Consider the following 54400-nt stretch of genomic DNA (forward strand, 5'->3'; position numbering starts at 1 on the left):
TGTTCGCCGTGGTTTCCGAGGCGGCGCTGGAGACCAGCAGGGTGGCGGCGTCCTGGCCCGGGGCATAGGCGGCGTAGATCTGGCGGTCGGTGATCAGCTGCCGTGCGGTGGCCGCGTCGGGGACGGTCCGCACATCGAGTTCCTCGCCTGATTCGTTCTTCAGGGTCTGGGCGAAGACGAGCGTCTGGGGTGAACTGCCGACGACGGCGACCGGCAGGTGGTGTGGCGCCGGCTGGTGGAAGGCCCCGAGGTAGGCCAGCCCCATCACGGTGGCGAGGAAGAAGGGGATCAGCATCGTCAGGCCCAGCGGCTTCCAGACCCCGCCGGTCCGCGGGCGGCGGGGCCCGGTGTGGCCGCGCCGGGGCTCGGACGGGGTGATGGGGAGTTCGGCGCTGGTGTGGGGGCGTTCGTAGGCGGTCTGCAAAGTCATGGTGCCCCCAGAATACTCCAATGTTGCATTATGCAACAACTGAGCGATGGTCGACCGCGGGACGGGGGCGGCCGGGTAGTGCCTACGATGGGGGAATGGCCCACCCCGACCGCGCAGCCGACATCCGCCAGGCGTATGAGCAGATCCAGCAGCTCTCCCGCCGCATCACCGACCGGTCCCGGCACCTGGGCGAACCGCTGACGTTCGTGGAGCACTCCCTGCTGCGCTTCATCGCCGCGACGCCCGGCACGCGCGCCATCGACATTGCCGCCGCGTTCTCGCTGAACCGCTCCACCGTCTCGCGCCAGGTCGCCTCGCTGGCCGGCATGGGGTTGGTGACCGAGCTGGAGCACGACGCCGGTGTGCCCGGGCGAGGACGGATCCTCGCCTTGACGGGGGAGGGGGAGGCCAAGTTGGCGTTGGCCGCGCAGGCCCAACAGGAGAGCCTGCGCGAACGCCTCGCCGGGTGGAGCGATGACGAGGTCCACGCTTTCGCCGCTGCGCTGGCCCGCTACAACCAGCCGGGCTGAACCGGCCGGGCTGAACCAGCCGGGCCGAATCAGCCAACCAGCAGGGCGGCGTGGTCGCTGGCATAACGCCGGGCCCGGCGGATCTGGCGGGCCAGCAGCGGGATGCCCACCACGATCGTGAGCACGAGGACGGCGAACAGGACAGTGATGAAGGGGTCCGCGGGATGCTCCGCGACAAACCTGGCGTACTGCGTCAGCAGCGTGGCGAAGAGGTAGCCGAAGCTGAAGTTCAGCAGCGGCAGGACCACCGGCGCCACGGCTGCCATGCGGGCGGCCCCGAGCTCCTCGTCCGCATCGAGGGGAAGGTCCTTGCCCCGCAGCACCACCTTGCTGATGACCCGGTGCCGTGACGCGTCCGCGCCCGAGGCCTCACGCAGGGCGGTGCCCAGGGGGTAGGTGGCGATGACCGTAGCGAAGGTGCCCGCCAGGAAAACCCCCTGCAGGTAGAAGGAGAGCGACGCCAGGGCCTCGCTCAGGGGCAATCCGGCGTGGGTGGATCCGAACCCGCACAGGCTGGCCAGCAGTGCGGCGGCCACCACCAGCCCCACTTTGCGCATCGTCCGGCTGGTGATCGCCCGGGCTTCGGGCGTCCACGAGAGTTCCGAGAGGTCGTTGGCCACTGCCGGGGCGTTGGAGGAGTGGCGCAGGAAGCCGTGCCAGATGGCCCCGCCGCACACCACGAACAGCCCCAGCCCCGTGAGCAGGGCAGCGGACGTGGGGGAGCCCCCGGCCAGCTGTCCGGCCGCCAACGTCCCGAACAGCACCAGCAGGACGCAGCCGATGGTGCTGGCCACGAAGAGTGCGACTTTCATGCGGCTGACGCTTTCCGGGGGACAGGGGGTTTCGGGGGTTCTTCCACCGTAGCCCCCCGGCATCCCGACGTGGGAAACCAGACGAAGTCACCGCTGGCCAGTCGTGCCGGCACGGGGCGGTCCTAGACTTCCCGCATGGCCATCGATCTTGAAGCAACGTACCGCGATCTGCATGCACACCCCGAGCTCTCCTTCCAGGAGCACCGGACGGCAGGCATCGTCGCCGGGCACCTGCGCCGGCTGGGCCTGGTGGTGCACGAGGGCATCGGGGGAACCGGCGTCGTCGGCGTCCTGGCCAACGGCGCCGGGCCCACCGTCCTGCTGCGCGCCGACATGGACGGGCTCCCCGTCCGGGAGGAAACGGGGTTGCCCTACGCCAGCACCGCGCGCGGAACCGACCCCGACGGCAAGGACGTCCCGGTCATGCACGCCTGCGGACACGATGTCCACGTCACCGCGCTGCTCGGTGCCGTCGAGCGGTTGGCGGGGGAGCGAGCTGCCTGGAGCGGCACGCTCATTGCCCTCTTCCAGCCCGCCGAGGAGCTCGGTGGGGGCGCCCGGGCGATGGTCGAGGACGGGCTGTTCCAGCGGGTGCCGACCCCCGACGTCGTCCTGGGCCAGCATGTGGCGCCGTTCCCGGCCGGCTGGGTGGGCGTGCACGCCGGCGTGGCCATGGCCTCAGCCGATTCCCTCAGCGTCACCCTGCACGGCGTCGGCGGGCACGGTTCGCGTCCCGAGGCCACCATCGACCCGGTCATGATGGCCGCCGCGACGACGCTCCGCCTGAACGCGATCGTCTCCCGCGAGCTCTCCGCGACCTCCTCGGCGGTGCTCACCGTCGGCCAGCTGCACGCCGGGACCAAGCACAACGTCATCCCCAACCACGCCACCCTGGGCATCAGCCTGCGCGCCTTCGACGAATCCTTGCGCACGCGCATCCTGACGGCCATCGACCGGGTGGTCCGCGGGGAGGCGGCCGCCGCGGGAGCGGTGCGGGATCCGGAGATCGTGCACGACGACCACTTCCCGGTCACGGTGAACGACGCCGATGCCACCGAGCGCACGCGGGCGGCACTTCGCGGGGTCTTCGGCCCGGGCCAGGTCATCGATCCCGGCCATGTCTCCGGCAGCGAGGACGTCGGGGTCCTCGCCACCGCCGCCGGGGCACCGCTGGTCTACTGGTTCCTCGGGGGCGCGGACCCACAAGTCTTCGCCGGAGTCGCCGACCCGGTGGCCGTGGCCGCTGGGCTGCCGTTCAATCACTCGTCGCGGTTCGCCCCGGCGATTCAGCCGGCCCTGGACCACGGGGTGGCCGCCCTGGTCGCTGCAGCCCGCGAGTGGCTCGGGTAGGTCCGGCCCAGAGACTACGCCTGGTGGTGTGAGGTGAGCTTGGCATGGACGACGATGTTGTCCGCATGCCTCCCGATGCTCTTGTTGAACTTCCCGCCGCAGGTGATCAGCCGCAGCTCTGAGCCGGCGGTGTTCCCGTAGGTGTCCATGCTGGAGAAGTCCGGCTTGGGGACCTGGACGATGCGGGTGACGGTGAACACGGCCACCTGTCCGTCGGCGCGGGTGACGGAGATCTTGTCGTCCTTGCGCAGTGCCCCGAGCTTGAAGAAGACCGCGGGGCCTTCCTCTTTGATCGCGGTGACGTGTCCGAGGATGACGGCGGGTCCCTTTTCGCCGGGGGTGGGCCCCCGGTCATACCAGCCGGCGGGGGAATCCTTACCCAGCGGGGGGACGCCGATGCTGCCATCGGCCTGGAGCCCGACGTCCATGAGCGGGGTGTCGACGTCTATCGAGGGGACCGTCAGTCGGACGGGGTGGGATTCCTTCATGATCAGTTCCTTGGCCTTCGTCGGCCGTGGAGCGGGTTTGGAGGCCTTCGGTGTGGCTTTCGTGCTGGATGGTGCCGCCGTGCTGGGGGTGGGCGAGGTCGCTTCCGGGGACGTCGTCGCCCCGATGGCCTCGGAGGCCGGCGGTGAAGGGGGAGGAGCCTCCCCCTTCACGCCGACTCCGACCAACACCGCTCCGACGAGTCCTGCCGTGACGATGACCGATATGGCGTACATACGGCCCTTGCCTTGTTTCCGTCCGACATGTCTCATCGGTTTATTTCCTTTCCGGTGTTGGCGGTGGAGTGGTTAGTTCTGGCCGACCTGGCGGCGGCGGACCATGTAGACGCCGGCCCCGGCAGCGAGCAGGACCAGACCGCCACCCAGGGCGATCGTGCCGTTGTCCATGCCGGCAGTGCTACCGCCACCGGTTTCGGGGTTGCCGATCGGCATGTCCATCTGACCGGCGACCAACGTCCCGCACAGCGCCGGCGACGTGGCCGCCAGCGGCAGTTCGGGAACCAGGTTCGACTTGGCGGCCGCTGCCTTCTTGCTCAGCGTGGCCGGGTCCAACCCGTGGACGACGACGGTGCCGTTGCCGGCCTCGATCGCCTTGATGGTCTTGGCGTTCATCGTGAAGGTGCGCTCGTAGGTGTAGCTGCCACCCATTCCCGCGACCTTCAGGTTGGTGGCGGCCTTGTCGCTGGTGTCGCCCTTCGTGGAGAGCGTGGTGCCGATCATGCCGTAGGAGGGCATGCCCTCCACGGTGTCGACGATCCCGTCACCGTTCTTGTCCGACGCCGGCGTCGGGCAGACGCCCTGCGCGCCCGTGGTGATGTGGACGTGCTGGACATGTGGATACGGAGCGTCCATGAACTTGTCGGCGAGTCCGCTGACCTTTTCGGTGACGGTGGCCTGGTCACCGTCGATGCTGACCATCACCGTCCCGGACGCGCCGCTGCCATTCAAGGCCTTGAGCTCGGTTTGGTACGAATGCGTCCCCTCGTGGGCCGAGGCGCCAGCGGCGGTTGCCGCCACCATCCCCAGTGCCATGACCGGAACGGCCATCATGTGGAGCTTTCTCATCGTTCTTTCCTTCCTCGGTGGTGCCGTCCCTGGTGGGCGGCACGTGAGTTCATGAATCAGAACTGTGTTGCAACTCACGTTCGGAGCCGTGCATCGCTGCGGATTGGACACCTGGCAAACCTTTTTCGGAGAGGGCTCCAGTCATGGTCCTTCGACCAGCTGGCATCCCATGGATGGCCTGCGTGGACAGGGGGGATCCCCCTGGGAGTCGGAGATTGCGTCCCGGCCCGCGTCGATCCGTGGCTGGCTATTCGCCGCTGACCGGGATGGCACTACTGGCGCGGTCAGGACCGGTGCATCTCTGGCGGTAGCGGTTCAGGACCAGGGAGAGGACCCAACGCATCTCCATGCCGGGCGTCGGCGGGGTGTTGCGAATCGTCCGCCAGGCATCCATATAGGCGCCGTAGAGCAGGGCCTCGGTTTCCTCGCTGCGACCGAGGAGTGCGCTGGCCAGTCCATAGGAGCGGTCGCAGGTCAGGTCGTAGAACTCGTCCATGGCCTGGGGGTCGCCGCCGGCCAACCGCCAGCTGAGCGAGGTCAGCGCCTGTTGGCGGGACCTCTCCTCGGCAGGACCCGGCGCCGCATCGCGGCCGGCCGTTCCCGTCCTGACTGGTCCCTTGTCCGGATACCCTCCGTGTGACATGTCATCCCCCCCCGATGGTGGCTGCGCGCGTTCGCAACTGCAGCCCGCTCAGAATTACATGGCTTGTCCACGGAGTACACGATTCTTGCCACCGCATAGGGATTCGCGTTGCAAGGATATTCGGTGATGGCGGGGAGCCGCCCGCGATGACCCGACTTCAGCCGGCTTTTTGAGCCGATCGGATCCGCATCCCCAGGACGACGATGCCGCCGACGACAAGGATCAACAGGATCATGGTGACCACCAGGCCCGTGGGGAAGGCCCTGGCTTCCGTGTCGGAGACGGATGCTGCGGGTTGGCCGCTAGCTGGTGTCGTCTGCGAGGCGGTTGGTGCTGCCGGTACCGGTGCCGCGGCTGTTGCGGCGGCCGTCCGGGAAGCTGCATTGCCCGCGGTTGCCGTGAACGCAAAAGCCCCCTCGATCGGGTGTGAGTCCGCAGAGACTACGCGCCAGGTAACCGTGTATGCACCGCTGGGGGCTTCGGGGTCGACAGCTTGGCTGGCAACCCTGTCGACGACTTCGATCTTGCCGGTCGCCCAGTCCTTGCCAGCGGAGTCCACTACGGTCATTTTGGACCCCAGCGCGAGGGGTGGTTCGGAGAAGGTGAGCCTGATGGATGCTGGCACCTTGGCCACGGTCTGTCCGTCCTGTGGACTCGACCCTGAAAGCGAATCATGGGCTGAAGCGGCGGAGACCGGGACGGTGAGCACGCACAGTGCCACTGCCAGAGTTGCCAACGAACGGCGGATGGAATCCAGGATGCTGACGGTTCGCACGGTGTTTCTCCTCGTTTAGAACTTCTCTTCTGCCCAGGGCACTCACCTCCTGTTCGTCGCCGACGCCCATGTGGATGGGAAGCAAGCCGAATTGATTCCGGGTAGCCACTATCGACCACCGCGCTTGATCTCATGTACTTCGGTCGCAGGCGCGGGTGGCGGCAGCTCCGTGGCGGTGGCTATCGGCTTCATCGTCCCGGAACACAGCTGTAGCCCGGCCCGGAGACGTTGCCGCGGTGGCTTGTTCCGGATACGTCGAAGCCGCCGTGCTCGGCGACATTGACGCCGCAATTGGCGGACGTCGATGGTGCAGGGTGCGTGGTAGACGGGTCCATTCTGGACTGTCCCCGGTTGGCACACGTCGAGCTCCCCCATTTGGTCCCGGGGGCCGTACCCCACGTGCCGGATTGTCGGCAGCCGGCGGCGGGTGGCCGCGCCGGAGACTTCTCAGGTGCCGGGCGGCACGGTGCGACCCAGCACGGCGGCCACGGCCATCGTCGAGGTCATGACCAAGATTTCCAGACTGATCAACCGCCAAACGGGTGCTGTCGGCATTTTTCCGGAATGCAGTGCTGCGACGATCCAGCGACGGTGTAGATACCCGATGACGCCGAGTCCGAGCATTGCGCCGGTCTTCACGAGGACGAGGATGCCGTAGGAGGTGAGAAGCGCCTCCAGCGATCCGATCCGCAGCACCGCGGTGGCCACACCGGAGGCGAACACTGCCGCGTAGGCGACGCCAGCGAGCAGGGAAAAGCGCTTGAAGGTCCCGAGCGATTCCCCGGCCGTGCTCTGTCCCGGGCGGAGGAGATCGGAAAGCAGGCCCAGCACGATCACCCCGCCGACCCAAACCGCGACACCCAGCACGTGCAAGGCCAAGACGGTGGAGGCCCAGGGGACGTGGGTGGAGAGGGCATGGCCGTCCATGGACAGCGGCATGACCACCGTGGCTGCCACGGCCAGTGCCACCAGGTGTGCGTCGCCACCCGGACGCGCCATGAGGAGCACCAGGACCACGAGTGCCACGGCCAGCACCACCACGCGGGCACGGCCCGGTTCCGTGCCCCAGGCATAGGCCCCGAATTCGGCGACGACACCGCGGTGGATGGAGAGGGGTTGCCCGAGGGTGTCGGCGAAGGTGAAGGCCAACACTGCCGAGGCGGATGCGGCCCAGGTGAGGGCAGCCCATCTTGCGGCGGCCACGAGGCGGGCGGATACTCTGGGGTTCTTGAAGCTGATTGGCCGGACGCCTCGTGCGAAGGCCAGGGCGCCCAGCGCCACGGCGAGGGCCACATGGTGGACGGCCAGCGCAGCGGGCAGGCCCCAGCGGACGAGGGTGCCAGGGTCGCCCAGGACGCGAGGCGCCGCGGTGCCGGCGACCGACAACGCTCCGGTAAGAACCACGGCCGTCAGCGCGATGACCCCAACGATGCCCAAGGAGCGCCGAAGGGGCCCGGTGGGCGGCGACATGCTGGTCATGGTGTATGGTCCTTGCTCGACGGCGACGGAGGCCCTGCAACGGGTGTTCGGAGCAGGGGCCCTGTCCGGATGGGGTAGCGCAACCGGGAGGCGTCGACCAAGCACCGGACCGCAGGCGGCCGCTGCGGCTCCGGAGGCCCGGACGTGCTGGACCGCGAGCACTTGTTCCCGGGACGGATCGTCGCCGGTCCGCAGCGAGCGGTCGCTCACGGCGCCACGCAGGAGGGAAGAACCTGTTGCCGATGGAACTGCTGGATACGACTACCGGTACGCTGGACGCCAGAAGATGTCGTGGTACCCCATGCAGTGGACCACGCGGAGAAGGGGTCCATCATGACGGTACTGATCGCCGGATGCGGAGACCTGGGCACGGAAGCAGGGCTGCGGTTCGCCGCGGCAGGACACCGGGTCGTCGGATGGCGCCGTTCCCCGGACGTGCTGCCCGCCCCCATCGACGGCGTGGCGGTCGACCTCGCCGGCGACCTGCCCCGCGTCCCGGCCGACACGGACATCGTGGTGTTCGCCCCGTCGGCACGGGAGCGCAGCGTCGAAGCGTACCGCCGCGTCCATCTCGACGGTCTGGCCAACGTCCTGGACGCCCTCGGCCGCGACGCCGTCACGCCATCGCGCATCATCCTGGTCTCCTCGTCGGCCGTCCACGGGGACGCGGACGGCGCATGGATGGATGAATCCACGCCGGCCGACCCGCCAACTCCAACGGCTGCCATCCTGCGTGAGGCCGAGATGCTGCTGGCGACGCGTGCGCCGCAGGGCATCGTCCTGCGCCTGTCGGGGATCTACGGGCCCGGCAGGACCTGGCTGATCGACAAGGTCGCCAACGGAACCACCGGCGACGGGCCACCGCGCTACACCAACAGGATCCACCGCGACGATGCGGCGGCGGCCATCGTGCACCTGGCCACAGAGGTCACCGATCCGCGCCCGGTCTACCTCGGGGTCGACGAGGAGCCGGCCGGCAGCACCGATGTCTTCGCCTTCCTCGCCCGGCAGCTGGGCGTCGGCTACGAGCCCGGCCCGGCGGCCGCGGAGCCACCCACCGGCAAGCGGCTGCGCGGAGACCTGCTGCGATCCACGGGTTTCACCTTCGCCTACCCGACCTACCGCGAAGGCTATGCCGCCGTCCTGGCCGGCCAGGGGACACGGCACCGGTGACGCACAACAGGGCCGGCCCGAACGGGCCGTCCCTGTCAGTGGTGGGGCGGTGCTACTTCTTTGCCGGATCCAGCACGAAGTCGTAGTCGACCTGCACCCCGGTACCCGAGGCCGCGGGCTTCGGGTCCAACAGCAGTTCCGGCTTCACCGCCGTGGCGATGTCGTCGTTGTTGTGCGGGTCGCCCGGGAAGTACAGCTGGGCGGTCAGCAGCTCGTGCCCGGGGGCGGAGACCTTCAGGTGCAGGTGCGCCGGACGCCAGGCGTGCCAGCCGGCAGCGGCGATGAGCTGGCCGCAGGCTCCATCGGTCGGGATCTGGTACGGCGCGGGCTGCATGGTGCTGATCTGGAAGTTGCCCTCGCCGTCGGCGATGAACGTTCCGCGCAGGTTCCACTCCGGCAGCCCGGGGGCGAACTGCGAGTAGAAGCCGGCGGAATCCGCGTGCCAGAGCTCCACCGTGGCGTTCGGCAGTGCCGAACCGTCGGTGGAGCGGACCTGGCCCTGGAAGAGCAGCGGGGTGCCGTGCTCGTCCTCGCGCATGGCGATCGTCGCCGGGGACTGCTGGCTCGGGGCGCCGGGGATGTAGTAGGGACCCTCGATGGAGCCCTTGTTGCCCTCGCGGTGGTCGGTGGCGACGTCCTCCACCGAGTGTTCCAGCCAGACGTCCAGGAACAGCGGCCACTCGCCGTCCTCGCCGACCTTGATCAGCCAGGCCTTCAGGGCGTTGTATTCCTCGTAGCTGACGCGTTCCTGGAGCACTATGTCGTTCGCGGCGCCGATGAGCTTGCCGGCGAGCATGCTGACGCGCTCGATGGAGACGGCTGCGGTGCCGGTCTTGCCGGATTCGCGGAAGCGGTCGGTGGCTGCGTTGCCCGACTTGGCGGCGCTGGCGTCTGCTGTGGTTTCGGCGGTCATGGTGACTCCTTCGTCATGCGTGGACGCTGTCCCCGGGCGATGCCCCGCAGGGTGTGATCGGCGTCATGTGCTGCTGTTGGGATCAATCTAGGCCCTGGCATTGTGCCAAGGGAAATACCTGTTTCGTCCATATTCGGACGTTCGGCATATCAATCCCTCGAGGGGTCAGCGGATCGAGTTCGGGTGCTTCGACAGCGGGGTGACCTTGATGGTCATGTACGGGTACATCGGGAAGCCGCTGAGGATCTCGTGCAGCTCGTCGTTACTCTCGACGTCGAAGAGCGAGTGGTTCGCGTATTCGCCGACGATCCGCCAGATCCCGGCCATCTTGCCCGACTCCTGCAGCCCGCCCGAGTAGGCCTTCTCGCGGACCTGGAAGTCGGCGATCTGCTCGGCGGTCAGGGTATCGGGGAAACGCACGTCCATGCGGGCGAGGAACATCATGGTGACTCCTGTCGGTGGTGGTGGGGTGTACGACGGCGGTGTGCCGGGTGGGCAGCTCAGTCCTGACGGTAGCGGGAGAGCTTGTCCTCGTCGATTCCGGCCCCGACGCCGGGGACCTCGCGGACGCGGATGCGCCCGTCGGTGATGACCAGCGGTTCGGCCAGCAGGTCATCTGACATGTCCAGGAAGTTGGACAGCTCCCCGGCGCGGCGGCTGGAGGCCTCGTGGGCTGCACCGAAGGTCACCGTCGCCAGGGACCCGACCTGGGTGTCGATCTGGTTGCCCATCGTCACGTCCACGCCGAGCCCGGTGCACAGCCCCAGGATCTCGGTGGCCTCGGTGAAGCCGCTGCGGGCCGTCTTGATGCAGATCGCATTCGCGCCACCGGAGAGCAGTTCGCGCGAGACGTCGCCGGCGGTGGGCACCGATTCGTCGCCGACGATCGGGATCGGGGACTTCTCCACCAGCCGTCGCCGTGACATCGCCTCCTTGGCGTCGCACGGTTCCTCGAGCATCGTCAGGCCCAGGCCCTCGGTCCGGCGCAGCACCTGCATCGCCTCGTTGGCGCTCCACCCGCGGTTGGCATCGAGGTAGAGCTCGACGTCGTCGCCGAGCCCCTCGCGCAGGACATGGCAGGCCTCGATGTCCAGGGCCAGCGGCCGCCGGCCGACCTTGAGCTTGAACGTGGTGATCCCGTGCTCCTCGCCGAAGCGCTGCGCCTCGTCGAGCAGTTCGGCGGCCGGCTTGAAGCCGAGCATGTGGGACACCCGCATCGACTCGGTGTAGCCGCCCAGCAGCTTGTGCACCGGGGTGGCCGTGGCCTGGCCGATGAGGTCCCAGACGGCGATGTCCAGCGCGCCCTTGGCCACCTGGTTGTGGATCGTGCGGCGCAGCACCTCGTGGATGCGTCCGCGGTCGAACGGGTCCAGTCCGATCAGCTGCGGGGCGAAGACGTCCTCGGTGATGGTGCGGATCGACTGCTGCGTTTCCCCGTACGTGTAGGGCCGCGGCGGAGCGTCGGCGGTGCCGATGAGCCCCTCGTCGGTGTGCACGCGGATCAGCACGTGGTCCGCCGTCGTCACCTCCCCGGAGGCGAAGCGCAGGGGGTGGTTGTACGGGATGGCGTAGGGGATCGCCTCGATCCGCTCGATCTTCACTGGTTGTTTCCTTCCGGGTTCGCCCACGGGGTGCACAACTTCAGGAAGTTGTGGACCAGTGGGGCGTCGTTGCCGGCCTTCCAGGCCAGGGCCAGGTCGACGGTGGGGGCGTTGCGCAGGGGGCGGAATACGATCCGTTGGCTGGAGGGCAGGCGTGCTGCGGTGGGCATCAGGGCGATGCCGAGTCCTGCGTCGACGAAGGTCAGTAGCGTCGAGGTCTCCCGGGCCACCTGGACCATGCGGGGGATGAATCCGGCACGGCGGCAGGACTCCTGCACGATGAGGTTCACGGCCGAGGTGGCCGGGTAGCAGATGAAGGGTTCGCCGGCCAGGTCGGTGAGGTCCAGTTCGTCGTGGGCTGCCAGGCGGTGGTTCTCCGGCAATGCGACGCTGAGCCTGTCGTGTTCCAGGAACACCAGTTCCACCGAGGTCGAGCGCACCGGTGGGCGCAGCACGGCGACGTCGAGCCGCCCCTCGACGAGGGCCTCCTCCATTTCAGGGGTGAGCATTTCGCCCTGGACGTTGAGCTGGAGCCCCGGCATGTCCCGGTGGGCCGCCTCGACGATCCCCGGCATCAACCGGTAGGTCGCGGTGCCCGTGAAGCCGACGCGCAGCACCCCGCTGGCACCGTGGCCGACGGTGCGCACGTCCTGGGCCAGCTGTTCGAGTTCGGCGAGCAGGGTGCGCGCCCGGCCCAGGAACATCTCTCCCGCCGGGGTGAGGTCCACCCGCCGCGTGGTCCGGGTCAGCAGCGGGGTGCCCAGCTGTTCCTCGAGTTGCTTGATCTGCTGGGAAAGCGGCGGTTGGGCCATGTGCAGGCGCGCCGCGGCACGGCCGAAGTGGCGTTCTTCGGCAACGGCGACGAAGTAGCGCAGGTGTCTGGTTTCCATGGGGCTCCGATGATGCGGTCCGGGCGGCTGCCGCGGTGGCGTCTCGTGTGAACTCTAGGCCGGGCCGCTCGGAGGGGGAAATACCTATTCGACGCCTATTGAGAGTCTACGCGTCCTAATAGGGGAGGGGGCGCCGGCTTCAGCCGTTCCGGAGGCGGTCCAGGACCAGCGCCAGAGCCGGCCAGGCGCTGCGCCCACGCCGGGTCCGGGCAAACGCGCGCAACCTGACTTCGGGGTCGTGCAGCGCCAGGATGGTGATGCCCGCCCGCGGCGGCCGGTTCGCCGGCAGCATGCCGACCCCGAGCCCGGCCAGGACCAGGTCCTCCACCAGGTCCAGGCTGTCGGACTGGTGGCGCAGCGCCGGCTCGATGCCGGCCATCGAGGAGATCATGCGCAGCACCGTCTCGTCGGCGACGTTGCGCGAATTGCCGATCCAGTCGTGGTCACGAAACGCGTCGAAGACCTCGGCGGCCCCGGGCGTCCCGTCGGCACTGGCCCTGGTCGAGCGGAAGTGCAGGGCGTCCGCGGTCGGCACGCCGAGCCCCCACGGTGTGCTCCACAGGGGCAGGGTCTCGATGCCCGCCCCGACATCGTCGGGAGCCAGGCTGTAGTCGTAGGTCAGGGCCAGGTCGATCTCGTCCACTGCCAGCTGGCGCAGTGCCTCGGCCGGTTCGTGCTCGAGGACCTGGATGCGGACCCGGGGGTGGTGTTCGGCGAACTCGGCGATGACCGGCATCAACGTGGTGCGGATGGCCGTCGCGAAACCCGAGACGCGCAGCGTCCCCGACGGTTCGGCCGTCGGGTCAAGGTCCAGCCGTGCCGCATCGACGGCGGCGAGGATCGATTCGGCGTGCTCGGCGAGCCGGCGTCCTGCGGGAGTGAGCCTGACCCCGCGGCCCTCAGGTTCCAGCAGGCGCGCCCCGGTGTCCCGGGCGAGCAGCGCGATCTGCTGGGAGACCGTCGAGGTCGTGGTGCCCAGCAGGTCCGCGACCCCGCGCATCGAGCCCATCCGGGAGAGCTCGTAGAGGTATTGCAGGCGTCGGGTCTCCATGGAAACCATTGTGCAGCAATCCTGAATGGTTTGTTGAGGATTGTCACGTGGACATGGATGGACGACGTCGGATGCAATGGTCCCATGACTTCCCCACCTCGCACGGCGCTGGGCCCTGCCGGCACCGGCTCGATCATGGCACTGGCCTCCATGACCTGCGTGCAACTGGGATTGGCCGTCTCCGTCGGACTCATCGGCGTCCTGGGGCCGGAAGGCGTCGCCTGGCTGCGGCTGGCGTGGGCCGGCGTCATCCTGGTCGTGATCGGGCGGCCCTGGCGGGTCAGGTTCAGCCGCGCCGCCTGGGGTGCCAGCATCCTGTTGGGCGTGGCAACCGGAGGGGTGACGGTGCTGTTCATGCTCGCCGTCGAACGCATCCCGCTGGGCACCGCCAGCGCCCTGGAATTCCTGGGCCCGCTCTCCATCGCGATCATCCAGGGCCGGGGCCCCGCCCGCTGGTGGGCGCTGGTGGCGGCCGCCGGGGTGCTGGGGCTGACCGAGCCCTGGGTGGGTGCCACCGACCCGGTGGGCATCCTCTTCGCCCTCGGCGCCGCCGCCTGTTGGGCCGGGTATGTGCTGTTCACCCAGAAGGCCGGGGACACCGCCTCCGGGATCAGCGCGCTGGGCATCTCCATGCCGGTGGCGGCCATCGTCGCCACCTGCGTGGTCGGCCCCTCCATCGTGGCCCGCCTGGACTGGCAGATCCTGCTGGTCGGTTTCGCCCTGGCCCTGCTGCTGCCGGTCATCCCCTTCAGCCTCGAGATGCTGGCCCTGCGCAAGCTGACCACAGCAGCGTTCGGGACCCTGATGTGCCTGGAACCGGCCATCGCCGTCGTCATCGGGCTGACCATCCTTCACCAGGTCCCGCGACCCGCGGCGATCGTGGGGATCGTGCTGGTGGTCCTGGCCGGGATCGGCGCCACGCGCTCGGGCCAGCGGCGGGTTCCGGTGGCCGTGGAGGCCGCCAGCCCGGCGGCCCCGGCGCCCGCACCTCCGGGCGGGGCCACCGGGGACGTCTAATCCGTGGCGGGCGTGTCGCGGGTCAGGATCAACCGTGCGCCACCGCCCACGGCCAGTGTCACCTCCCGCGTACTGCCCACCGGAGTGAAGGTGAACAGCACACTGCTGATGGACAACCCGCTCTTGTAGATCTTGGCCAGCCGCCGGTGGTCCTCGGTGGAGAGCAGGAAGTGCTCGCCGTCGTACTGCAGCTCATACGGTTCCTCGCCCATGGACGCATCCTAGCGGCCCCCCACGCACCGACGGCGCCGCGCACCATTGCGCGACGCCGTCGGTTCCACAGGGGCCCGGAAGGTGGCCCGGTCAGTGGATGTCGGCGGTCTCCCGGGGGTCCTTCCCGCCGGGGAGCAGGCCGGCCTCCGCCTGGGCGGCGATCTGGCGCACCCTCTTGCGGCAGGCATACCACCCGGCCATCAGCGCCGGGACGATGACCACGATCGAGGCGACGGTCCACGTGCCGACGGGGGAGTCGAAGGCCATCAGGACCACCACGAAGAGCAGGAACGCCAGGGTCAGGTACCCGCTCCAGGGCGCGAAGATCATGCGGAAGGCCGGGCGGACCGCCTCACCGCGCTGGGTCAGCCGGTGGAAGGCCAACTGGCACAGGACGATCATCGCCCAGCAGGAGATGATGCCCAGCGAGGCGATGTTCAGCACGATCTCGAACGCCTTGGCCGGAACGATCGCGTTGAGCAGCACGCCCAGGCAGGCGACGGCAGCGGTGAGCATGATGCCGCCGTAGGGCACGCCGGCCTGGTTCATCCGGGAGGCGAATTTCGGTGCCGATCCGGCCAGGGCCATGGTGCGCATGATGCGACCTGTCGAATACAGCCCGGCGTTCAGCGAGGACAGCGCGGCGGTGAGGACCACCAGGTTCATGATGGAGTCCATGCCGGAGACGCCGATGGAACCGAAGAACGTCACGAAGGGGCTCACGCCGGCCTGGTAGGACGTGAAGGGCAGCAGCAGCGAGAGCAGCGTCAGCGAGCCGATGTAGAACACCACGATGCGCACCACCACGGTGTTGATCGCCTTGGGCATGATCTTCTCGGGGTTCTCGGTCTCGCCGGCGGCGGTGCCGAGCAGCTCGATCGACGCGTAGGAGAACACCACGCCCTGCATGACCACCAGCACCGGCAGCAGGCCGTTGGGCAGGATGCCCCCGTGGTCGGCGATCAGGGAGAAGCCGACCTCATGCCCGGCGAGCGGGGTGCCGAAGATGACGAAGTAGATGCCCACGGCCAGGAAGCCCACCAGCGCGACGACCTTGATGAGCGCAAACCAGAACTCCAGTTCGCCGAAGACCTTAACTGAGACCAGGTTCGCCGAGAGCACCAGCACCAGGGCGGCCAGTGCCCACATCCACTGCGGGACGGCCCCGATCCAGGGGACGTACTTGGCGAAGAAGTGCATGTAGAGCGCGACGGCGGTGATGTCCACGATCGCTGTCATCGACCAGTTCAGCCAGTACATCCAGCCGGTGACGAAGGCCGCCTTCTCCCCGAAGAACTCCCGGGCGTAGGAGACGAAGGAGCCAGACGTCGGGCGGTGCAGCACCAGTTCGCCCAGCGCCCGCAGGATCAGGAACGCGAAGAACCCGCAGACGGCGAACGCGATGACCAGTCCGGGGCCGGCATCGGCCAGCCGGCCACCGGCGCCCATGAACAGCCCGGTGCCGATGGCCCCGCCAATGGCGATCATCTGGATCTGGCGGTTCTTCAGGCCCTTCTTGTAGTCGCCGTCGCCGACGGTCAGGGCCTGCCCGGAGGCATGCTGGTGGGCCTCGTGCTGCGCCGGCGGCTCCGGCTGCTGGTGGGTGCTGGTCATGCGTTGTCCTTTGATCGGGGGAAGGAACGGTGCGAGGTGGTCTGTGTGGTGGTCAGTGAAGTGGTGTGCGGCGCTGCGCCGACTCAGTCGGAGAGGTTGGCCAGGCGTTCGGGGCGCAGCAGCTCATCGAGTTCGGTGCGGGAGAGCAGGTTCTGCTCGAGCACCAGCTCGGCGATGCCCCGGCCCGAATGCAGGGCCTCCAGGGCGATCGCCGTGGAGGTGGCGTAGCCGAGCTGCGGGGTCAGGGCGGTGACCAGCCCGATCGAGTTCTCCACGTTGCGGCGCAGGAGCTCCTCGTTGGCGGTGATGCCCTCGACGCAATTGCGGGCCAGCGTCTGGCAGGCCGCCTCGAGGTGGCGCATCGACAGCGTCAGCGAATGCACGATCACCGGTTCGAACGCGTTCAGCTGCAGCTGCCCGCCCTCGGCGGCCATCGAGATCGTCACGTCGTGCCCGATCACCTGGTAGGCCACCTGGTTCACGACCTCGGGGATCACGGGGTTGACCTTGCCGGGCATGATCGAGGATCCTGCTTGCACGGCGGGCAGGTTGATCTCGTTGAACCCCACGCGCGGTCCGGAGGAGAGCAGGCGCAGGTCGTTGCAGATCTTCGAGAGCTTGACCGCAACGCGCTTGAGCACCCCGGAGAGGTGCACGAATGCGCCCACGTCCTGGGTCGCCTCGATGAGGTCGGGGGAGGTGGTCAGGGGCAGGCCGGTCAACTCCACCAGGTGGCGGCAGGCAGCCTCGGTGTAGCCGGTCGGCGCGTTGAGCGAGGTGCCGATCGCCGTTGCACCGAGGTTGATCTCGTGCACCAGCTCCAGCGATTCGGCCAGCCGGTCGCGGTCCTCGCGGATCGTCACCGCATAGGTGCCGAACTCCTGGCCCAGCGTCATCGGCACGGCGTCCTGGAGCTGGGTGCGGCCCATCTTCACCACTGTCCTGAACTCCAGGGCCTTGCGCGCGAACGCCGCCTCCAGTTCCTCAATCGCCGCCAGCAGCGGCACCGCGGTGAAGGACGTCGCGACGTTGACGGCCGTCGGGTAGACGTCGTTGGTGGACTGCGAGAGGTTCACGTGGTCATTGGGGTGCAGGTACCGGTAGTCACCGCGCGCATGGCCCAGGATCTCCAGCGCCCGGTTGGCGATGACCTCGTTGGCGTTCATGTTGGTGCTGGTCCCGGCCCCACCCTGGAGCACATCGACGATGAACTGCTCGTGCAGTGCCCCATCGGCGATCTCGGCGCAGGCGGCCTCGATCGCGTCGGCGCGGGTCGCATCGAGCAGCCCGAGCTCGCGGTTGGCCCGCGCCGCCGCCTGCTTCACCAGGGCCAGGGCGCGGATCAGGTGCGGGTTGGACGCCAACGGCTGGCCCGTGATGTGGAAGTTCTCCGAGGCGCGCAGCGTGTGCACGCCCCAGTAGGCGTCGGCGGGGACCTCGCGGTCGCCGATCAGATCGTGCTCGATGCGGGTGGCGGCCAGGCTGGTGGTGGGCATGACGGGGTGATCTCCTGTGCTGGGTGTTGCTGTGGTGTGGGTGGTGGGGGTGCCGGGTTTCCTACTGCACGACGGCGGCGAGCTCGCCGACGCGGTGCCCGCCTCCGAGCGCGGGGACCGCCAGCAGCGGCTGTAGTGCTGTGGCGAGGGAGGCATCGTCCACCAGCCGGGTCAGTGCGGCGGCGGTAATGGGCATCCGTGCCCGGTCCCCGCCGTCGGAGACCTTCACCGCCAGTCCGGTGCCATCGGGCAGCCCGATGACCTGGATGCCCTCGAACCCGTCCTTCGCGACCAGCCCCGGCACGGCACGCATGATGGCGGTGACGTCCCGGCCCTCGCCGGCGACCAGGTAGGGGTGGGCCCGCATGGCGTCGGCAACCCGGCGCTCGGGGCTGCCCTCGGCCGCGGAGGCCAGCTGGCCGAAGGCACGGGCCATGCCGGCCAGGGTGATCGTGTAGACGGGGGTGCCGCAGCCGTCGGTGCTGGTGGCGCCGACCGCCTCGCCGGTCAGGTCCTGAACCGCGGTGCGCAGCATCGCGTTGACCGGATGGGACTCATCCAGGTAGCCGTCCACCGGCCAGCCGCGCTGCACGCACAACGCGGCCAGTGCCGCGTGCTTGCCGGAGCAGTTCTGGGCCAGCCGGGTGGGGCCGTGCCCGGAGCGCAGCCACGCCTCGCGCTCGGCCGGGCCGTACGGCAGGTCGGTGCTGTTCGCCAACGCTGTCTCGTCCAGCCCGGCGGCGGCCAGGGTGGAGAGCGCCACCTGCTGGTGCTTCGGTGATCCGTTGTGGCTGGCCGATGCCAGGGCCAGTTGTTCGCCGGTCGCTTCCAGCCCGGCGCGGAGCATGCCGACGGCGAAGAGCGGTTTCAGCGCCGAGCGGGGGTAGAAGCCGGCCTGCGCGTCGCCGAGGGCCTCGATCACCGTGCCGTCGGGGGCGGTGGCGACGAGTGAGCCGTAGTGGACGGACTCGACGGCGTCGCCGCGGGTCTGGGCGGCCAGGGGTGCGTGGGCGGGGAGGTTCACTGGAATCCGTTCCTGACGAGGTGGTCCACGGCGCCGCGGACGGCCCCGAGGTGTTCTTGCATGGCGCGCTCGGCGGCTGAGGGGTCGCGGGCCTCGATGGACGCGACGATGAGTTCGTGTTCGCGGTTGGAGGGCTCGCGGCGTCCGGCGACCAGGTTCAGGGTCTCCGACTGGCGGGCCATGGCATCGCGGATGTCGCCGACGACCTTGATGAAGACGCCGTTGCCGCTGGCGGCGGCGATGGCGAGGTGGAAGGTGGCGTCGAGCTCGACCCAGGCGCCGGCGTCGTCCTCGGTGCGCATGGCCTCCATCAAGGTCTTCAGCCGTTCGAGGTCCCCGGTGGTGCGGCGCTGGGCCGCGAGGCGTGCCGCGGGGGCCTCGATGTGGGGGCGGGCCTCGAGCAGGTCGGTGGAGGAGAAGCTGCCGAGCACCAGGTCCTGCCGGGGTTCGGCGGCGATGACGAACGTGCCGCGGCCGGTCTCGGTCCGGGTCAGGCCCAGGGCGGCGCAGGAGCGCAGCGCCTCGCGGACGACCGAGCGGCTGACGCCGAACTGGGCGCCGAGGGTCGCCTCGGAGCTGAGCTTGGTGCCGACCGCCAGTTCGCCGGATTCGATGGCGGAGCGCAGGGAGCGGAAGACGGCCTCGGACGCGCTGGTGCGGTCGATCGGCTGTTGTCCTGCTGTCCAGCTGTCTGACAGGTTCATGTTCAGTACTATGGCACGGCTCACAGGGGGCGGTCAAGACCGGGGCGAGGCCGCCGCGGCAGGATTCCTCTCGACGCCCAGGGTATTTCGTAATACAGTAATTATATGAATGCGCAGGAATCAATCAACGGAGTGCCCGTCACGGATGGGCAAATTGCCGCCTGGGTGACTGAAGCGGAAATCGGTTACGACGTCGAAAAGCTGAAGAAGCGGGGCCGGGGCCGGCCAGGGCGGGGGGCGGAACCCTCTCAGGTGGTTGCGGTGCGGTTCACGGTGGAAGAGCTCTCCGTGATTGACGCCCGCGCGGAACGCGAAGGTAAAACGCGCTCCGAGGTCATTCGTGAAGCGTTGACGATTTCAGCGGCGTGAACGTCCATCCATCTGCGCTGAAACACGGCATCGGGCACGAGGACGCGATCCAGGCCGCCACGTGGGCATTGTGGATTGAAGATCTCGACGACGAGTGCCCATCCCGGCAGTTGCGGCTGGGGTTCGATTTTCATGGACGCCTGTTGGAGACAGTTGTCTTGGTGTTCGACAGTGGCAACGAGTTGATCATCCATGCGATGAGGGCCAGACCTCAAATGCTTGACTTGCTGCCATGAGTCACGCCATCCGCACGGGTCGATACCGTGGGAAGTCCCCGGTCCGACTCGGACGGTCGTTCCGCACCGCACTCTGGCGTAGGGTGCAAGGAGACGGACACCAGCGGCATCCGGGCCGCCCGCGGGCTCGCCTGCGGGATGCCCCTGGAAGCCACCAGCGAAGGAGCCACCATGACGTTGAAACCAGCCGAACGCCAGGCCACCGGCGAGCAGCTTGCCGCCAACTTCGAGCGCTCGGGTTTGTCCCGCGAGCAGGTGTGCGAGGACCTGGAATTCACCGAAGACGAGCTCGACGCCTCGCTGGAGCTGCGCGAGATGGTCGACCCCGTGGATGTGTGGGTGCTGCGGGACTACCTGGAGCTGGCCGTCCGCCAAGCCGGTGCCGACCCCGTCGAGTACACCGTGCTCACCGAGGAGGCCCGGACCGAGGCCTACAAGTGGTACGTGCTGCGTGATGCCCCGCAGCCCGGAACCGGGGCCCTGCCTGTGGTTGCGGATAACGCCGACATCGATTGACTCCGACCCGGGGCCTTGCAATGATCGGGGCATGACACGAAAGGAAAGCCTGGAGGCTTCAGTCCTGCTCGTGGCCGTTGCCGTCGTGGTGCTGGTGGTCGGCTGGGTCGTGCACCTGACTGCAGGCACAGTGGCCGTTCTGGTCATCGTCATCTGCGGTGTCCTGGGGCCAACGATGGCCACGCGGTGGGCCAAGAGGCACCGGAGCGCCACCGGGGATTAGGGCACTATCGAATTCACCCGTGCATAGTGGCGTCCGGCCCGGACTTGCCGGAGGTAGTGGGCGGTGACCAGGACGACGGCGAGGGCCAAGACGGTCCCCACCAGCTGCGAAAAGGTGGACCGGCCGCCACCGACCGCTTCTTCGATATTCCGCACCACCTGCGACAAGAACAGCAGGGGGAGGAACAGCAACGGGAAGTGCAGCAGATACGGCAGGGCCACGGCATAGCGGATCCCCTGTCTACCCATCTCGTCGTCCGGGGCAGTGCCGTCGTGGTTCATGACCAGGGCATGCAGCTCGCGAACATGGTCCGGGTTCACCCTCGCATCGTGGAGGATCCGACCACGCATGAATGCCCCACATGCCATCGTCGCCACGCTGGTGATGAACAGCGCCAAGTGGAGGCCCGAGAGCAGCCGGGCATTCCAGCCGGGGGCGGACGAGCCGATCAGCAGCGAAAGCCAGAAGACCAGGGACGATCCAATGGCCAGGCAGCAGGAGCCCACGGCGATCAGATGTTCGGCGGTGGGAAACCGCAGGGAAACGGATGGGGTGTCGACTCCGCGGCCTTCCGCCAGACGTCTGCCCGCCGGGGCGGCCACGCAACGCAAGACGATGCCGGAGGCCAAGGTGGCGATGGAGGGAAGGAACGGGCCGCCGAAGGTGAGGGGATAGATGATCGACGCCATCGACCCCAGCGCCCAGGTGGCCAGGCCCGCGCGCTTCCACCAGGCGGGTCCGCGGAAGTGCGCTGGCTCGATCGGACCGCCGCCCAGGAAGCGGTCCAGGCCGATGAGCCAGGCGGAACACCACAGCGCGGTTGGCGCGAGTGCCGCCAAGACGTGGTCCTCGGGCCTTGCCGCCGTGTTTCCTGCGATAAGCCAGGTGGCCAAGCCCGCCGTATAGGCGTAGCCGGCCAACAGCGCGGACAGGTAGATCAGTACTTTCAACTCGTGGGATCCCTCGGTTGTCGGTAGCGTTGGAAACCAACGGTATTCCATCTGAAGCAGGGAGCGGTTCGATGCGTTTGTATCTGGTGCGGCATGGGCAAACGGCATCGAACGTCGGGGGTCACCTGGACACCACGGTTCCCGGGGCTCCCCTGAACGAGCTGGGCCTCGAACAGGCCCGGCGGCTCGTTGATTCCCTGGACGGCTGCGATTTCGAAGCGATCTACGCATCGACCCAACAGCGGGCCCAGCAGACCGCGGCCCCCGTGGCAGCGCAACGGGGTCTCGACGTCGTCGTGCGGGACGGGTTGCGGGAGATCTCCGCCGGTGAGCTGGAAATGCGCAACGACGAGGACGCGGTCCGCACCTACTTCATGGGGTTCGGCGCCTTCGCCGCGGGGGACCTGGCAGCCAGCATGCCCGGCGGCGAAACGGGTGCCGACGTGTTGGGGCGCTTCGACGCGGTCGTCGAGGAGATCTGCTCCAGCGGGTTCGGGGCCGCGGCCATCGTCAGCCACGGGGCCATGCTGCGGACCTGGTCCGCCTTCCACTGCGCGAATCTGAACGTGGACTTCGTCATGCGCAACCCGCTGACCAATATCGGTGTCATCGTCGTCGACGGGGATCCGGTGTCCGGTTGGTTGGCCGAGACGTGGATCGGGGAGCCCGTCGGTTCCGCCGACGAGGAGGCCGGCCCGATGGGCGAAACCGCAAGCGACGCCATCGAGGATGCGCCCGGAAAGTCCACCGACCGGGGATTCTGAGCCCTCCCGACCTGTTGACGATCCGGGCCAGTGGATGGGCATCACCGGTGATTCGCCGTGGATTGGCCGTTTCGGCAGCGACAGTCCTGGCCTGGCCCGCAGGATCAGGCGGGTTTGCGGGCCTCGATCAGGTGCCGGGTGGAATGCGCGATGAACGGCCCGTTGCGTTGGATGTCATCGTGCAGATTCCGGAGCCGATCCGCATACTGTTCCACTGTGAAACCGGGAACCCACCAGATGACCTTGCGCAGCAGGTAGATGGCAGCCCCGACGTCGTGGATCTCCATCCGCAATCGTGCGGTCCTGAGGTCGGTGATCTCCAGGCCGGCGGCGACAGCCTGGGCTGCCTCGTGGTCGGGATCGCGTGCCTGCCGTGCCCCGGGCTGGGGGCCCAGGAAGTATTCGATGAGCTCGAAGGCGCTGGCCGGGCCGACATGCTGGGCCAGATACGTGCCACCGGGGGCCAGGACCCGGGCCATCTCGTGCCAGTGGACGACCGCCGGGTGCCGGCTGGTGACCAGGTCGAAGGAACCGTCTGGAAAGGGCAGCGGTGGTTCTCCGGTGTCGGCGACGACGGTGATGCCCCGCGGACCCAGCAGCGCAGTCGCCTTCTCGATGTTGGGTTCGTACGACTCCGTCGCGAAGGCCCGGCGGGGGATGCCGGTGGCGAGGGAGAGTACCTCCCCACCGCCGGTCTGCAGGTCCAGGGAGGAGTCGACGCCCGCCATGCGCTCGGCGAGCTTGCCTGCGTACCCCCAGGGCGGACGTTCCTCGGTCGCGCGGCCGTCCAGCCAGGAAAAATCCCATCCGGACACGTCGACGGCGGCCGCCTCGGCGACGAGTTCCACATAGTCCACGGTCATCCGCCCAGCATGCCAAGCGGTGTGTTGGGGCGCAAACGCCTGCCCACGTGTGGCCTCCGGAGGGCGCACCGAGGCGGTCTTGCCGACGTTTCACTGCCTCTGGGGCGAACTACCCGTGCGCATCGACCGGTCTCGGCCCATACTGGGGGAAGGGACCGCCGCCGGAGGGGCTGGCTGTGGCGGTCCTGTTTCACTGGACCTGCGAGCCAGGAGTGTATTGATGCAGCCCACGCGTCGGAGCGGATTGGCCGCGGCCGGGATGGCGGCTGCCGTCGTGCTCTCCGCCTGCGCCTCCGGTGATCAGGGACCCACGGCAACGACGCCGGCAGCGGCACCTGGCAACGCCGCCTCGTCGCCGACGCCCTCCGCGGAGATCCCAGCGCATGAACCGTTGCGCGGGGAACCCCAGGAGGTGGCCGACGGGCTTCACGCACCGTGGTCCATCGTCTTCCGCGGCTCTACGGCACTGGTCAGCGAGCGGGACAGCGGGCGGATCCTCGAAATCGACGACGAAGGCGATACCCGGGAGATCGGCGTCGTGCCCGGGGTGGTCCACGGCGGTGAGGGTGGATTGCTCGGGTTGGCGCTGGAGGGCAAACGCCGGCTGTACGCGTATTCGACGGGCGAGTCCGGCAACCGCATCCAGCGCTTCGAACTGGCGGGGAAACCGGGTGCCCTGTCGCTGGGGAAGCCGACGACGTTGCTGGACGGCATCCCCGCGGGGCCCAACCACAGTGGTGGACGCCTTGGGTTCGGGCCCGATGGCATGCTCTATGCGACCACGGGCGACAGCGGGCAAGGCGGGTATGCCCAGAACCTGGACAGCCTGGCCGGCAAGATCCTGCGGATGACCCCGGACGGCACGGTGCCGCAGGACAACCCGTTCGACGGGTCGTATGTGTACAGCTACGGACACCGCAATCCCCAGGGCCTGGCCTGGGCGCCGGACGGGACGATGTACGCCGCCGAATTCGGGCAGAACACCTGGGATGAGCTCAACGTCATCACCGCCGGTTCCAACTACGGCTGGCCGCGGGCCGAGGGCATCGCCTCACGGGAGGGCTACACGGACCCGGTCCAGCAATGGGAGCCGGGGGAGGCAAGCCCCAGCGGAGTGGCCCTGGCCGAAGGGACGATCTTCCTGGCGAACCTGCGTGGGGCGTCCCTGCGCACCGTGCCGCTGGCCGACACCTCGGCATCGACCGAGCACTACGTGGGGGAGTTCGGCCGGTTGCGCGATGCGGTGATCGCTCCGGACGGCGACCTGTGGTTCCTGACGAACAACACCGACGGCCGCGGAAGCCCCGGCCCCGACGACGACATGATCTACAGCGTCGGCCTGACGGGTCGATGACGAAGCCCCGGTACCGAGCGGTCTAGGCCAGGACCCTCATAGGACAGGAGACTCCCGGCGCGTGGGCGAGCCGGCGATCCGTGGTCAACAACTCCGTGGCGCCTGCCATCTCCGCGAGCGCGACGTAGGTGGCATCGTACGCGGTGAGGTTCTCGCGGAGTTCCCACAGGCGATCCCTCAGCCGATCGGCCGGGTAGCGGGTCAACGCCAGCGCTCCGAAGCCGTCGAGGGCAATCCGACCTTGTTGCTGACTCAAAGCTCCGCGTCGGACCAATCGCCGCAAAACATTGAGGACCTCGCTGTCGAGCAGATGGGGTACCGCGAGTTCTTCGTAGCCGAGCCGTTCGGGGTCCAGGTTGCCGCAGAGCAGCTCCACCACCACTCCGGCATCCACGACCTTCATTCTGTGCGGCCGTCGTGCAGTTCCTTCAGAATGGTTTCCCGGTCGATGCTTCCGCTGACCTGCTCTTGCGTGCGGCGGATGACCTCGACATTGTGCCGGACCAGGTGTTCGCGCTCGGCAACCTGCTTCAGCTCGCGTTGCACGTACCGCGTGAGCGAGATTCCTTGCGACTGGGCGGCCTGGGTCAAGGCGGCGTGGACCGAGTCGGGAACATCGCGGATGTGGATGACTTTTGCCATGATGTCATTCTACGTCGAGTGGGTGCACGATGCACCCACTTGCCGCCGGGGCACGTGCCCGTCGCTTTGGCCAACGCCGGGTGCCGGGAGGATGATCGGGGGACCACCCACCAGGAGGCAGGCATGGGAGACACCCCACGGACGATGGCGCCCCGCGCCATCACCTCCGTCACGGCCGGATCCGGCGAGGGCGACGGCGAATGAAGCCTGCGTCTGGAGCAGCGTCCGGCACTGAGCTGGTAGCCGAGGCCCGCGCGGTGGTGGCCTCCATTCCCACCGGGCACGTGATGGCCTACGGGGAGATCGCCGCGATTATCGGGGTCGGCCCGCGCCAGGCCGGACGCCTGGTCGCCGCCCTGGACGAGGACGTGCCCTGGTGGCGCGTGGTGTATGCGGACGGGACGCCGGCGAGCTGCCACGGCGGAACGGCCCCGGAGCTGCTCCGCCGGGAGGGCGTCTGGTTCCGTGGCGAGCGCGTCGACCGCTCCGCGACCCCGCCGTCCCCTGGTGGCGGGGATTCTTAAGGTCTTCTGAAAACGCCGGGCGCACACTGGTTTCCGACCACACCAGACGATGGGGAGAACCATGGCCGAGACTTCCAGCAGAACATCCACCACATCCCCGCCCGGCCCCCGCGCCGGACGGGACCTGCGCTGGTGGCCGGTGGCCGCCGTCGTGCTCTATGCCCTGGCACTGGTGCTGGGTCTCTGGGCCAAGGGTTCCGGCCGGTTCAGCGGCGAACTCGGGTGGGACATTGCGCTCAGCCATGACCGGAGCGGTCCGCTGACTGCCGGGGCGTTGTGGATCAACACCGCACTGCAGCCGGCCGGCGGGGTCGTGATCCTCGGGGCCGCCTGCCTGTTGCTGTGGTCCCGCCGCGGACTGCACACCGTGCTGGCCTTCGGCAGCACCGCCTGCGCGGCCTGGTTGCCCGCCGCGATGGGCAAGGTCCTCATCGACCGGCCCCGGCCGCCGTTGACCGTGACCCACGCGCTGGTTCCCGAGCTGGGGACCGACAGCTTCCCGAGTGGGCACACCGAACTGGCGGCGGCGTTGGTGCTGGCGGCGGTGCTGGTGATCGCCACCAGCGGCAGGCACCGGCTGCTGATCGGGGTGGCCGGGGGCGCGTTCGTCCTGGTGGTCGCCGCCTCCCGGCTGTACCTGGGCGTTCACTATCCCAGCGACGTGCTCGGCTCGTTGCTGGTGGCCACTGCCGGGGCGTTGCTGTGGACCTGGCTGTGGAGCGGGTGGATCGGCCCGTGGCTGCACGAACGGTTCCCGCAGCTGGCCGTGGCCCCCGGAACACGGGTGGACACCATGGGCGGAGGACGCCATGTTTGATCCCTCAACGGTTTTGGTCGGTGCCGGACCGTGGGTGGCAGCGGTGGTCTTCGTCATCGTCTTCATCGAATCCGGGTGCCTGTTCCCGTTCCTGCCCGGTGACTCACTGCTCTTTGCCGGGGGCATGGTCCACCACCAGCTCGGGCTGCCGCTGCCGGTGCTCATCGCCGTGGCCGCGGTGGCGGCGATCGGCGGGGATTCCGTGGGCTACCTGATCGGCAGCAAGGTCGGGCGCCGCTGGTTCAGCCACGACGCCAGGATCCTGAAGACCCGCTACCTCCAACAAACCGAGGACTTCTTCGCCCGGCATGGAGGTGCTGCACTGGTGCTGGCCCGGTTCGTGCCGATCGTGCGCACCTATACGCCGCCGGTCGCCGGGGCAGCGCATTACCGCTACAGCAGGTTCCTGGCCTGGAACGTCTCCGGCGGGCTGCTCTGGTCGGTCGGCGTGGTGCTGCTGGGGATCTGGTTGGGAGGATTCGAGGTGGTTGCGAACCACATCGACGTGTGGATGGTGGCGGTGGTGGTCGTCTCGGTGCTGCCCCCGGTGATCACGTTCCTGAGGCGCCGCCGGCGCTCCGCCACCGGGGTCTGATTTCCCGGGCCCGGGCGTGGCCCGCATCCCGCTCTGCAACAATGGGGTTCCATGAGCCCCGTCCCCGTCCCGCGCCTGCTGCTGGTCGAGGACGACCCGGCGCTGGGGCCGCTGTTGCGTGAGCTGCTGGCCGACGGGTTTGCCGCCGAACTGGTCGTCGATGGTCCCGCCGGTTTGCACCGGGGCCTGACCGGGGAATGGGACGTGATGGTCATCGATCGCGGCCTGCCCGGGATCGACGGGATCCGGCTGATCTCCGCACTGCGCGGCCACGGGATCACCACACCGATCCTCATCCTCACGGCGCTGGGCGCCGTGGCCGACAAGGTCGAGGGCCTCGACGCCGGGGCCAACGACTACCTGGTCAAGCCCTTCGACGTCGACGAGCTGAACGCCCGGTTGCGCGCCCTGACCCGCGATCACGTGCAGCAGCGAACCGATGGGGCCGGCGCAACGGTGGCGGTCGGTTCCTGGGAACTGGCCGAACGCACCCGCCTGCTGACCTCGCCCTACGGGGCGCGCGTGGAACTGTCCCCCGCGGAGACCCGGCTGCTGGCGGTCCTCGCCGCGGCACCGGAGCGCGTCTTCACCCGGGCCGAACTCCTGGAGGCCGCCTTCAGCCCCGAGGATGGGCCGGGCATCGTGGACACGTACGTCCACCACCTGCGCAAGAAGACCGCCCGCTCCATCATCCGCACCGTCCACGGCACCGGCTACCACCTCGGAGGACTCGAATGAGCAGGACCAGCACCGGAGGCCCCGGGGCCTGGGAGGCCAGCGCCCTGCGTCACGCCGCGTGGCGGGTGGGCTGGCAGCTGGCCGCAGTCACCGCTGCAGTGGTGCTGGTGGTGTTGGCGGTCGGTGGGGCCTACATCTGGCTGCACGCCGGCACGGCGGCGGGGGAGGACGGCCAACCCCAGCTGCGCATCTCCCTGGAGGTGGCCGATCTGGTCCAGCTGCTCATCCTGGGCGGCGCGGCAGGGATCGTGCTCTCCGGGGTCGTGGGGGTGCTCAGTGCCCGCCACGCCGTCAGGCCGCTGGGCGCCACCCTGGAGGTCCAACGCCGCTTCGCCCAGGACGTCAGCCACGAACTACGCACCCCGTTGACAGTGCTCGACGCCCGGTTGCAACTGCTCCAACGCCGGGCCGGCGCCGGCCACCAGTTCGCCGAAGAGCTGGATACGCTGCGCCGTGACTCCACCCAGCTGGCCCGGGTGATCGATGACCTGCTCTCCACCGTTGACGGTGGGACGGACCTCGAGACCGATCGTCCGGCAGACCTGGCCGGGCTCGCCGCCGAGATGGTCGGCGAACTCGAGGTGCTCGCCGGCCCACGCGGGGTCACCCTGCACCACCTCCCGGCGAAGGAACCGATCCCCGTCCCGCTCACGGAGGTCGCCGTCCGGCGGATCCTGACCGGGCTGATCGAGAACGCCACGAAGTACACGCCCGCCGGCGGCACCGTCACGGTCACCACGGAGCGCCACGGGGGCACGGCCCGCCTGACGGTCACCGACACCGGCAGCGGGATCTCCGGGATCGAACCGCAGCGCATCTTCGACCGCCACGCACACGGTGCGGCAGGCGAATCGGGCACCCCGCGCAGCACGGGCATCGGACTGTCCCTCGCCCGCGAGATGGTGGTGCGTGCCGGCGGGACGATCGGCGTGCTGGCCACCGGTGCGGGCGGGACGAGCCTGCGCGTGGAGTTGCCGGTGCGCCCGCGGGCCTAGCGGGCGCCGGCGGGACTATGCTGGAGGAACCACCGGTCTATTCGGACAGTTCGACCATGCCCCGTGGGCTGCACGGTAGACGTCCCGGCCCTGAACCGGACTCAAGCATTGCCCGGAAGGACCACATGGAGGACCTGACGGCGCAGCAGCCGCGCTACTCGCGGATTTTCCTCGTCTTCAACCCGGACCCGGAGAAGAAGGCCCCCTACCTGGCCCGCCTGCTACGGGACGAAATCGCCGAACGCCTGCCCGGTGTTCCCGTCGAGCTCAGTCCCACCGACCACGCGGGACATGGGCGGGAGCTGGCCAGGCTGGCCGCCGCAGGGGCCGAGGGGGACGGCGGCCCATCGGTGCTGATCGTCTCCGTCAGCGGTGACGGCGGATACAACGACGTCGTCAACGGGGTCATGGATGTTCCGGGTAGCACCGCGGTGTGTGCCGTCCTGCCGGCGGGCAACGCCAACGACCATCGCCGCAGCGTCGAATCACTCCCGGTCATCGACGCCATCGCGGCCGGTGGGGTCCGTCGCATGGATCTGCTGCGCCTGTGCATCGGAGCCCCGGGGGATTCGACAAACATCCGGTATGCCCACTCCTACATCGGCTTCGGGCTGACGGCCGAGATGGGCCGCGGCATCGAACGTGCAGGAAAGGGCGGGGTGCGCGAACTCCTCGGCGTGGTCCGGACGCTGCCGCGGCTGCGGCCGTTCGAGATCGAGCGGGCCGATGGGGCGCGGGCGCAGTTCGACAGCCTGATCCTGGCCAACGTCGCCAGGATGGCCAAGTACGGAACCGTCAGCGACGCCGTCGTCCCCTCCGACGGCCGGTTCGAGGTCATCGCCCTGCCGCACTCCAGCCGATGGGCCCTGGCCCTGATGACCCTGCGGGCGGTCACCATCGGCCTCGGACCGCAGGACAGCGTGGAACGCTACGCCTTCACGACGCCGTCGCCGCTGCCCGTGCAGCTCGACGGCGAATTGCTGAAGATCCCGGCCGGGTCCTCCGTCGTCGTCGAAAGTGCGCACCGGGCCATCAGGGTCATCGGATAGCGGGTGGCAGCCCCGAGCGCGTCGTCGGCCGGTGCCCGGCCCCCGTCCTTCGCCTGTTCGTTCGAGGCGGCAACGGTGACGGAATCCCTGTCGGTCCCGCGAAGAGTGCTTCCCGGTCCGCTGTCGAGGACCACCCGGCGCGTCTGGTGGTCTTCGGCGGGCTAGTACCCCGGTCCGCGGTCACGGTCATGTCCGTCCTCGTCGTCGTCGGGCACGGCCCGGGCCTGTTCGGCGAGGTCCGCCTCGTCCGCTTCCAGGCCCTCTGCGGGCAGCGGGCCCTCGGCTGTGTCATCGGTTTCGGTCCAGGAACCCGGGTCTTGGACGTCGGCTTCGTTGGCTTCCAGGGATGCCGGGAAGGAATCGTCCGGGCCCTGCCCGCGGAATTCACGGTCGGCTGGGGGTGGCTGGTCCATGATGTCCTCCCGTCGGGCTGGCAGTGGGTTCTGCCACCATTGTCCGCCGTTGCGGGCAGGGTGCAAGGGCGGGAGCTGCCCTGGCGCGGAACCCCGTGGGGAAAACAGCGGTTACACAAAACGTCGACAGCGCCTCACTAGGGGGTCTAAGGTCAGGGACATGGGACTCGTACTGACGTTAATCATTGTTGGAGTTATTCTGCTCATCCTGGGCGTCGCCGTGAAGGCGGCGATGTTCCTGTTGTGGATCGGCATCGCCTTGCTGATCATTGGTGCGGTGATGTGGATCCTGCGCGGAGTGAAAAACCGCGTGTAGCCCACCGGCACACGACAGCCCGACGGCTGCTGCCGCACCCGGAAACTCCGGGGCGTGGCGGCAGCCGCTGTCGTTGGGGGCGAGCGCAGGTGGCACCGGCGCCGGGAGACCTTCCCGGTTGGCGTCAGGTCCCGAGGTCTCCCGGGGCACCCGCACGGTGAATGTGCTGCCGAGCCCCGGTGCGCTCTCGACGGAGAGGGTTCCGCCGTGCGCCTCCACCAGTTCGCGGGTGATGGCCAGCCCGAGGCCGGTGCCGGGGATGCCCGCGTCGCGGACGCTGTCCGTGCGGTAGAAGCGGGTGAACAGTTGCTCGACCTCCTCGGGAGCCAGCCCCGTGCCCGTGTCCCGGACCGCGACCAGGGCGGCATCGCCGTCGTGCCCCACCCTGACCACGATGCTGCCGCCGCGGTGCGTGTACTTCACGGCGTTGGAGACGAGGTTGTCCACCACCTGCCCCAGCCGTTCTGGGTCTGCCACCAGCGGAAGGCTCTCCGGGCCCTCGAGGTGGACCTGCAGTCCTGCAGCCTGCGCGGCCTGCTGCTGCCCGGCGACGCAGTCGCGGACGATGGCCGCGAGGTCCGAGGGCCGGTGGTGCAGTTCCATGCGGTCCGCTGCCGCGGTGAGCAAGTCGTTGACCAGGTGGAGCAGGCGTTGCGCGTTGCGTTCGGCCACGCCGAGGGAACGCACGGCGGGGGCGGGCAGTCCGGGAATGTCCTGGGCGACCTCGAGGTAGCCGATGATCGAGGTCAGCGGTGTCCGGAGTTCATGGCTGACGCTGGCGAGGAAGCGGTCCTTGGCCTGGTTGGCGTGGATCAGCTCGGTCACTTCCTTGAAGACGATGACCGAGCCGTCGAACTCGCCGTGCGGGCCTTTGAGCCGGCGTGCGGAAACGGCAAGGGCCTCGGCGGCCTCGGCCTGTCCGATCCACATCAACTCGTCGGTGAACTCCGCTCCCCGTACGGCGCGGTAGACGGGGCGTTCCTCCGGGGGCAGCGGAACATCAAGTCGTTCACTGCGCCGTCCCGCTCCGAAAAGCAGCAGTTGGGACTCGTTCGGATCGGTGTTGTCCTCGGGTGTTCCCGTGGAGTGGTGGAGTCGTTGTTTGTCGTTCATCAGGATGTCGTGGCCGTCGCGGTCCACGGCAACCACGCCGACGCTGGCTGCATTGAGCACCGCATCGAGCAGTGCGGCCTGGGTGCGGGAGGCATCCAGGGCCACGGCCGCCCGGTGGTCGGCGGCCATCATGCTTCCCACGGCGATGTTGGCGGTGGCGGCCAAGGCAACGACGATGATGGGCATGACCAGTGGGCGGCCGAAGGTCGGGATGGTCATGTCCTGTCCCGCATGAAGGTATTGGGCCCAGGCGATGACCAGTGTGGAGAAGAACCCGACGACGAGGGTGGCGCGGGGGTGCAGCGCCGACCAGGCCATCCAGAAGACCGGGATGATGGCCAGCATGGGCAGGCCGGTCAAGATCGGATAGGCCCCCGCGGCGAGGAACAGGATCCCGGCGAGGTCGAGGAGCGGAATCACCCAGTAGCTGCCCGTGGGCAACCGCTGCCAGGGGATGATGCCAGCGGCCACGGTCAGCACGGCAATCGTCGCCAACCCGATCTGAAACCAGGCGTCTTCGCTGACCTGGGCACTGGCGAACAAGAGGTCGACCAACACCACGAGGGCCGTGGCAATGGTCAGCGGTAGCTGGCTGAGCAGCACGCGGCGCCGCAGGGGGAGATCCCCGAATTGGCGGTTGGACAGGAGGAAGCGGAGCGGCGGGGGCAGGTGGGACACGACGGCGACTCCTGGGTGCTGGCAAAAAACGGGCCGGTAGGCGGACCACTGAACATCCTACGGTCGCGCTGGCGTCTGGCATGGTGGCAGTTCGCTCCCCGGTCGATTCGGCCCGAAAGCGGGCCCGGATGCGGCAGGGCCGGTGGCCCGTCTGCAGGTGCCGTCGTGGCTATAGGTAAAACCGAAGAATATGTCTGTAAAAAACAGTTTTACGTATGTGGGGAATCGGGCCATGCTTTCCAGTGAGCACCATCACAGCTTGGCCTGAAGGAGAAACCCCGTGCAAAACACGTCCCTGACCCCCCGTGTCATCACCCTGGGCACCGCTGGCGGACCCCGCTGGTGGACCGGGAAGAACGCCGGACGCCGCTCGGGAATCGCCACCGCCGTCGTCGTGGGGGAAGCCGTCTACCTGGTCGATGCCGGATCCGGAGTCGGCAACCAGCTGATGAAGGCTGGGTTCAACACCGGGGACCTCCGCGGCATCTTCCTCACCCACCTGCACTCCGACCACACCATCGACCTGGCGTCCCTGGCCATCTTCGGTCTGTTCACGCTGAAACCGGACCAGGCCCCGATCCCGATCATCGGCCCCGGAGACCGGGGCGCCTTGCCGCCGGTGTCCTCTCGGGCCACCGCCGCACCGCGGCCGCTCTATCCGGCCAACCCGACGCCGGGCACGGCGGGCATGTTCGAGCACCTGATGCAGGCCTATGCGACCGACCTGAACGACCGCGTCATCGATGCACTCCGCCCGTCGCCGCTGGACCACTTCGCGGCAACGGATATCAAGATCCCCGCCGGAACCGGATACCACCCCAACGAGAATCCGACGCCGGATGCCTGTGTTCCGTTCGAGATCTACCGCGATGAGCTCGTCACCGTCACAGCGACCCTGGTCAAGCACCCGCCGATCGCCCCGGCGTTCGCGTTCCGCTTCGAGACGGTCGAGGGCTCGGTGACGATCTCCGGGGACACCGCCCCGTGCGAGAACCTCGTCACGCTGGCGCGCGGCACCGACCTGCTGCTGCATGAGGCCATCGACTTCGACTGGGTCCAGCAGATGTACGGATCGGTCGGGACCGAGGAGGCCCAGGCCTCCATGGACCACCACCGGCGATCCCATACCTCCCCGGGCCAGGCCATCGAACTGGCCGAACGGGCCGGAGCCCGCAGCCTGGCCCTGCACCACCTGGTGCCGGGCACCACCCCGCTCTCCGTCTGGCTGTCCCGTGCCGACGGCTTCTCCGGGACCTTCCTGGTTCCGGAGGACCTCGATACCATCTCCTTTGCACGCCTTCCCCTTGAAATGGCAGCCACCCGATGAAAACCACCACGGAAAACCCGGCATCGAACGAACCACTGGTCGTCCCCTCCCTGAACACCCCGCAAATGCGGCGGATCCTGGCCTCCTCCTTCATCGGCAGCGCCATCGAGTTCTACGACTTCATCCTCTACGCGACCGCTGCATCACTGGTCTTCAACAAGGTCTTCTTCGTGGGCCTGACGCCGTCGGTGGCCATCTTCGCGTCCTTCGCGACCCTGGCGGTGGGCTACCTCGCCCGGCCGGTAGGCGGCATCGTGCTGGGGCATTTCGGCGACAAGCTCGGGCGCAAGGGCGTGCTGATCACCTCCATGTCGATCATGGGCGCCGCCTCGATGCTCATCGGCCTGCTGCCCACCACGGCGCAGATCGGCATGATCGCCCCCATCGCCTTGATCCTGCTGCGGATCGCCCAGGGGCTGGCCGTCGGCGGCGAATGGGGCGGTGCCATGCTGATGGCGCTGGAACATGCGCCCAAGGAACGCCGTGGCTTCGCGGCCAGTTTCGCGAACATGGGAGGACCCGCCGGAGCGGTCCTGGCGACCCTCGCCGTCTCCGCGGTCTCCATGCTGCCCAACGAGCTGTTCCTGTCCTGGGGGTGGAGGATCCCCTTCATCGCCAGCATCGCGCTGGTGGGCATCGGGCTGCTGATCCGGCTCAAGGTCGCCGAGTCCCCGCTGTTCCTCGCGCTGGAGGACAAGGCCGAGGAAAAACGGCTTCCGATCCTCGAAGTCCTGACCAAGTACCCGAAGTCCGTCATCAGCGGCACTCTGGTGGGCATGAGCTCCTACACTGTTCAGGGCCTCATGACCGTCTGGGCGATCTCCTACGTTGTCGACTCCGTCGGACTGGACCGCACATCGGTGCTGAACATCAAGGCCATCGGGGCCACGTTGACCATCATCGGCGTGTTCTTCGCCGCACGATTCTCCGACCGCGTCGGACGCCGTCCGGTCATGATGGTCGGGATCATCGCCGGGTCCGTGCTCGCGCTGCCGATCATGTTCTTGTTGCAGCTGGGCCAGCTGTGGCTCTTCGCGATCGGGTTGTTTGTCGCCAACGGGCTGATCCAGGCGTTCATCTTCGGGCCCTTCGGCGCCTTCACCGCCGAACTGTTCCCGACCCGGATGCGCTACACCGGCGCCTCGCTGGTCTACCAGCTCTCCTCCACGCTCGGCGCCGGCTTCACCCCGATGATCGTCGCCGGCTTGGTGGTCCTCGGCGGCGGGACGCTGTGGATCGCCGGGGCGGTCTGGGCGGCCTCCTTCCTGGTCGCCGCCCTCGCGATGCGTACGGTCAAGGAAGGCAGGGACGCGGACCTCACGGCAGCAGAAATGTAGGCCAACCGGCAACCTTGCGGCCGTGGAGGGGCGGGCATCGAATCACTCGATGCCTGCCTCTTCGTCGCGTTCGGCGCCGATCCGCTGGCAGAACTCGACGAACGCCTTTAGGCGCAGGCTCGGCCGGTCCGAAGCCGTGTAGGCCACGCAGATGTCGCTGGTGCCCACGGGGCCGTCGATCTCCACGGCGGCCAGGGGGAGGCCGTCGTAGCTTAGGTTGCTCGGCGGGCGCTGCACCAGCACCGTGTAGCCCAACCCCCGGGCCACCATGCCACGCACGGTCTCCATGCTGGTGGAACTCCACGCGATCTTCGGATCCAACCCGGACATGCGCAGGTTCACGAGCTGGTTGTCGCGCACGGTGGGGATGTCCAGGGAGACGAAGTCTTCGTCGGCCAGGTCCGCCAGCTTGACGCTCGGGAACCGGGCGAGTGGGTGGTCGGCGGCCAACAGCACGTAGGGGCGGCCCCGCATCAACGTCGTCGATTGGACGCGGGGCAGCAGGTGGCGGGTGTGGGTGATGACGGCATCGAGGTAGCCGGCGAGCATGCGCTCCTGCAGATCCCCACCGTCGCCCTCGATGATCGTGACGTCCAGATCCGGGTTGGGCAGCGTGAACTGCTCGCAGATCACCGGCAGCCAAAACGGGGAGAGGCTGGTGTAGCAGCCGATGACCAGCGGGCCGGAGAGCTTGCTGTTGCGTTCCCCGATCCGTCCCTGGACTTCCTCGGCATGCCTCATGAGCTGGCGGGCGTCGTGCAGGAACTCGGTGCCCACGGCCGTGAGCACCACGCCGCGGGCACGGTGGCGCACCAGCAGCTGGGAACCGACGATGCGCTCGAGTTCGCCGATGGCCTGGGACATGGCCGCCTGGGAGATGTGGCAGGCGGCGGCCGCGCCGGAGAGCGAACCGTTGTCGGCGACGGCGACGAAGTACTGCAATTGCCTGAAGGTGTAGTTGACCACCCGATCAGCGTAGGCGACGCACCGCGCGGGCCGGGGCCGGCGCTACGGCGCGCGCGAGGGAAACGGGTCCGAGGCCGGCATGACGTGCGCCAGCTGCTGGAGCGCCTCGCGCAACCGCAGGGCCCCGATGTGGCTGTTCTCCACATGGTCGCGCGCTTCCCGGGCCACGTCGGGGTGGTCGGTCACGACGCCCGCGACGCCGTCATACAGGTAGGAGCGGATGCGGTCCTCGCGGTTGACAGTCCACACGTAGACGGGCTTGCCGGCGGCCTTCGCCTCCGCCATGAACCGCGGGGAGTAGGAGGCCTGCTCGACAACGTAGAAGTCGCAGTTGACGTCCGGGGCACCGCCGGCGGTCATGGCAATGGTGTAGCCGACCGACAAGTCGGGCCGGCGGGCCTTCAGCGCCTCCACCGTGTCGGCGTCCAGGGAGTGGTAGATGTTGTCCCCGAGTGGCCCCACTCTTTCCAGCTCGGCGATGAAGCGCTCCAGGTAGTCGGGCGTCTCGTGGCCGTGGACCTTGGGCTCGATGAGGAGTTTGATGCCCAGTTTCCTGGCGTGGCGGACGTAGTCCACCATCGAGGGGATCGTGTCGGAGAAGCCCCGGGCGCTGACGGTGGTCTTCTCGGCCTGGGCCAGGGTGAGGTCGTAGGTGTTCACGTTGCGGCCCGAGAGCACCAGCAGGTTCGTGTCGTGGCTGGCGATGAAGTGCCCGTCCTTCGTCTGCTGGACGTCGACCTCGACCACGTCCGGATGTTGGGCCGCCGCGGCATCCAGGGCGCCGATGGTGTTCTCCACGCCGCCCCACACGTAGCCGCGGTGGGCGATCACCAGCGGGGCATCTGTCTGGACGGGAGCGGCAGCCACCGATGGCGCGCCGACGACCGCCATGACCAGTGCCGTGGCGCCGGCACCGAGGCGGAAGGCCAGGCGCCGTCCGTCGTTGCCCGCGACGGGGGAATGGTTCGCAGTCGTCGGCTCCACCGTCGGATCCGTGGGGATCATACGATGCCCCAGGCGCACAAGCAGGACGTGGACGATGGCGACGGTGACGGCAACCAGGACCAGGAACGTCAGGGCCCGGCTGAAGCCCTGCCCCAGGACGGCGACCAGATGCGAGTCGGTCTGCAACAAGGCGCCGGGGAGTTCGGCAACGGCCGCCATGGCGCGGCCCGGTACCTGGTAGGCCAGCAGCACGGCAGCGGCCGGGGAGGCGAGCAGCAGCGGAAACCGGAGGCGTCGGCCGCCGGTGGCCTTCCAGCTGGCGGCCATGGCCCCCAGTGGTGTCAGCCGTTGGACGACCAGGGCCGGCAGGGTCGCGAGCAGCCGCAGGTTCAGGTAGAACAGCGCGCTGGTCGCACTGAGGTAAACGGCGATGCTCAGGGGCTTCTTCAGGTACTCGGCCGTGACGAAGGGGGCGATGCCGATCTGGTGCGTCAGGGGTGAGAGCTCGCCCAGGCCACTGACGGGCAGGAGCAGCAACAGGTACAGCCCGACCAGAGGCAGCTGCCATCCCATGGCCGTGCCGGTGGTGCGCAGCGCCGAGCGCCACGCCGCCCGCCCCGGGCGCGGTGAACGGGTGTGCAGGGCGTGGGCGAGGGCGATGACCGAGGTGTATTGCAGGCAGAGCACGCCCGTGGCGATCACGCCCATGCCCATCAGCCACAGGAGCGACGTCGGATGGTGCACCAGCAAGGGGAAACTCTGGTCCGTCAGGTTCGGGGTTTCGGCTGCGTCCAGCGCACCGTGGAACAGGAACCGCATGACGGGGACCACCAGCAGCAGGGCGAGGCCCTGCCAGAGGACCAGTGCTCCGGCGAGCGTGGACAAGTTGCGCAGGGACCAGCGGTGTCTGGACCGGGATGCCACGGGGGGACCCTGGGCGGCAGGGTGTTCCTCGGTGTATCCATGGTGGTCGATGGCGTGGTCCCACGTTCGTTGTTGGTCCGGAGGCACCGCCCTGGCGGCGCGGTACACGTAATCTTCCGCCCCAATTTACCAACGGTTTACTGGGGGCCGCGCATTGTGGGACCTCCGCCACGTTCCGGTGTGAGGCCCCTGACGGACCGAAGGTGATGGTGGTTACCATGGACCATGGCACTTCGACTCAGTGAAATTGTCCTGGAAAGCCGCTCCCCGGAAGAGCTGGCACGCTTCTGGTGCGCTGCACTGGACTACGTCGTGCTGGACCAAGAGGAGGATGGATCCCTGGAGATCGGACCGTCCAGCGGTTTCGGCGGGCCGCAGCCCACGATCATCCTGAGCACACGCGACGAGCCCACCCAGCACCGGGGTCGGCTGCATTTCGACCTCAACGCCCTGGCTTCGACCCAGGAGGAGGAAATCCAGCGACTCCGGGAACTGGGCGCCACGGACCTGGACATCGGACAGGGCTGCGACGAGGGCTGGGTGGTCCTGCAGGACCCGGAGGGCAACGCGTTCTGCGTGCTCAAGGCCGTGCTGGAGCCGTAGCCGGCTGACCAGCGGAACCGCTGTCGTCGGTTCCGGATCAACCGAGTTCGTCGACCGTCGTCAGGCAGAAGATGTGCCCGATCGGGTCGGCGAAGACCAGGCAATGTGCGGCATTGGGCTGGAAGTCGAGCCGGGTGGCCCCGGCGGAAATGGCGCGTTCCTCCGTCGCGGCCAGATCGTCGACCAGGAAGTCGAAATGCACCCTGGCGGCGGCAGGATCGTTCGGCCAGTCGGGCCGGACGAAGTCATCGACGGCTTGGAAGTCGATGCGTCCCCCCGGCCCGATCATGGTGGCCCAGGAAGCGTGCCGGAACGTCACGGACCCACCGGTCAGGACTGCGTAGAAATCAGCGAGCGTCCCCGGCTCGGGGCAGTTCAGGGTCAGGGAACTGAGGCGAATGGAATCCGACATGCAATGCAGTCCTGCGGCTGGGGGAATGCCATCTCGGTGGATGGCGATGGGTTCCCCACTGTAGCTATCGCGGCTGGTTGGCCGCCACCCTTTTCGGCAGGACGGCGGAACAGGCGACGACCAGGATCCCCGCCAGTGGGACCACGAGCAGTCCGGTCGCCAACGACGAGCGGTCGGCGATGGCCCCGACGATCGGCGGCGAGAACAGGAAGCCCAGCCGCATCAGCCAGCCCAGGATGGTCAGCCCGGTGCCCGGGCGCAGCCCAGGCAGTTCATCCGCGGCGTGCATGGCCGCCGGGACCAGGGTGGCCGTGCCGAACCCGGCGAGCCCGAAACCGATGATGGTGGCCGGGATGCTGGGGAAGGCCAGCGCCAGCCCGAACGCGAGGGCGATCAGCACGCCGCCCGTCTGGGCGACGGCCCGTTGGCCGAAGCGGTCCACGAGCCGGTCGCCGATCATCCGGCCGACGAATTGGCAGCCGACCAGGGCGACGAAGCCCAGCGCCGCCACGGGGGCGATCGCGCCGAGGGATCCCTTGAGGTAGATGGCAGCCCACGAGCTGCCCGCGTCCTCCACCAGCGTGCCGCCAATGGCGACCAGGACCAGCGCGGCGAGCAGCCAGGCCAGATGCGACCGGGAAAAGCGCGTTGGGGAGGGGCCAACGTCCCGCCCGGTACTGTCCTGGGGGTTGATGACGGTGCTCCGCCGTGGTTCGGTGCCGGGCAGGAGCATCGGCAAAGCAATGAGCGCGACGGCGCCGAACAGGACGAGCGAGATCGCCAGGTGGATGCCGCGGGGGATGTCGAGCCCGGCGGCGGCACCGCCGAGCAGGCCGCCGAGCATGGCGCCGATGCTCCAGACGGCGTGGAAGGAGTTCAGGATCGAGCGTCCGTAGGCGCGTTGGACGCGCAGGCCGTGGGCGTTCTGGGCGACGTCGGTGATCGCATCCATCGCACCGCCGAGGAAGAGTGCGCCGGCCAGCATGGCCCAGCTCGGGGCAAGGCCGGCCAGCAGGACGCCGGTGCCGGTGAGGATCGTGCCGGCGACGGCGACCCGGGAGGAATGGAAGCGGCGGATCAGCGACGCGGCGGCGAGCCCGGCGATCAGGGCGCCGAGCGGGAAGGCCGCGACGGCGGCACCGAAGGCCGCGTTGGAGAGGTCGAGCCCGTCCTTGATCGACGGGTAGCGGGGGAGCAGGTTCGCGAACAGGGCGCCGTTGGTCAGGAACAGCAGGGACACGGCGAGCCGCGCGCGGCGGTTGGTCCGCGTGGGGCCGGTCTCGGCGGCGGCTTTCGAAGGTGTGGGCGTCACTGTCCTACCGTATGTGGCCCCACCGGCCGGCGCAGCCTCGACGGGCCGCCGGGTGCGCTAGGGCCACCAGACCGCGGCGAGCAAGCCGATCCCCGCGACGGCCAACAAGGCGATGGCGATGCAGTAGCTTCGGTACGCGCCGGTGGGATAGGCGCACCCGTCCAGGTCGGCGACGCCGCGGTCGTCGGGCAGGCCGCCGGTCTCCTGCTCCCGGGCCAGGTGGAACTGCGCGGAGAGGTAGCCGATGTAGGCGCGGCCCAGGCATACAGCGGAGAGCACGACGGCGGTGATCAGCACCGCGTGAAGCCACCGGGGCGCATGGGCGATGGAGGTGCCGTTCAGCCCGACGATGACCAGAACGCCGCCGATGCCGCCGCCGATGTACGTGCACACCTTCTGGATCCGTTCGTAGCGCAGGAACCGGACGGCGATGGTGTCCTGGCCGGGGTCGTTGACCTCCGTGGGCATGGCTATCTGTCGAACAGTCCGTTGAAGATGCGCCGCAAGACATCGCCGAGCGACAACATATCTGCGGAGTCCATCGGTGGTTCCCCAGTAGTTGAACGACAAATGGCTCCCACCGCGGTCAACTCTGCGGCATAGCCTGCCACAACTGCTCCAACTGAATGTGGAGGATGGCCGCCGAATAGGTTCAAGGCCAGGTCGACACTTTCCCGGACCACTGATTCGTCATGCGATTCAAGCGCAGAGCGGATGGCATCCGAAGCCGCAAGCCGGTCGTGGGCCGCGCTGATGGCTCGTGAAGCGCCGTCGCCGCTATCTTCGATGGCGTATCCGTCCATGACAGGTTCCTTCCGCAGTCCTGGGTCCACGACGTTGTTGGTGCAGACAGCGTGGCATCTGTCGGGGTGGGCGACAAGGAGGAATGGCTTGAGGATCAGGCGTGTTCGTAGGTGAGGCAGTCGGCGTTGTCGTTGCCGGGGCCGACGTGGACCTCGGTGGCGGTGCACATCAGGTTCTCGTTGTGGGAGCACTCGCCGCGCTGGCAGGCGCCAACCGAGGCGAGGACCTTGGGCAGGCCGCCGTGGGCTCCGGTGTCGATGAACGTGGCGCACTGGGCATGGTCGGATGCCCCGCCAATGGTGATGCCTGCTGCATTGCAGTTGGTGTGGTCATTGAACGAGCAATTGGAGACGGCGCACTCGGTTACCTGGACGGTCATGGTGTCCTCCTGGGGCCAGCGGGCCGACGGGTGTGGGCCCTGTCACCTCACGGTACCCCGGGTGCGCGCAACCAATTAGTGCTGGTTTCGGGTCGTAATCACCTGAGGTGGACGCAACTTGGCAACCGCCCGATGCTGGGCGAATAGCTGCCGGCCGCGTCCAGTCGAGGCGGAGTTGATGCGGATCGTCATCCGACCCAGTTCAGGCACCAGACGATCCAGGGTAGGGCCACCAGGTCGATGAGCACGGCACCGGCCAAGGGCACGATGAGGAAGGCACGCTCCGAACGGATGCCGAATTTGGCGTTGAAGGCATCCATGTTCGCCAGCGCATTGGGGGTAGCACCCAAACCATGCCCGATGAAGCCCGCGACCATCGTCGCGGCGTCGTAGTTCCTACCCAGCATCCGGAATACCACGAAGGCGGCGAAGGACAGGATGAACAGCAGCTCCACGACCAGGATCACCACGAGCGGGCCGGCCAGTGAGGCCAGTTCCCAAATCTTCAGGCTCATCATCGCCAGGGTCAGGAAGAAGCCGAGCGTGAACTGGGATACCAGGCTCACGGTCTCGTCGTCGATGCGGATCCAGCCGAACTTGTCGTTCAGGTTCCGGAACACCACGGCGATGATCATCGCGCCGACGTAGTCGGGCAGGGCGAACCCGGTCAGGGAGGAGATCCAGTTGCCCAGGGCCATGCCGAAGACCATGACCAGTCCGATGACGACGGCCACCGTCAGCAGGCTGGAGTAGTCCAATCCGGGCTTGGACTTGGTTGTCGAAACGCTCTCCGGCTTGTCCTCGGGCACGGTGATACTCAGATCCGGCCCCCGGCCGGTGGCCATGTTCCGGGCAATTGCTCCGGCCGTGGCCATCGCTCCCCGCACACCGCGACGCTCGGGAATGCTCACATTGTGCCGGGCCACCAGGAAGCTGGCGGTCATGCCGCCGAGCAGGCTGCCGGCGACGAGTCCGAAGGTGGCGGAGGCGATGGCCACGGTCGTCGCGCCCTGGACACCCATGGACTCCGCGGTGGGGCCGAACGCCGCAGCGGCGCCGTGGCCTCCTTCCAGGCTCACCGCTCCGGCCATGACGCCTAGCACCGGGTTGATGCCCATGACCTTGGCCATGCCGATACCGATGAGGTTTTGCATGATGGCAAGGGTCCAACATGCCACCAGGTAGACCAGGAGCAGTTTGCCCCCCTTCTTGATGCTGGCCAGGGAACCTGCCAGGCCGATGGTGGTGAAGAACGCCACCATGGCCGGGGACTGCAGCGAAGTGTCGAAATCGATTTCGGCGATGTGGGTTTGGCGCAGCAGGAGTACCAGCAGGGCGAACAGGAAGCCGCCGATGACAGGTGCCGGAAAGCAGAATCTGCGCAGGAAACTGAGCCGGTTCCGGGCCCATTCGCCCAACGCCAGGAGTACCAGCGCCAATGCCGCGGATTGTACGAGATTGAAGTGCAGTTCCATGGTGGTCAGCCTCGGTTCAGTATCAGGTCGGAGATCAGGCGCGCGGCCGTCCGGGCGGTGCGCTGGTCGATGTCGAAGACGGGATTGAGTTCGGCGATGTCGGCGTGGATGAGTTTGCCGCTGCGCGCCGCGGTCAGCACGATTGCCCGCACGATCTCCACCCCGATTCCGAATCCGGCGGGCGCGCTCACGCCCGGTGCGACGGCGGCCGGCAGCGCGTCCAAGTCGATGGTCAGATACAGGTGGTCCACCGATGCGGCGAAGTCGGCCACGAAGTGTCGTACTCGATCGATGTTTCCCAGGTGGCACTCCTCATCGAGCAGGACCTCGACGCCCAGCGCTTCTGCACGGTCGAAGAGCACGTTGGTATTGGACGTCTCGCTGATACCGACGGCCGCATAGCGAAAGGCTCGTCCGGCGGCGGACTCGGCGCGGGCGATCTGCGAGAACCCGGTGCCGGAGGTGGCCCGGGGCTCCTCGCGCAGGTCGAAATGTGCGTCGATGTTCAGGATTCCGAGCGTCCACTGGCCCTCGGTTCCCAGGGCGCTGGCCACTCCGGAATAGCTGGCGAAGGTGATTTCATGACCGCCTCCTAGCCCCACGGTGAAGTGGCCATCGGCCAGCAGGTCGGACAGCGCCGTGGCGAACTCCTCTTGCGCCGCCTCCAGGTCCCGGCCATCGATCAGCACGTCACCGGCGTCATGGAGCACAGTCGGCTGCCGAAGCGCCATGGATGCCAGCGCGGCACGCAGGGCCTCCGGTCCTGACTGTGCGCCGGTGCGTCCCTTGTTGCGGCGCACCCCCTCGTCGCTGGCCAGCCCCAGCAGTGCACTGCCGGATGCGGCGCCGCGAGTCCACGGGATGACGGTGTCGTGCCACCGGGCATTCCCCGGTTCCGGGCCGTCGTCGCGCCCGGTCCACGGTTGGGCGTGTTTGCAGGTCATCGTATTCCTCCGCTCAATGCGTTCGCCGTGCGGCGGACAAGTCCAATCAGTTCCGTGCTGCGATGGACGCTGCGTTCAACGGGAGCCATCAGCGTGACCACACCACCCAGGGTCCCGGCGCCATCCAACACCGGAGCGCTCACGCCCCAAATGCCCACGTCAAGCTCACCGGAGCTGATCGAATACCCGTCTGCCAGCGCCTTGGTGCAGGCCTGCTCCAGCGTCGTCCGCTGGTGTGGTGGGACGGAGTAATGCTCGAACACCGCACTTCGGAAGTCCGCCGGCATCCGCGAGAGCAGTGCCGTGGCAGTGGCCCCATGCAGGAGTGGCTGGGAGGCGCCCACGGTGTAGGAGCAGCGCAGAGTGTGCCGCGATTCGACAGCTTCAACACACACGGCCTCGGTGCCGTGGGCGACCATGAAGGCGGCCAGTTCCCCCGAGTCCTGGGCCAACTGGAGCAGGTACGGGGTGACCGACCCGGTCGTCAGCGTCGTGTCGCGGTAGCGCTCGGACAGCTGGACGGCGATGGGCCCGGCACCGAAATGCCGGGAGGAGGTCTTCTGGGCAAAACCCGCGGCCACCAGCGGGTTCAGCAGCCGGTAGACAGTGCTGACGGGGATCTGGGTCGACTCGGCAAGCTCCTTCGCCGTGGCCTGGGGGACCTTGGCGAGGGAACTCAGGACCTGGAGTAGCCGGGTGGTCTGTGTTTCGGCTCCAGTGCTTCCGTCCATCGTTCCCTCCATTCGCAGTCGTCGTCCATGCCGGTACATTCAAACCGAATTTTCAGACGAAACAAGCCGCTTTTCTCATGAGCCGGGAATGCACCGGTGAATTTTCTCGTGCGGCGATGTGCTTGGTGTCGTCTGTTCGACAAGTGGCGGCGGAGCAGGAGGGCACGACCTCGATGTCCGGTTCGTGGCACGGGGGCCCGTGCCACTCCGAGGTGAGCTTTAGCTATCTTTCCGCCGGCGTGATGGACGAGGCAGACAACGTGGCGCGTTTCCCGAAGCTCTCCTCCATCGCGGTCTCGGCCGTCACCAACCGCTGACCCGTCGCACGAAAGGCAACACCATGACCACCACCGATCACGACGTCCGCCCTGTAGATCGTTGCCCCGTGGCACACGGTTTCGATGTCACGAGCGATGACTACTACCGCGATCCCGCCGGCCACTTGGCCCAATTCCGGGAGCAAACCCCGGTTTTCTGGTACGCCCCGTTGCACGCGTGGGTCGCCACCACGAAGGAGGACTGCCTGGAGGTCCTCTCGGATTGGCAGACCTACTCATCGGCAGCGAACTCGGCCGCCGAAGTGCCCGAACGCCATCATGCGGCATACCCGCCGGAGCTGGTGGCCAAGATGATCGTGGGGATGGACCCGCCCCACCACACCCGCTCCCGGACTGTCGCCCAGCGGGGATTCATGAAAGACCGCATGGAACGGCTCCAGCCGGAGATCGAGGCACGTGCCCATCGGATCATCGACGGGCTGGAGCACCACGGCCAGGCGAACCTGCTGGAGGAATATTCGCTCGAATTGACCACCCAGACGCTGATGGCGCTGCTCGACCTGGACTACGAGTATGACGGCCTGCTGCGTGGCCTGCGCGATGACCTCTTCCAGGTGCTCTCCTCGGCCCACGCACCCATGGAAGAGCCGACGAAATCGCGAGTGTGGGACCGGTTCGTCGAATCCAACCTGGTCCTCCGCGACATCATTGAACAGCGCCGCGAATCGGACGCCGATGACCTGATCTCGGTCATGGCCTCGGCCAAGGAAGAAGATGGCAGCTACAGCCTGCCGACCGAGCTGATCGCCCTGCACATCGCCGAGTTCTCCGCGGCAGGAACCGACACCACCGCCCAGGCCATGACGAACGCCGTGCTGTTCCTGACGCAGCATCCGCAGGCCCTCGACGACGCCCTGGCCGAGCCCGAACTGTGGCCCAACGTGTTCGAGGAGACCGTCCGCCGTCGTCCCTCCTCCACCTTCACATCGCGCAAGGCCACCCGCCCAGTGACGTTATCGGGGGTCGACATCCCGGAAGGGGACATGATCTTCGTGGCGCTGGCCTCGGCGAACACGGACCCACTTCATGTGGCCAATCCCTTCGATTTCGATATCCACCGCCCGAACCCCACCGACCACCTGGCATTCACGGCCGGTCGCCATACCTGCCTGGGCAATCCACTCGCCAGGGTCCAGGGGCCAACCGGGCTGAGGGTCCTCTTTGAACGCCTGCCGTCCCTGCGTCCGGACCACCTCGAGCAGGTCGACTTCCTGGAGATGCCGCTGCTGCCCATCCGGCGCTCCCTGCAGGTCAGTTGGGACGTCGACGACGTCCAGCGCTACAGCGCACGCACCGTTCGCACGCTGAACCTGGAGGTCAGCCAACGTATTGAGGCTTCCGATACGGTGGCCGCGATATCGCTGGGCCACCCGGATTCCGGACAGCTGCCCCGTTGGAAGGCCGGGGCGCACATCGACGTCCACGTGGCCACGGAGGACGGCCGGGAACTGGTACGCCAGTATTCGCTCTCATCCGACCCTGACGATGACCGTGTTTACCGGATTGGAGTGCTACTGGAGGAGGACAGCCGTGGCGGGTCGGCGGGCATCCACAAGCACCTGCACCCGGGTGCCGCGGTCACCGTTTCCTGGCCCCGGAACAACTTCCGCGTCGCCACCGCGCAGGAGTATCTCTTCATCGCCGGGGGAGTGGGAGTCACACCCCTGCTGGCGATGATCCGGCAGGCCGAAGGTGAAGGTGCGAACTGGCAGCTCCACTACGCGGGACGAACGCGATCCACCATGGCCTTCCTCGACGAACTCGAACCATACGGAGACAAGGTCCACCTCTATCCCCAGGATGAGATCGGACGCCTGGACATGGAGCAACTGCTCGCCGAGCCCGGGAGAACTGCCTCGTGTATGCGTGCGGCCCCGAATCCATGATGCTCGACGCCGAGAAGAACACCGACCACTGGCCCAAGGACTCGCTGCGGTTGGAGCGGTTCGCTCCCAAGCTGATCCAGCGCGATGAACCCGACCGGGCATTCGAGGTCGAATTCGCCGCCAGCGCCGCGACGGTCACCGTCGGAGCGGACGAGAGCATCCTGGAAGCCGCCGGACGGGCTGGTCTACCGACGATCTCGTCATGTGAGGAAGGCACCTGTGGCACCTGCGAAACGCCCGTGGTCTCCGGAGAAGTCGATCATCGGGACTCGATCCTCAGCCCATCGGAACAGGAGGCCGGCGAAACGATGATGATCTGCGTATCGCGGGCCAACGGGACCTGTCCGCGTCTAGTGCTGGGCGCCTAGGAATCCGGCCCATTGCTGGGCCAGGCCACGCAGGGCGAACTCTTCCCGCTCTGCGTGGCCCCTGATGTAGATGAAGTAGAAATTCCGCTCCAGCCCCACCAACAGCGTGGTCAGGTAGCTCTCCCATGCCGCGCGCTCGTCGTCTTTCAGCTCCGGCTTCAGGCGATCCGCGAGTTGAGAGCTGATCCGTCGGTGCAGTCCGAGCCACTCATCCAGGACCTCGTCATCCGTCGCCGTGGCACGGTTGATCGCGTCGAATTCTGCACTGTGGCTGTTCCACATGGCCTTGCCCGTCGACCGCAGCCACTCCAGCATGCTGTAAGTCGAAAATGTCGCCAGTTCACCCAGCTCGTCGTACATTGCCGTGGCGCTGGGCTCGATGGATTTCATCCGGTCCAGCACGATCTGCGTCTTGGACGTGAAGTGCAGGTACAGGTTGGGGCGGCTGGTCTCCGCTTGACGGGCGATCTGCGACATCGTCGTTGCCTCGTAGCCGTGCTCACGGAAAAGCGTAAAGGCGGCGTCCACGATCCGCTGCTGAGTGGCCGTCTTGGACGCTGCCCGTTGCGTAGGCGCGGTCATGCACACTCCTTGGGATCCGTCGTCTCCTCGACTCTATAACAGGGGCGCGGACGAGCATGGCAGAAGATGCGTACGTTTTCCGGGCGGCAGACACGCCGTCGACTGGCAAATCCGGACCGGACGGTACGCCAAGAACCTGGACAGCCAGCGGCAGCGCCGAGGACGGTGCCCATGCTCCACACGGCGTGGAAGGAATTAAAGATCGAACGGCCGTAGGCGCATTAGACGAGCAACGCCTTGGGAGTTCTGGGCGACGTCGGTGATCGCGTCTGTGGCTCCCGCGAGCTTCATGCTGGCTACGGCGACCCTCGAGGAACGAAAGAAGCGCATTCCAAGAGGCTCGAAGTCCAAGAGGTCGGTTTTGCCTTTCCCGCAGCCATCATTGGCTTCGGTAGGGGTGGATATCAGGTCGACGTTGCGGCTGCACACTCACGCAAGCATTACCAGGAAACCAGGGGATCGGCGGGCGAAGAGGGCGCACCCACAACCGTGTTACACGCGATTGGCGCCAAGCTGGCGATGCCGAGATGTAGGCGGGGGCCAGGATCGCCAACTTAGTCCAACCGCGCTAGCTTGTCATTCCGTTCTGTACCAGCGTCCGGACCTGATCATGAGCCAACAGGTTATTCCCAACTGATTCGATTCGGTGGACTCTGGCTACCGGAGGAATTTGGTATGCCAGTGCTTCCGGGACCCAAGGCAAGGCAACATCGTCCAGGTAGATACCCATTGCTGCCCCGAGTTTTTTGCCAGCTCCGTAGGTGACGATTCCCCTTGCTTCAAAGGGTTTTATCAAGTCTTTAATGCGACGGTCCATCGGTTCTTCCGTATCCGTTGCAATTATGCCAAACGAGATACTGCACCCGCGTTCAAGTTGTTGTTCCAGCATGATCAGCAACTGGCGAGCTCCGGCGCTATCCGCGAGTGTCTCCACAATAACTGTAATTTTCTCCGCTCGGCGAATTTTGTCGAATATGAGCGTTGCATACTCGAAACTCGAGAGGTCGCTGACCGCTTCCACGGTAGATGTTCGGACTGGCCCTGTTCTTACTGATTGCAGAGTGACGTCGATAGCGGACAACCCCCCCACTGCCAAGAGCGCCAAACCGTGGTCCTCACTGAGATCGTCGTCGACCAGTAGGGCGGCATCAACCTGACCCATGGATTTGTCAGCAAAGATCACGAGTTCAGCTTCTATATACTTATTCGCTTTGGATTTCAGATCCACAATTCCCAGATAATCGACGCTTTCGTTATGCCTGCCGTTTCGGCCGAACAATTCACGGAGATCTGAAATTACTACGTCTGATCCCAGAATCGCCCTGGTTTGGGCTGCCGGAATTCGGATTGTTCCCTTTTCTACAGTATCCCTGCGGTTGATTAGGCGCGATGCACGATAGGGAGCAATTTTCCATGTGAGCCGGTCGAAGGCAATGTTCAGCGGTTCGACACTTGGTGTGATGACGGCAAGGTCGCTCGACAGTGAGCGCCCGCTAGGCGACAGCCTGACACTGCCAGAAGCACCCGCAACAACGTGACCGGACACCGCGAGTTCCGCTACCGCTTCGGCGGTAATTCGATTCTCAAGACCGGTGAGATCGGCAATGGCCTGAGGAGCATCAATGCCTATATCTACAGAACGGAGGACCGTCTCATGGAGCAAGGGGATCGGCTTACGCCGTTGGACATTGACTGTTAGCCGAAGCATCGTCACGGGCACTGCGACTTGCAGTAGCGCCACGGGTGAAAGGCCCGGCCGGGCGTTCCTAACTCTATTGTGCAAGTCGTGGAATCTCTCAATCATTCGATATCCCTCACTTCTGCCGACTCTGAGTGCTGTTGAAGGTAGGTGGCTATCTGACGAAGGGGGCCGTCCACTGACTTTGCGAAGTCGAGGTCTCCGACGATGACCAACCCAAGTCTTGACCGCGAAACAGCAACGTTGATTCGCCTCCAATACTTCTTCCCGATAAACCCGAAGTTCTGTATCTTATTGCTTCTCGTCACGGAGAAGAACGTCAGATCTGCTTCCTTGCCCTGAACTGCGTCTATCGACTCGACCGAAACGTTGAAGTCGACCTGAATTTGCGCTAGTTCGCGCCGGATCGTCTCCAATTGGCTGCGATAGGGAGCGATTACAAGTATTTCCAGCTTGCTCGCGTCCTGGCTCACTAGCCCCTTGTCGATGGACCGCTGGAGGACCGCTAACAGGCCAGCGATTTCGCGTGCTTCTAGTCGGTTCGCGAAGCTCCGGTGGCTAGATTTGTCCTGTTGCTCGAACCGGTCGTTTCGAAAGCTTGTGGAGACCCAAACAAGCGGTTGCCATAATGTCGAGAGATCGATATCTGGATCGAGACCTGGCGACTTTAGTTTTGAATCATAAAAGCACTCGGAAACCATATCCCCAATGGCCGGTAGCATGCGGTACTGTTCGTCAAGTTCTATGACCAGCCCTGAAGGCAAGAGTTCGGACAACACGTCGTAGAGGGTCTCAGATAATTCCTCGGGGGTGACGCCGAAATCTTGAAGAAGGTCGTCATCGCGGCTAGCTTCTTCTTCCATTGGGGGTAGCTGGCTCGGATCCCCAACCAGAATGATTCTACGTGACTTTGAGACCGGAACCAACGCTTCAGTTGCGGTTGCCTTCGAAGCCTCGTCGACGATGCACAAATCAAAATCTAGGTCTTTGGCTGCCGTGTGGCCCAGGAACCCGAGACAGGTGCCGCCGACAACTGACGCGTCGGCAAGGAAAGTGGCAACCAAAGACGAATCTATCGGCATCCGCTGAAGCCAATCCGCCTGTAGCTCTACAAGCTGTAAAAGGCGGTTTCCGTCTTGCCCCACCGCGATCATGCTTGTAGACAGGTCCCGTAGTTCGTCCGGCGACTTCTGCTCGTGGAGTCTCGTTGCATCCGGCACAAATTCGTCTAATTCTTGCCAGAGGTGCTCCACTAGTAGATTCTGGGCCTCAATGTCGATTCTAAGATCTGAGGACTCTGCTGCGCTGGCTTCGGATTCGACTTCGTCCATTACGGAAGTGGCGTATTTTTCTTGCTGCCGCGCAATGAGATCACCAATGGCAGCGATACGTTGAAGGATAAAAGCGGCCCGGACGCTGCCCGCAGGTATACCAGCTTGATGCGAGAGATCATCCATATGTTGTTCCGAGCGCTGGCGGGCCCTTTCAACCCAATCGCCGATCTGCGTATCGAGAAGGAGGCTACGGGAGGCTTTGGAGATCCGCTCGTCGTTCGGTTTCCCTAGCCGTACGACTCGGTCAACACCGAGCCCCGCAATTCTCTCGAGGGCGTTATCGACAGCGACGTGCGTTTGGCTCACGATTAGTATGCGGCTTGTGGGATCTTTCTTCAGTTCCTGCGCGACGATCTCAGCAATCAACCTGGTTTTTCCAGTCCCAGGTGGGCCTTTCACCAGCATCGCCGGATTGTTGGCGAGTGCAGTTTCCACAGCTTGCTGCTTCGCTCGATCAAGCGGTTGAAACCAACCTTGGGAGGGCGGCGATGGGGCTAGCTGCTGTGGGGGTATTCCATCGAGCAGATCCGCAAGATGAGTGTTAACTGACGATCCCAGCCGTAGCGAACTTAGAGCATCCATCTGCCGTCGAAGCGAAACCATTGTGGGACCAAGATTCGGCTCGAGCACACCCGTGCGAAATCTGCGGATCGGATGTCCAGAACCACTGCGAAGCGTTACAGTACGGTCCACATGGCGGATCACCTCCACGTGTATACCGGTCGGTGATTCCTTGCTCGACTTCAGTATCCATTCAGAGCCCACGAGCTCGTCTTCTGTCGTGTCGGCCAGGCGCACGATGAGGTCCCTAGAGTCCGTTAGGCCGCTTCCGAAATGCAACCTTTGTCGTTTTCGACGTTCAAACTCGATCGCGACATCCAACGACCTTGTCCAGCGATTTAGGTGTGCAGTCAGGTCATTCTGGCTTGCCGGGGCGTCGCGGTTGTCATTGTGCGATCTCAAATCCGTAAGGAATCCTGCTAGCCCTGCCACGGCGCGTTCCCGATTGACTGCGGTCTTGTTGGAAAGTTCGGTGTCAGTTGAAATCGGTTTTCCGGCACGCCGCAACCATTCCAATGAATCTAGGTCCTCCATGCTGACCTGGGTAATTAAGAGGATCCCCTCTTGGTTCTTTGGGCTGCACCGGTACAAACCCTGATTTCCAGCGAGTTCGACCATGGGCAGGCCGTCTGGGCCAACAGTTAAACGGGCAACTGCACACTCATTGAGGTCTTGGGCTACAAAAACTGCAGCTGATCGTTCGTCGGGAAGAGCTTTCTCTAGGGTTTGATGAGCTGTTTTGGTCAGTACGAAGTGGACCAGCGGTCGTACCAAGTCGCGTTCCCGGGCCTGTGAATGCGCGCGAATGAGCTCCGATTCAAGCACGGAGCAATCCGCAGGTCTTGCGTCCGGATTCATTTCGAGGCATTGCTCGAGCACATTCCGAACCTCTGAGGGGCACTGTATGGAGTCCAGCGCCGCTATGAGTTCAGTGTGCTCAGTTATTTTTCGCCCCGACACCGCTACGACAAACAATGCAGCGAGCGAGTAGACGTCTCGAACATACGGACGTTTGTCTATGTGTTCTGGGGGTGCAAACGGAGGAGTCCTCCAATTTTGCATGGTGAGGCCAGCACTGGTTGCCATGGTCTGTTTGCTTATACTCATGTCCGCAAGGAGCGGTTCCCCAGTTGACGTCATCAAGACGTTCAGCGGCTTCAAATCTCGGTGTTCAAGCCGGAGTCTATGGAGATGGGCGACTGCGGAGGCGAGGGGGAGAAGGAGCGATTCAATACTTTCCCGGACATCAGCTATGTTGCCCTCGTCGATCCACTCCTGGAGATTGCTTTCTACCCATGGCATGACAAGGTAAGGCGTCTGAGTGTCATCTATCCCGGAACTAAGCAAGGAGACTATATTGTGATGCCGTGCGGTCTCGAGCACTTTTACTTCTCGATTAAAGATCGATTCAGTCATCTCGTTGCCACGCCCGACAATGAATTTGATTGCCACAGGATCCCCCGTGTGCAGTTCGATTGCCTTTCGGACCGAGGAATGTCCTCCGTGGCGGGACTTCACCCCGCCCAAGACAGCATATGCATTTCCGACAATTTCCGGTGACAAGGCCCCCCTAGTGCATGTGCTTTAGATCGTAGCCGATCTGTCATGCCCAGAGTTGAAGATTTTTTCGTCGGATCGCAAACCCCGACTACACTGGAGTCGCTGTATCATCGTGACCAAGTGGATTAATGCGATCCCTTGAGTGTAGGACAGCAGGTCATGAAAACGGGATCCTGGTTCGGTGATGTCGAGTCCTTCGAGCTGTGCCCGTTCTTTCGATTTAGGTTCAACTATTCTCGGGGGTGTGATCGGATAGTCATCCGCCGAGAGCAAAGAATTACGCCTGAATTGAACTAAGGGGTGGGTCATGGGGGCACCGGATGAAATATCGATTCGGAAGCAAGCGATTGAGTGGTTGAAGATCCGCAGCGATGACGGTGCCACGCCGATCAATCGCGAGGAAATTCTCGATTTCCACTATGGAGGCGAGCCATTCCGACTGCAGCCTACTCAGACCGGGATTTGGAAGCCTCGGGGCTTCGAATCTGCGCTGTCGATTGTGACGGTATATCGCGGTCCGGGTCAGAAACGGCCGTATGAGGATGCGATCGGCAATGACAATCTCATCCGCTACGCCTGGCGTGGCGACGACCCTGATCATCACGATAACCGTGCGTTGCGCAATGCCATGAATAATCAGGTTCCCGTGATTTGGTTCATCGGGGTAGGGATGGGGCCGGCGACGTTCCAGCCGATATGCCCGGTGTATCTGATTGCCGAGGAGCCCGAACTTCAGCGTTTCGTCATTGCGCCCGTTGATGATGAAGCTTTTCTACCGAGGGATCCGAGTAAAGGGACGGAAATCCAGGAAACAGTCAGGCGATATCTAATGCGCGAGACGCGCATCAGATTGCACCAACCTGTCTTTCGGTCGACTGTGCTTCGAGCGTACGAGACGCGCTGTGCTGTCTGTAATTTGGGGCATCGAGTACTACTCGACGCCGCGCACATCGTGCCAGATGCTGACGAATTGGGCATCGCCTCCGTGGTCAACGGCATGTCCCTATGCAAAATCCATCACGCTGCCTACGACTCCTGGATCCTCGGCATCAGTCCCGATCATCGAATCTATATCCGGGCGGACCTGCTAGAGGAAATTGACGGTCCGATGCTGCAACATGGACTTAAGGAATTGCACGGTTCCAAGCTCATGAAGTTGCCGACAGCGAGGACCGAACGGCCTCGGGCCGACCTGTTGGAAATCGCCTACAACAAGTTCCTGACAGCCGAACCCGCATAGGTGGCAATTCGCTGCACTCTGATGCTCGAAGCTCCCATGTTCGGTGCAAGCTTCCGCTAGGGAGGTGGGGTCTGATCGCGATGATCGTGAGGACGTGGGATTAGCCAGCGCGTTCTACGGCGCCAGTTGAAAGTGCGAATTCAGTAGCTAAAGCAACAGCACCCAAAACGCCAGCATGAGACCCGGCTGTTGATGCAATGATCCGCAAGTGCTTGGTAGCCAGTGGCAGCGA

59 protein-coding genes (2 of these 59 cut by a window edge) are annotated in these 54400 nt (G+C 66.4%); 22 read left to right on the top strand and 37 right to left on the bottom strand.

Annotated features, from left to right (window positions below; translation table 11 throughout):
* Nucleotides 1–430 carry the beginning of a hypothetical protein gene (locus tag ACN0TP_RS01090; protein WP_417215556.1) on the bottom strand. The gene continues 683 nt to the left of window position 1, outside the view, so 430 of the gene's 1113 nt are visible here — the first part of the coding sequence; the start codon lies at nucleotides 428–430; its stop codon lies off the left edge, out of view.
* Nucleotides 431–525: 95 nt separating this feature from the next.
* On the opposite strand from ACN0TP_RS01090, the gene ACN0TP_RS01095 reads away from it, so the two are divergent.
* Nucleotides 526–960: a MarR family winged helix-turn-helix transcriptional regulator gene (locus ACN0TP_RS01095; RefSeq protein ID WP_417215557.1), complete on the top strand. Its 435-nt coding sequence runs from the start codon at nucleotides 526–528 to the stop codon at nucleotides 958–960.
* 29 nt (nucleotides 961–989) lie between these two features.
* On the opposite strand, the gene ACN0TP_RS01100 is transcribed toward ACN0TP_RS01095, so the two are convergent.
* The gene (locus tag ACN0TP_RS01100) at nucleotides 990–1772 is read right to left on the bottom strand and encodes a hypothetical protein (RefSeq protein WP_417215559.1); all 783 of its coding nucleotides are present in this window, start codon (nucleotides 1770–1772) and stop codon (nucleotides 990–992) included.
* 135 nt (nucleotides 1773–1907) lie between these two features.
* Between ACN0TP_RS01100 and ACN0TP_RS01105 the strand changes: the two genes are divergently transcribed.
* Nucleotides 1908–3122 carry an amidohydrolase gene (locus ACN0TP_RS01105; RefSeq protein WP_417215560.1) on the top strand — a complete coding sequence of 405 codons (1215 nt, stop codon included), beginning with the start codon at nucleotides 1908–1910 and terminating at the stop codon, nucleotides 3120–3122.
* 14 nt (nucleotides 3123–3136) lie between these two features.
* Here ACN0TP_RS01105 and ACN0TP_RS01110 read toward each other — a convergent pair whose 3' ends face one another.
* From ACN0TP_RS01110 to ACN0TP_RS01130, 5 genes are all read right to left on the bottom strand, one after another.
* Nucleotides 3137–3844: a class F sortase gene (locus tag ACN0TP_RS01110; protein WP_417215562.1), complete on the bottom strand. Its 708-nt coding sequence runs from the start codon at nucleotides 3842–3844 to the stop codon at nucleotides 3137–3139.
* A 72-nt stretch (nucleotides 3845–3916) separates the two neighbouring features.
* Complete coding sequence (locus ACN0TP_RS01115) at nucleotides 3917–4693, bottom strand: hypothetical protein (RefSeq protein ID WP_417215564.1); 777 nt, start codon at nucleotides 4691–4693, stop codon at nucleotides 3917–3919.
* A 247-nt stretch (nucleotides 4694–4940) separates the two neighbouring features.
* Nucleotides 4941–5336 carry a hypothetical protein gene (locus tag ACN0TP_RS01120; protein WP_417215566.1) on the bottom strand — a complete coding sequence of 132 codons (396 nt, stop codon included), beginning with the start codon at nucleotides 5334–5336 and terminating at the stop codon, nucleotides 4941–4943.
* Between the two features lie 157 nt (nucleotides 5337–5493).
* Nucleotides 5494–6111, bottom strand: coding sequence for a copper resistance CopC family protein (locus ACN0TP_RS01125; RefSeq protein WP_417215568.1), 618 nt, complete (start codon nucleotides 6109–6111; stop codon nucleotides 5494–5496).
* A gap of 447 nt (nucleotides 6112–6558) precedes the next feature.
* Nucleotides 6559–7590 (bottom strand): copper resistance D family protein, encoded by a 1032-nt coding sequence (locus ACN0TP_RS01130; RefSeq protein ID WP_417215570.1) that lies wholly within the window; start codon nucleotides 7588–7590, stop codon nucleotides 6559–6561.
* A gap of 333 nt (nucleotides 7591–7923) precedes the next feature.
* Here ACN0TP_RS01130 and ACN0TP_RS01135 point away from each other — a divergent pair, with 333 nt between their 5' ends.
* Nucleotides 7924–8763, top strand: a complete 840-nt coding sequence (locus ACN0TP_RS01135; protein WP_417215571.1) for an NAD-dependent epimerase/dehydratase family protein — start codon at nucleotides 7924–7926, stop codon at nucleotides 8761–8763.
* A gap of 52 nt (nucleotides 8764–8815) precedes the next feature.
* Here the strand turns inward: ACN0TP_RS01135 and catA are convergent, their stop codons facing one another.
* From catA to ACN0TP_RS01160, 5 genes are all read right to left on the bottom strand, one after another.
* Complete coding sequence (gene catA / locus ACN0TP_RS01140) at nucleotides 8816–9676, bottom strand: catechol 1,2-dioxygenase (protein ID WP_417215573.1); 861 nt, start codon at nucleotides 9674–9676, stop codon at nucleotides 8816–8818.
* Between the two features lie 165 nt (nucleotides 9677–9841).
* A complete protein-coding gene (gene catC, locus ACN0TP_RS01145) occupies nucleotides 9842–10120 on the bottom strand; it encodes a muconolactone Delta-isomerase (protein ID WP_417215575.1) in 279 nt (92 codons plus the stop codon).
* A 56-nt stretch (nucleotides 10121–10176) separates the two neighbouring features.
* Nucleotides 10177–11277 (bottom strand): enolase C-terminal domain-like protein, encoded by a 1101-nt coding sequence (locus tag ACN0TP_RS01150; protein ID WP_417215577.1) that lies wholly within the window; start codon nucleotides 11275–11277, stop codon nucleotides 10177–10179.
* A complete protein-coding gene (locus ACN0TP_RS01155; protein ID WP_417215579.1) occupies nucleotides 11274–12167 on the bottom strand; it encodes a LysR substrate-binding domain-containing protein in 894 nt (297 codons plus the stop codon). The genes ACN0TP_RS01150 and ACN0TP_RS01155 overlap by 4 nt, the downstream gene beginning before the upstream one ends.
* A gap of 139 nt (nucleotides 12168–12306) precedes the next feature.
* Nucleotides 12307–13218 (bottom strand): LysR family transcriptional regulator, encoded by a 912-nt coding sequence (locus tag ACN0TP_RS01160; RefSeq protein WP_417215581.1) that lies wholly within the window; start codon nucleotides 13216–13218, stop codon nucleotides 12307–12309.
* Nucleotides 13219–13302: 84 nt separating this feature from the next.
* On the opposite strand from ACN0TP_RS01160, the gene ACN0TP_RS01165 reads away from it, so the two are divergent.
* Nucleotides 13303–14235, top strand: a complete 933-nt coding sequence (locus tag ACN0TP_RS01165) for an EamA family transporter (RefSeq protein ID WP_417215582.1) — start codon at nucleotides 13303–13305, stop codon at nucleotides 14233–14235.
* Here the strand turns inward: ACN0TP_RS01165 and ACN0TP_RS01170 are convergent.
* From ACN0TP_RS01170 to ACN0TP_RS01190, 5 genes are all read right to left on the bottom strand, one after another.
* On the bottom strand, nucleotides 14232–14447 hold the full coding sequence (locus tag ACN0TP_RS01170; RefSeq protein ID WP_417215584.1) for a hypothetical protein: 216 nt from the start codon (nucleotides 14445–14447) through the stop codon (nucleotides 14232–14234). The genes ACN0TP_RS01165 and ACN0TP_RS01170 overlap by 4 nt on opposite strands.
* Before the next feature lie 91 nt (nucleotides 14448–14538).
* Nucleotides 14539–16062, bottom strand: a complete 1524-nt coding sequence (locus tag ACN0TP_RS01175) for an amino acid permease (RefSeq protein WP_417215586.1) — start codon at nucleotides 16060–16062, stop codon at nucleotides 14539–14541.
* Between the two features lie 83 nt (nucleotides 16063–16145).
* The gene (locus tag ACN0TP_RS01180) at nucleotides 16146–17558 is read right to left on the bottom strand and encodes an aspartate ammonia-lyase (RefSeq protein WP_417215588.1); all 1413 of its coding nucleotides are present in this window, start codon (nucleotides 17556–17558) and stop codon (nucleotides 16146–16148) included.
* Between the two features lie 61 nt (nucleotides 17559–17619).
* A complete protein-coding gene (locus ACN0TP_RS01185; protein WP_417215590.1) occupies nucleotides 17620–18582 on the bottom strand; it encodes an asparaginase in 963 nt (320 codons plus the stop codon).
* A complete protein-coding gene (locus ACN0TP_RS01190; protein ID WP_417215591.1) occupies nucleotides 18579–19286 on the bottom strand; it encodes a FadR/GntR family transcriptional regulator in 708 nt (235 codons plus the stop codon). The genes ACN0TP_RS01185 and ACN0TP_RS01190 overlap by 4 nt, the downstream gene beginning before the upstream one ends.
* A gap of 105 nt (nucleotides 19287–19391) precedes the next feature.
* Between ACN0TP_RS01190 and ACN0TP_RS01195 the strand changes: the two genes are divergently transcribed.
* The 4 genes from ACN0TP_RS01195 (at nucleotide 19392) to ACN0TP_RS01210 (ending at nucleotide 20630) form a co-directional block, all read left to right on the top strand.
* Nucleotides 19392–19655, top strand: coding sequence for a ribbon-helix-helix protein, CopG family (locus ACN0TP_RS01195; protein ID WP_417215593.1), 264 nt, complete (start codon nucleotides 19392–19394; stop codon nucleotides 19653–19655).
* Nucleotides 19652–19891 carry a toxin gene (locus tag ACN0TP_RS01200; RefSeq protein ID WP_417215595.1) on the top strand — a complete coding sequence of 80 codons (240 nt, stop codon included), beginning with the start codon at nucleotides 19652–19654 and terminating at the stop codon, nucleotides 19889–19891. The genes ACN0TP_RS01195 and ACN0TP_RS01200 overlap by 4 nt, the downstream gene beginning before the upstream one ends.
* A 171-nt stretch (nucleotides 19892–20062) precedes the next feature.
* Nucleotides 20063–20407 carry a DUF2316 family protein gene (locus ACN0TP_RS01205; RefSeq protein WP_417215597.1) on the top strand — a complete coding sequence of 115 codons (345 nt, stop codon included), beginning with the start codon at nucleotides 20063–20065 and terminating at the stop codon, nucleotides 20405–20407.
* 31 nt (nucleotides 20408–20438) lie between these two features.
* Nucleotides 20439–20630: a hypothetical protein gene (locus ACN0TP_RS01210; RefSeq protein WP_417215599.1), complete on the top strand. Its 192-nt coding sequence runs from the start codon at nucleotides 20439–20441 to the stop codon at nucleotides 20628–20630.
* Here the strand turns inward: ACN0TP_RS01210 and ACN0TP_RS01215 are convergent.
* On the bottom strand, nucleotides 20627–21580 hold the full coding sequence (locus ACN0TP_RS01215; protein WP_417215601.1) for a hypothetical protein: 954 nt from the start codon (nucleotides 21578–21580) through the stop codon (nucleotides 20627–20629). The two genes, ACN0TP_RS01210 and ACN0TP_RS01215, sit on opposite strands and share 4 nt — an antisense overlap.
* A 71-nt stretch (nucleotides 21581–21651) precedes the next feature.
* Between ACN0TP_RS01215 and ACN0TP_RS01220 the strand changes: the two genes are divergently transcribed.
* Entirely contained in the window at nucleotides 21652–22344 is a 693-nt protein-coding gene (locus tag ACN0TP_RS01220) for a histidine phosphatase family protein (RefSeq protein ID WP_417215603.1), read from the top strand.
* 104 nt (nucleotides 22345–22448) lie between these two features.
* Here the strand turns inward: ACN0TP_RS01220 and ACN0TP_RS01225 are convergent, their stop codons facing one another.
* The gene (locus ACN0TP_RS01225; RefSeq protein ID WP_417215605.1) at nucleotides 22449–23207 is read right to left on the bottom strand and encodes a class I SAM-dependent methyltransferase; all 759 of its coding nucleotides are present in this window, start codon (nucleotides 23205–23207) and stop codon (nucleotides 22449–22451) included.
* 220 nt (nucleotides 23208–23427) lie between these two features.
* Here ACN0TP_RS01225 and ACN0TP_RS01230 point away from each other — a divergent pair, with 220 nt between their 5' ends.
* Entirely contained in the window at nucleotides 23428–24561 is a 1134-nt protein-coding gene (locus ACN0TP_RS01230) for a PQQ-dependent sugar dehydrogenase (RefSeq protein ID WP_417215607.1), read from the top strand.
* A gap of 22 nt (nucleotides 24562–24583) precedes the next feature.
* Here ACN0TP_RS01230 and ACN0TP_RS01235 read toward each other — a convergent pair whose 3' ends face one another.
* The gene (locus ACN0TP_RS01235) at nucleotides 24584–24964 is read right to left on the bottom strand and encodes a type II toxin-antitoxin system VapC family toxin (protein WP_417215609.1); all 381 of its coding nucleotides are present in this window, start codon (nucleotides 24962–24964) and stop codon (nucleotides 24584–24586) included.
* Nucleotides 24961–25203 (bottom strand): FitA-like ribbon-helix-helix domain-containing protein, encoded by a 243-nt coding sequence (locus ACN0TP_RS01240; RefSeq protein WP_417215611.1) that lies wholly within the window; start codon nucleotides 25201–25203, stop codon nucleotides 24961–24963. Before ACN0TP_RS01240 ends, ACN0TP_RS01235 begins: the two co-directional genes overlap by 4 nt.
* Nucleotides 25204–25403: 200 nt before the next feature.
* Between ACN0TP_RS01240 and ACN0TP_RS01245 the strand changes: the two genes are divergently transcribed.
* The 6 genes from ACN0TP_RS01245 (at nucleotide 25404) to ACN0TP_RS01270 (ending at nucleotide 29921) form a co-directional block, all read left to right on the top strand.
* Nucleotides 25404–25727: an MGMT family protein gene (locus ACN0TP_RS01245; protein ID WP_417215613.1), complete on the top strand. Its 324-nt coding sequence runs from the start codon at nucleotides 25404–25406 to the stop codon at nucleotides 25725–25727.
* 61 nt (nucleotides 25728–25788) lie between these two features.
* Complete coding sequence (locus ACN0TP_RS01250) at nucleotides 25789–26544, top strand: phosphatase PAP2 family protein (protein WP_417215614.1); 756 nt, start codon at nucleotides 25789–25791, stop codon at nucleotides 26542–26544.
* Nucleotides 26537–27139, top strand: a complete 603-nt coding sequence (locus ACN0TP_RS01255; RefSeq protein WP_417215616.1) for a DedA family protein — start codon at nucleotides 26537–26539, stop codon at nucleotides 27137–27139. The genes ACN0TP_RS01250 and ACN0TP_RS01255 overlap by 8 nt, the downstream gene beginning before the upstream one ends.
* A 51-nt stretch (nucleotides 27140–27190) precedes the next feature.
* Nucleotides 27191–27877 (top strand): response regulator transcription factor, encoded by a 687-nt coding sequence (locus tag ACN0TP_RS01260; protein WP_417215618.1) that lies wholly within the window; start codon nucleotides 27191–27193, stop codon nucleotides 27875–27877.
* A complete protein-coding gene (locus ACN0TP_RS01265) occupies nucleotides 27874–28872 on the top strand; it encodes a sensor histidine kinase (protein ID WP_417215620.1) in 999 nt (332 codons plus the stop codon). The genes ACN0TP_RS01260 and ACN0TP_RS01265 overlap by 4 nt, the downstream gene beginning before the upstream one ends.
* A 125-nt stretch (nucleotides 28873–28997) precedes the next feature.
* Nucleotides 28998–29921 (top strand): diacylglycerol/lipid kinase family protein, encoded by a 924-nt coding sequence (locus ACN0TP_RS01270; protein WP_417215622.1) that lies wholly within the window; start codon nucleotides 28998–29000, stop codon nucleotides 29919–29921.
* 161 nt (nucleotides 29922–30082) lie between these two features.
* Here ACN0TP_RS01270 and ACN0TP_RS01275 read toward each other — a convergent pair whose 3' ends face one another.
* Nucleotides 30083–30334 (bottom strand): hypothetical protein, encoded by a 252-nt coding sequence (locus ACN0TP_RS01275; RefSeq protein ID WP_417215624.1) that lies wholly within the window; start codon nucleotides 30332–30334, stop codon nucleotides 30083–30085.
* A gap of 178 nt (nucleotides 30335–30512) precedes the next feature.
* On the bottom strand, nucleotides 30513–32441 hold the full coding sequence (locus tag ACN0TP_RS01280; protein WP_417215626.1) for an ATP-binding protein: 1929 nt from the start codon (nucleotides 32439–32441) through the stop codon (nucleotides 30513–30515).
* A gap of 280 nt (nucleotides 32442–32721) precedes the next feature.
* Here ACN0TP_RS01280 and ACN0TP_RS01285 point away from each other — a divergent pair, with 280 nt between their 5' ends.
* The gene (locus tag ACN0TP_RS01285) at nucleotides 32722–33768 is read left to right on the top strand and encodes an MBL fold metallo-hydrolase (RefSeq protein WP_417215628.1); all 1047 of its coding nucleotides are present in this window, start codon (nucleotides 32722–32724) and stop codon (nucleotides 33766–33768) included.
* Nucleotides 33765–35105 carry an MFS transporter gene (locus ACN0TP_RS01290; protein WP_417215630.1) on the top strand — a complete coding sequence of 447 codons (1341 nt, stop codon included), beginning with the start codon at nucleotides 33765–33767 and terminating at the stop codon, nucleotides 35103–35105. The genes ACN0TP_RS01285 and ACN0TP_RS01290 overlap by 4 nt, the downstream gene beginning before the upstream one ends.
* A 42-nt stretch (nucleotides 35106–35147) precedes the next feature.
* On the opposite strand, the gene ACN0TP_RS01295 is transcribed toward ACN0TP_RS01290, so the two are convergent.
* Both ACN0TP_RS01295 and ACN0TP_RS01300 read right to left on the bottom strand, forming a co-directional pair.
* Complete coding sequence (locus ACN0TP_RS01295; protein WP_417215632.1) at nucleotides 35148–36071, bottom strand: LysR family transcriptional regulator; 924 nt, start codon at nucleotides 36069–36071, stop codon at nucleotides 35148–35150.
* 42 nt (nucleotides 36072–36113) lie between these two features.
* Nucleotides 36114–37940: a glycerophosphoryl diester phosphodiesterase membrane domain-containing protein gene (locus ACN0TP_RS01300; RefSeq protein ID WP_417215634.1), complete on the bottom strand. Its 1827-nt coding sequence runs from the start codon at nucleotides 37938–37940 to the stop codon at nucleotides 36114–36116.
* A 225-nt stretch (nucleotides 37941–38165) separates the two neighbouring features.
* Between ACN0TP_RS01300 and ACN0TP_RS01305 the strand changes: the two genes are divergently transcribed.
* Nucleotides 38166–38543, top strand: coding sequence for a VOC family protein (locus tag ACN0TP_RS01305; protein ID WP_417215636.1), 378 nt, complete (start codon nucleotides 38166–38168; stop codon nucleotides 38541–38543).
* Nucleotides 38544–38580: 37 nt separating this feature from the next.
* On the opposite strand, the gene ACN0TP_RS01310 is transcribed toward ACN0TP_RS01305, so the two are convergent.
* The 8 genes from ACN0TP_RS01310 to ACN0TP_RS01345 all read right to left on the bottom strand — a co-directional run bounded on the left by ACN0TP_RS01310 (nucleotide 38581) and on the right by ACN0TP_RS01345 (nucleotide 44600).
* On the bottom strand, nucleotides 38581–38955 hold the full coding sequence (locus ACN0TP_RS01310) for a VOC family protein (protein ID WP_417215637.1): 375 nt from the start codon (nucleotides 38953–38955) through the stop codon (nucleotides 38581–38583).
* A 64-nt stretch (nucleotides 38956–39019) separates the two neighbouring features.
* Entirely contained in the window at nucleotides 39020–40267 is a 1248-nt protein-coding gene (locus ACN0TP_RS01315; protein ID WP_417215638.1) for an MFS transporter, read from the bottom strand.
* A 57-nt stretch (nucleotides 40268–40324) separates the two neighbouring features.
* Complete coding sequence (locus ACN0TP_RS01320; protein WP_417215640.1) at nucleotides 40325–40735, bottom strand: hypothetical protein; 411 nt, start codon at nucleotides 40733–40735, stop codon at nucleotides 40325–40327.
* Nucleotides 40736–40737: 2 nt separating this feature from the next.
* Nucleotides 40738–41070 carry a hypothetical protein gene (locus ACN0TP_RS01325; RefSeq protein ID WP_417215642.1) on the bottom strand — a complete coding sequence of 111 codons (333 nt, stop codon included), beginning with the start codon at nucleotides 41068–41070 and terminating at the stop codon, nucleotides 40738–40740.
* A gap of 95 nt (nucleotides 41071–41165) precedes the next feature.
* Nucleotides 41166–41450: a DUF1540 domain-containing protein gene (locus tag ACN0TP_RS01330; RefSeq protein WP_417215644.1), complete on the bottom strand. Its 285-nt coding sequence runs from the start codon at nucleotides 41448–41450 to the stop codon at nucleotides 41166–41168.
* Between the two features lie 188 nt (nucleotides 41451–41638).
* On the bottom strand, nucleotides 41639–42925 hold the full coding sequence (locus ACN0TP_RS01335) for a sodium/glutamate symporter (RefSeq protein ID WP_417215646.1): 1287 nt from the start codon (nucleotides 42923–42925) through the stop codon (nucleotides 41639–41641).
* 5 nt (nucleotides 42926–42930) lie between these two features.
* Entirely contained in the window at nucleotides 42931–43869 is a 939-nt protein-coding gene (gene hutG, locus ACN0TP_RS01340; protein WP_417215648.1) for a formimidoylglutamase, read from the bottom strand.
* On the bottom strand, nucleotides 43866–44600 hold the full coding sequence (locus ACN0TP_RS01345) for an IclR family transcriptional regulator (protein ID WP_417215650.1): 735 nt from the start codon (nucleotides 44598–44600) through the stop codon (nucleotides 43866–43868). The genes hutG and ACN0TP_RS01345 overlap by 4 nt, the downstream gene beginning before the upstream one ends.
* A gap of 340 nt (nucleotides 44601–44940) precedes the next feature.
* Between ACN0TP_RS01345 and ACN0TP_RS01350 the strand changes: the two genes are divergently transcribed.
* Complete coding sequence (locus ACN0TP_RS01350; protein WP_417215652.1) at nucleotides 44941–46824, top strand: cytochrome P450; 1884 nt, start codon at nucleotides 44941–44943, stop codon at nucleotides 46822–46824.
* The gene (locus ACN0TP_RS01355) at nucleotides 46821–47192 is read left to right on the top strand and encodes a 2Fe-2S iron-sulfur cluster-binding protein (protein WP_417215654.1); all 372 of its coding nucleotides are present in this window, start codon (nucleotides 46821–46823) and stop codon (nucleotides 47190–47192) included. The genes ACN0TP_RS01350 and ACN0TP_RS01355 overlap by 4 nt, the downstream gene beginning before the upstream one ends.
* Here ACN0TP_RS01355 and ACN0TP_RS01360 read toward each other — a convergent pair.
* From ACN0TP_RS01360 to ACN0TP_RS01370, 3 genes are all read right to left on the bottom strand, one after another.
* The gene (locus ACN0TP_RS01360; RefSeq protein ID WP_417215655.1) at nucleotides 47175–47774 is read right to left on the bottom strand and encodes a TetR/AcrR family transcriptional regulator; all 600 of its coding nucleotides are present in this window, start codon (nucleotides 47772–47774) and stop codon (nucleotides 47175–47177) included. The two genes, ACN0TP_RS01355 and ACN0TP_RS01360, sit on opposite strands and share 18 nt — an antisense overlap.
* Before the next feature lie 568 nt (nucleotides 47775–48342).
* Nucleotides 48343–49578 (bottom strand): hypothetical protein, encoded by a 1236-nt coding sequence (locus ACN0TP_RS01365; RefSeq protein ID WP_417215657.1) that lies wholly within the window; start codon nucleotides 49576–49578, stop codon nucleotides 48343–48345.
* The gene (locus tag ACN0TP_RS01370) at nucleotides 49575–52886 is read right to left on the bottom strand and encodes an AAA domain-containing protein (protein ID WP_417216479.1); all 3312 of its coding nucleotides are present in this window, start codon (nucleotides 52884–52886) and stop codon (nucleotides 49575–49577) included. The genes ACN0TP_RS01365 and ACN0TP_RS01370 overlap by 4 nt, the downstream gene beginning before the upstream one ends.
* A gap of 349 nt (nucleotides 52887–53235) precedes the next feature.
* Here ACN0TP_RS01370 and ACN0TP_RS01375 point away from each other — a divergent pair, with 349 nt between their 5' ends.
* On the top strand, nucleotides 53236–54168 hold the full coding sequence (locus ACN0TP_RS01375; RefSeq protein WP_417215659.1) for an HNH endonuclease: 933 nt from the start codon (nucleotides 53236–53238) through the stop codon (nucleotides 54166–54168).
* 100 nt (nucleotides 54169–54268) lie between these two features.
* Here ACN0TP_RS01375 and ACN0TP_RS01380 read toward each other — a convergent pair whose 3' ends face one another.
* Nucleotides 54269–54400, bottom strand: the 3' end of a protein-coding gene (locus ACN0TP_RS01380; RefSeq protein ID WP_417215661.1) for an ROK family transcriptional regulator. Its footprint extends 1056 nt past the window's final position; the window shows 132 of its 1188 coding nt (coding positions 1057–1188); the start codon falls outside the window, past its right edge — the gene reads right to left on this strand; its stop codon occupies nucleotides 54269–54271.

This window comes from Arthrobacter sp. (assembly GCF_048266065.1).
Taxonomy (GTDB): Bacteria; Actinomycetota; Actinomycetes; order Actinomycetales; family Micrococcaceae; genus Arthrobacter_H.

Bases quoted from the DNA above. Each gene is read 5' to 3' on its own strand.
- ACN0TP_RS01095 (WP_417215557.1), top strand. From the start codon at position 526: ATGGCCCACCCCGACCGCGCAGCCGACATCCGCCAGGCGTATGAGCAG.
- ACN0TP_RS01100 (WP_417215559.1), bottom strand. From the start codon at position 1,772: ATGAAAGTCGCACTCTTCGTGGCCAGCACCATCGGCTGCGTCCTGCTG.
- ACN0TP_RS01105 (WP_417215560.1), top strand. From the start codon at position 1,908: ATGGCCATCGATCTTGAAGCAACGTACCGCGATCTGCATGCACACCCC.
- ACN0TP_RS01110 (WP_417215562.1), bottom strand. From the start codon at position 3,844: ATGTACGCCATATCGGTCATCGTCACGGCAGGACTCGTCGGAGCGGTG.
- ACN0TP_RS01115 (WP_417215564.1), bottom strand. From the start codon at position 4,693: ATGAGAAAGCTCCACATGATGGCCGTTCCGGTCATGGCACTGGGGATG.
- ACN0TP_RS01120 (WP_417215566.1), bottom strand. From the start codon at position 5,336: ATGTCACACGGAGGGTATCCGGACAAGGGACCAGTCAGGACGGGAACG.
- ACN0TP_RS01130 (WP_417215570.1), bottom strand. From the start codon at position 7,590: ATGACCAGCATGTCGCCGCCCACCGGGCCCCTTCGGCGCTCCTTGGGC.
- ACN0TP_RS01135 (WP_417215571.1), top strand. From the start codon at position 7,924: ATGACGGTACTGATCGCCGGATGCGGAGACCTGGGCACGGAAGCAGGG.
- catA (WP_417215573.1), bottom strand. From the start codon at position 9,676: ATGACCGCCGAAACCACAGCAGACGCCAGCGCCGCCAAGTCGGGCAAC.
- catC (WP_417215575.1), bottom strand. From the start codon at position 10,120: ATGATGTTCCTCGCCCGCATGGACGTGCGTTTCCCCGATACCCTGACC.
- ACN0TP_RS01155 (WP_417215579.1), bottom strand. From the start codon at position 12,167: ATGGAAACCAGACACCTGCGCTACTTCGTCGCCGTTGCCGAAGAACGC.
- ACN0TP_RS01160 (WP_417215581.1), bottom strand. From the start codon at position 13,218: ATGGAGACCCGACGCCTGCAATACCTCTACGAGCTCTCCCGGATGGGC.
- ACN0TP_RS01165 (WP_417215582.1), top strand. From the start codon at position 13,303: ATGACTTCCCCACCTCGCACGGCGCTGGGCCCTGCCGGCACCGGCTCG.
- ACN0TP_RS01170 (WP_417215584.1), bottom strand. From the start codon at position 14,447: ATGGGCGAGGAACCGTATGAGCTGCAGTACGACGGCGAGCACTTCCTG.
- ACN0TP_RS01175 (WP_417215586.1), bottom strand. From the start codon at position 16,062: ATGACCAGCACCCACCAGCAGCCGGAGCCGCCGGCGCAGCACGAGGCC.
- ACN0TP_RS01180 (WP_417215588.1), bottom strand. From the start codon at position 17,558: ATGCCCACCACCAGCCTGGCCGCCACCCGCATCGAGCACGATCTGATC.
- ACN0TP_RS01190 (WP_417215591.1), bottom strand. From the start codon at position 19,286: ATGAACCTGTCAGACAGCTGGACAGCAGGACAACAGCCGATCGACCGC.
- ACN0TP_RS01195 (WP_417215593.1), top strand. From the start codon at position 19,392: ATGAATGCGCAGGAATCAATCAACGGAGTGCCCGTCACGGATGGGCAA.
- ACN0TP_RS01205 (WP_417215597.1), top strand. From the start codon at position 20,063: ATGACGTTGAAACCAGCCGAACGCCAGGCCACCGGCGAGCAGCTTGCC.
- ACN0TP_RS01210 (WP_417215599.1), top strand. From the start codon at position 20,439: ATGACACGAAAGGAAAGCCTGGAGGCTTCAGTCCTGCTCGTGGCCGTT.
- ACN0TP_RS01220 (WP_417215603.1), top strand. From the start codon at position 21,652: ATGCGTTTGTATCTGGTGCGGCATGGGCAAACGGCATCGAACGTCGGG.
- ACN0TP_RS01225 (WP_417215605.1), bottom strand. From the start codon at position 23,207: ATGACCGTGGACTATGTGGAACTCGTCGCCGAGGCGGCCGCCGTCGAC.
- ACN0TP_RS01230 (WP_417215607.1), top strand. From the start codon at position 23,428: ATGCAGCCCACGCGTCGGAGCGGATTGGCCGCGGCCGGGATGGCGGCT.
- ACN0TP_RS01235 (WP_417215609.1), bottom strand. From the start codon at position 24,964: ATGAAGGTCGTGGATGCCGGAGTGGTGGTGGAGCTGCTCTGCGGCAAC.
- ACN0TP_RS01240 (WP_417215611.1), bottom strand. From the start codon at position 25,203: ATGGCAAAAGTCATCCACATCCGCGATGTTCCCGACTCGGTCCACGCC.
- ACN0TP_RS01245 (WP_417215613.1), top strand. From the start codon at position 25,404: ATGAAGCCTGCGTCTGGAGCAGCGTCCGGCACTGAGCTGGTAGCCGAG.
- ACN0TP_RS01250 (WP_417215614.1), top strand. From the start codon at position 25,789: ATGGCCGAGACTTCCAGCAGAACATCCACCACATCCCCGCCCGGCCCC.
- ACN0TP_RS01255 (WP_417215616.1), top strand. From the start codon at position 26,537: ATGTTTGATCCCTCAACGGTTTTGGTCGGTGCCGGACCGTGGGTGGCA.
- ACN0TP_RS01260 (WP_417215618.1), top strand. From the start codon at position 27,191: ATGAGCCCCGTCCCCGTCCCGCGCCTGCTGCTGGTCGAGGACGACCCG.
- ACN0TP_RS01265 (WP_417215620.1), top strand. From the start codon at position 27,874: ATGAGCAGGACCAGCACCGGAGGCCCCGGGGCCTGGGAGGCCAGCGCC.
- ACN0TP_RS01270 (WP_417215622.1), top strand. From the start codon at position 28,998: ATGGAGGACCTGACGGCGCAGCAGCCGCGCTACTCGCGGATTTTCCTC.
- ACN0TP_RS01275 (WP_417215624.1), bottom strand. From the start codon at position 30,334: ATGGACCAGCCACCCCCAGCCGACCGTGAATTCCGCGGGCAGGGCCCG.
- ACN0TP_RS01290 (WP_417215630.1), top strand. From the start codon at position 33,765: ATGAAAACCACCACGGAAAACCCGGCATCGAACGAACCACTGGTCGTC.
- ACN0TP_RS01305 (WP_417215636.1), top strand. From the start codon at position 38,166: ATGGCACTTCGACTCAGTGAAATTGTCCTGGAAAGCCGCTCCCCGGAA.
- ACN0TP_RS01310 (WP_417215637.1), bottom strand. From the start codon at position 38,955: ATGTCGGATTCCATTCGCCTCAGTTCCCTGACCCTGAACTGCCCCGAG.
- ACN0TP_RS01320 (WP_417215640.1), bottom strand. From the start codon at position 40,735: ATGCCCACGGAGGTCAACGACCCCGGCCAGGACACCATCGCCGTCCGG.
- ACN0TP_RS01325 (WP_417215642.1), bottom strand. From the start codon at position 41,070: ATGGACGGATACGCCATCGAAGATAGCGGCGACGGCGCTTCACGAGCC.
- ACN0TP_RS01330 (WP_417215644.1), bottom strand. From the start codon at position 41,450: ATGACCGTCCAGGTAACCGAGTGCGCCGTCTCCAATTGCTCGTTCAAT.
- ACN0TP_RS01335 (WP_417215646.1), bottom strand. From the start codon at position 42,925: ATGGAACTGCACTTCAATCTCGTACAATCCGCGGCATTGGCGCTGGTA.
- hutG (WP_417215648.1), bottom strand. From the start codon at position 43,869: ATGACCTGCAAACACGCCCAACCGTGGACCGGGCGCGACGACGGCCCG.
- ACN0TP_RS01345 (WP_417215650.1), bottom strand. From the start codon at position 44,600: ATGGACGGAAGCACTGGAGCCGAAACACAGACCACCCGGCTACTCCAG.
- ACN0TP_RS01350 (WP_417215652.1), top strand. From the start codon at position 44,941: ATGACCACCACCGATCACGACGTCCGCCCTGTAGATCGTTGCCCCGTG.
- ACN0TP_RS01355 (WP_417215654.1), top strand. From the start codon at position 46,821: ATGATGCTCGACGCCGAGAAGAACACCGACCACTGGCCCAAGGACTCG.
- ACN0TP_RS01360 (WP_417215655.1), bottom strand. From the start codon at position 47,774: ATGACCGCGCCTACGCAACGGGCAGCGTCCAAGACGGCCACTCAGCAG.
- ACN0TP_RS01365 (WP_417215657.1), bottom strand. From the start codon at position 49,578: ATGATTGAGAGATTCCACGACTTGCACAATAGAGTTAGGAACGCCCGG.
- ACN0TP_RS01375 (WP_417215659.1), top strand. From the start codon at position 53,236: ATGGGGGCACCGGATGAAATATCGATTCGGAAGCAAGCGATTGAGTGG.